Origin of the sequence: Rhodococcus sp. NPDC127527 (genome assembly GCF_042672245.1) — a bacterium.
Lineage (GTDB): Bacteria > Actinomycetota > Actinomycetes > Mycobacteriales > Mycobacteriaceae > Rhodococcus_G.
Map to the genome: position 1 here is coordinate 1 of NZ_JBHXVP010000022.1, position 49237 is coordinate 49237.

General features: G+C 68.7%; 50 protein-coding genes. 30 read left to right on the plus strand and 20 right to left on the minus strand.

The genetic code is table 11. From position 1 onward, the window contains the following. Nucleotides 1-426 (plus strand): ATP-binding cassette domain-containing protein (locus ACFVH2_RS23805; RefSeq protein WP_378428709.1); only part of this gene is annotated, 426 nt, incomplete at its 5' end. A gap of 116 nt (nt 427-542) precedes the next feature. On the opposite strand, the gene ACFVH2_RS23810 is transcribed toward ACFVH2_RS23805, so the two are convergent. Continuing rightward, complete coding sequence (locus ACFVH2_RS23810; protein WP_378428712.1) at nt 543-1127, minus strand: TetR/AcrR family transcriptional regulator; 585 nt, start codon at nt 1125-1127, stop codon at nt 543-545. An 88-nt stretch (nt 1128-1215) separates the two neighbouring features. On the opposite strand from ACFVH2_RS23810, the gene ACFVH2_RS23815 reads away from it, so the two are divergent. Further along, nucleotides 1216-2253 carry a beta-ketoacyl-ACP synthase III gene (locus ACFVH2_RS23815; protein WP_378428714.1) on the plus strand — a complete coding sequence of 346 codons (1038 nt, stop codon included), beginning with the start codon at nt 1216-1218 and terminating at the stop codon, nt 2251-2253. Nucleotides 2254-2442: 189 nt separating this feature from the next. Further along, nucleotides 2443-2985 carry a hypothetical protein gene (locus ACFVH2_RS23820; protein ID WP_378428716.1) on the plus strand — a complete coding sequence of 181 codons (543 nt, stop codon included), beginning with the start codon at nt 2443-2445 and terminating at the stop codon, nt 2983-2985. Nucleotides 2986-3051: 66 nt separating this feature from the next. On the opposite strand, the gene ACFVH2_RS23825 is transcribed toward ACFVH2_RS23820, so the two are convergent. Continuing rightward, a complete protein-coding gene (locus ACFVH2_RS23825; protein ID WP_378475733.1) occupies nt 3052-4200 on the minus strand; it encodes a low temperature requirement protein A in 1149 nt (382 codons plus the stop codon). Between the two features lie 159 nt (nt 4201-4359). On the opposite strand from ACFVH2_RS23825, the gene ACFVH2_RS23830 reads away from it, so the two are divergent. The 3 genes from ACFVH2_RS23830 to ACFVH2_RS23840 all read left to right on the plus strand — a co-directional run bounded on the left by ACFVH2_RS23830 (nt 4360) and on the right by ACFVH2_RS23840 (nt 7129). Continuing rightward, entirely contained in the window at nt 4360-5229 is an 870-nt protein-coding gene (locus ACFVH2_RS23830; RefSeq protein WP_378428505.1) for a hypothetical protein, read from the plus strand. Nucleotides 5230-5336: 107 nt separating this feature from the next. Beyond that, the gene (locus ACFVH2_RS23835) at nt 5337-6707 is read left to right on the plus strand and encodes an MFS transporter (protein WP_378428528.1); all 1371 of its coding nucleotides are present in this window, start codon (nt 5337-5339) and stop codon (nt 6705-6707) included. A gap of 38 nt (nt 6708-6745) precedes the next feature. Further along, nucleotides 6746-7129, plus strand: coding sequence for a hypothetical protein (locus ACFVH2_RS23840; RefSeq protein ID WP_378428506.1), 384 nt, complete (start codon nt 6746-6748; stop codon nt 7127-7129). Here the strand turns inward: ACFVH2_RS23840 and ACFVH2_RS23845 are convergent. Continuing rightward, on the minus strand, nt 7116-8465 hold the full coding sequence (locus ACFVH2_RS23845; protein ID WP_378428508.1) for a serine hydrolase domain-containing protein: 1350 nt from the start codon (nt 8463-8465) through the stop codon (nt 7116-7118). The two genes, ACFVH2_RS23840 and ACFVH2_RS23845, sit on opposite strands and share 14 nt — an antisense overlap. 176 nt (nt 8466-8641) lie before the next feature. Between ACFVH2_RS23845 and ACFVH2_RS23850 the strand changes: the two genes are divergently transcribed. Then, nucleotides 8642-9487: a mycofactocin-coupled SDR family oxidoreductase gene (locus ACFVH2_RS23850; protein WP_378428510.1), complete on the plus strand. Its 846-nt coding sequence runs from the start codon at nt 8642-8644 to the stop codon at nt 9485-9487. 18 nt (nt 9488-9505) lie between these two features. Here ACFVH2_RS23850 and ACFVH2_RS23855 read toward each other — a convergent pair whose 3' ends face one another. Further along, complete coding sequence (locus ACFVH2_RS23855) at nt 9506-9880, minus strand: hypothetical protein (protein ID WP_378428512.1); 375 nt, start codon at nt 9878-9880, stop codon at nt 9506-9508. A 329-nt stretch (nt 9881-10209) separates the two neighbouring features. On the opposite strand from ACFVH2_RS23855, the gene ACFVH2_RS23860 reads away from it, so the two are divergent. Beyond that, nucleotides 10210-11136: a LysR family transcriptional regulator gene (locus tag ACFVH2_RS23860; RefSeq protein ID WP_378428530.1), complete on the plus strand. Its 927-nt coding sequence runs from the start codon at nt 10210-10212 to the stop codon at nt 11134-11136. 28 nt (nt 11137-11164) lie between these two features. On the opposite strand, the gene katG is transcribed toward ACFVH2_RS23860, so the two are convergent. The 4 genes from katG to ACFVH2_RS23880 all read right to left on the minus strand — a co-directional run bounded on the left by katG (nt 11165) and on the right by ACFVH2_RS23880 (nt 16091). Next, the gene (gene katG, locus ACFVH2_RS23865) at nt 11165-13363 is read right to left on the minus strand and encodes a catalase/peroxidase HPI (RefSeq protein WP_378428514.1); all 2199 of its coding nucleotides are present in this window, start codon (nt 13361-13363) and stop codon (nt 11165-11167) included. Nucleotides 13364-13622: 259 nt separating this feature from the next. Continuing rightward, nucleotides 13623-14921 carry an RNA polymerase sigma factor gene (locus tag ACFVH2_RS23870; RefSeq protein ID WP_378428516.1) on the minus strand — a complete coding sequence of 433 codons (1299 nt, stop codon included), beginning with the start codon at nt 14919-14921 and terminating at the stop codon, nt 13623-13625. Nucleotides 14922-14936: 15 nt separating this feature from the next. Then, nucleotides 14937-15356 (minus strand): YciI family protein, encoded by a 420-nt coding sequence (locus ACFVH2_RS23875; protein ID WP_378428518.1) that lies wholly within the window; start codon nt 15354-15356, stop codon nt 14937-14939. 159 nt (nt 15357-15515) lie between these two features. Continuing rightward, nucleotides 15516-16091: a TetR/AcrR family transcriptional regulator gene (locus tag ACFVH2_RS23880; RefSeq protein WP_378428519.1), complete on the minus strand. Its 576-nt coding sequence runs from the start codon at nt 16089-16091 to the stop codon at nt 15516-15518. 546 nt (nt 16092-16637) lie between these two features. On the opposite strand from ACFVH2_RS23880, the gene ACFVH2_RS23885 reads away from it, so the two are divergent. From ACFVH2_RS23885 to ACFVH2_RS23895, 3 genes are read left to right on the plus strand one after another with little or no spacing between them, the layout of a single operon-like run. Next, complete coding sequence (locus ACFVH2_RS23885; RefSeq protein WP_378428521.1) at nt 16638-17795, plus strand: Rieske 2Fe-2S domain-containing protein; 1158 nt, start codon at nt 16638-16640, stop codon at nt 17793-17795. A 21-nt stretch (nt 17796-17816) separates the two neighbouring features. Continuing rightward, the gene (locus ACFVH2_RS23890) at nt 17817-18332 is read left to right on the plus strand and encodes a winged helix-turn-helix transcriptional regulator (RefSeq protein ID WP_378428522.1); all 516 of its coding nucleotides are present in this window, start codon (nt 17817-17819) and stop codon (nt 18330-18332) included. Then, on the plus strand, nt 18242-19135 hold the full coding sequence (locus ACFVH2_RS23895; protein WP_378428532.1) for an alpha/beta hydrolase: 894 nt from the start codon (nt 18242-18244) through the stop codon (nt 19133-19135). Before ACFVH2_RS23890 ends, ACFVH2_RS23895 begins: the two co-directional genes overlap by 91 nt. Here ACFVH2_RS23895 and ACFVH2_RS23900 read toward each other — a convergent pair. Further along, nucleotides 19104-19742, minus strand: coding sequence for a TetR/AcrR family transcriptional regulator (locus tag ACFVH2_RS23900; protein ID WP_378428524.1), 639 nt, complete (start codon nt 19740-19742; stop codon nt 19104-19106). The genes ACFVH2_RS23895 and ACFVH2_RS23900 overlap by 32 nt on opposite strands. A gap of 148 nt (nt 19743-19890) precedes the next feature. Here ACFVH2_RS23900 and ACFVH2_RS23905 point away from each other — a divergent pair, with 148 nt between their 5' ends. Beyond that, the gene (locus ACFVH2_RS23905) at nt 19891-20874 is read left to right on the plus strand and encodes an alpha/beta fold hydrolase (RefSeq protein WP_378428526.1); all 984 of its coding nucleotides are present in this window, start codon (nt 19891-19893) and stop codon (nt 20872-20874) included. A gap of 68 nt (nt 20875-20942) precedes the next feature. Here ACFVH2_RS23905 and ACFVH2_RS23910 read toward each other — a convergent pair whose 3' ends face one another. Both ACFVH2_RS23910 and ACFVH2_RS23915 read right to left on the minus strand, forming a co-directional pair. Continuing rightward, a complete protein-coding gene (locus ACFVH2_RS23910) occupies nt 20943-21995 on the minus strand; it encodes a zinc-binding dehydrogenase (RefSeq protein WP_378428747.1) in 1053 nt (350 codons plus the stop codon). A 2-nt stretch (nt 21996-21997) separates the two neighbouring features. Beyond that, entirely contained in the window at nt 21998-23185 is a 1188-nt protein-coding gene (locus ACFVH2_RS23915; RefSeq protein WP_378475734.1) for an LLM class flavin-dependent oxidoreductase, read from the minus strand. Between the two features lie 343 nt (nt 23186-23528). On the opposite strand from ACFVH2_RS23915, the gene ACFVH2_RS23920 reads away from it, so the two are divergent. Then, nucleotides 23529-24605: a metallophosphoesterase gene (locus ACFVH2_RS23920; protein WP_378426252.1), complete on the plus strand. Its 1077-nt coding sequence runs from the start codon at nt 23529-23531 to the stop codon at nt 24603-24605. Between the two features lie 50 nt (nt 24606-24655). Here ACFVH2_RS23920 and ACFVH2_RS23925 read toward each other — a convergent pair whose 3' ends face one another. Further along, nucleotides 24656-25603, minus strand: coding sequence for a LysR family transcriptional regulator (locus ACFVH2_RS23925; protein WP_378426254.1), 948 nt, complete (start codon nt 25601-25603; stop codon nt 24656-24658). A gap of 40 nt (nt 25604-25643) precedes the next feature. On the opposite strand from ACFVH2_RS23925, the gene ACFVH2_RS23930 reads away from it, so the two are divergent. The 10 genes from ACFVH2_RS23930 (at nt 25644) to ACFVH2_RS23975 (ending at nt 31881) form a co-directional block, all read left to right on the plus strand. Then, a complete protein-coding gene (locus ACFVH2_RS23930) occupies nt 25644-26858 on the plus strand; it encodes an MFS transporter (protein WP_378426256.1) in 1215 nt (404 codons plus the stop codon). 71 nt (nt 26859-26929) lie between these two features. Further along, nucleotides 26930-27568, plus strand: a complete 639-nt coding sequence (locus ACFVH2_RS23935; RefSeq protein ID WP_378426258.1) for an NAD(P)-dependent oxidoreductase — start codon at nt 26930-26932, stop codon at nt 27566-27568. A gap of 32 nt (nt 27569-27600) precedes the next feature. Beyond that, entirely contained in the window at nt 27601-28062 is a 462-nt protein-coding gene (locus tag ACFVH2_RS23940) for a hypothetical protein (protein WP_378426260.1), read from the plus strand. Between the two features lie 25 nt (nt 28063-28087). Beyond that, complete coding sequence (locus ACFVH2_RS23945) at nt 28088-28243, plus strand: hypothetical protein (RefSeq protein WP_378426262.1); 156 nt, start codon at nt 28088-28090, stop codon at nt 28241-28243. 188 nt (nt 28244-28431) lie between these two features. Further along, the gene (locus ACFVH2_RS23950) at nt 28432-28887 is read left to right on the plus strand and encodes a group II truncated hemoglobin (RefSeq protein ID WP_378426264.1); all 456 of its coding nucleotides are present in this window, start codon (nt 28432-28434) and stop codon (nt 28885-28887) included. Between the two features lie 51 nt (nt 28888-28938). Further along, nucleotides 28939-29460 carry a MepB family protein gene (locus ACFVH2_RS23955; protein WP_378426266.1) on the plus strand — a complete coding sequence of 174 codons (522 nt, stop codon included), beginning with the start codon at nt 28939-28941 and terminating at the stop codon, nt 29458-29460. A 49-nt stretch (nt 29461-29509) separates the two neighbouring features. After that, nucleotides 29510-30241 carry a FadR/GntR family transcriptional regulator gene (locus ACFVH2_RS23960; protein ID WP_378426268.1) on the plus strand — a complete coding sequence of 244 codons (732 nt, stop codon included), beginning with the start codon at nt 29510-29512 and terminating at the stop codon, nt 30239-30241. Next, the gene (locus ACFVH2_RS23965) at nt 30238-30924 is read left to right on the plus strand and encodes a sterol desaturase family protein (protein ID WP_378426270.1); all 687 of its coding nucleotides are present in this window, start codon (nt 30238-30240) and stop codon (nt 30922-30924) included. Before ACFVH2_RS23960 ends, ACFVH2_RS23965 begins: the two co-directional genes overlap by 4 nt. Nucleotides 30925-31052: 128 nt before the next feature. Continuing rightward, on the plus strand, nt 31053-31445 hold the full coding sequence (locus tag ACFVH2_RS23970; protein ID WP_378426273.1) for a Rieske 2Fe-2S domain-containing protein: 393 nt from the start codon (nt 31053-31055) through the stop codon (nt 31443-31445). Nucleotides 31446-31665: 220 nt separating this feature from the next. Beyond that, nucleotides 31666-31881, plus strand: coding sequence for a hypothetical protein (locus ACFVH2_RS23975; protein ID WP_378426275.1), 216 nt, complete (start codon nt 31666-31668; stop codon nt 31879-31881). A 23-nt stretch (nt 31882-31904) separates the two neighbouring features. Here the strand turns inward: ACFVH2_RS23975 and ACFVH2_RS23980 are convergent, their stop codons facing one another. From ACFVH2_RS23980 to ACFVH2_RS24005, 6 genes are all read right to left on the minus strand, one after another. Further along, nucleotides 31905-33041, minus strand: a complete 1137-nt coding sequence (locus tag ACFVH2_RS23980) for an esterase-like activity of phytase family protein (RefSeq protein ID WP_378426277.1) — start codon at nt 33039-33041, stop codon at nt 31905-31907. Between the two features lie 128 nt (nt 33042-33169). Then, complete coding sequence (locus ACFVH2_RS23985; RefSeq protein WP_378475735.1) at nt 33170-33772, minus strand: TetR family transcriptional regulator; 603 nt, start codon at nt 33770-33772, stop codon at nt 33170-33172. Nucleotides 33773-33774: 2 nt separating this feature from the next. Beyond that, nucleotides 33775-34650, minus strand: coding sequence for an ABC transporter ATP-binding protein (locus tag ACFVH2_RS23990; RefSeq protein WP_378426281.1), 876 nt, complete (start codon nt 34648-34650; stop codon nt 33775-33777). Next, nucleotides 34643-35500: an ABC transporter ATP-binding protein gene (locus tag ACFVH2_RS23995; protein ID WP_378426283.1), complete on the minus strand. Its 858-nt coding sequence runs from the start codon at nt 35498-35500 to the stop codon at nt 34643-34645. The genes ACFVH2_RS23990 and ACFVH2_RS23995 overlap by 8 nt, the downstream gene beginning before the upstream one ends. Next, complete coding sequence (locus ACFVH2_RS24000; RefSeq protein ID WP_378426285.1) at nt 35487-36542, minus strand: ABC transporter permease; 1056 nt, start codon at nt 36540-36542, stop codon at nt 35487-35489. Before ACFVH2_RS24000 ends, ACFVH2_RS23995 begins: the two co-directional genes overlap by 14 nt. 196 nt (nt 36543-36738) lie before the next feature. Continuing rightward, nucleotides 36739-37347 (minus strand): hypothetical protein, encoded by a 609-nt coding sequence (locus ACFVH2_RS24005; protein ID WP_378426287.1) that lies wholly within the window; start codon nt 37345-37347, stop codon nt 36739-36741. 289 nt (nt 37348-37636) lie between these two features. Here ACFVH2_RS24005 and ACFVH2_RS24010 point away from each other — a divergent pair, with 289 nt between their 5' ends. From ACFVH2_RS24010 to ACFVH2_RS24020, 3 genes are all read left to right on the plus strand, one after another. Next, nucleotides 37637-37840 (plus strand): cold-shock protein, encoded by a 204-nt coding sequence (locus tag ACFVH2_RS24010; protein WP_142098898.1) that lies wholly within the window; start codon nt 37637-37639, stop codon nt 37838-37840. A 247-nt stretch (nt 37841-38087) separates the two neighbouring features. After that, complete coding sequence (locus tag ACFVH2_RS24015) at nt 38088-39803, plus strand: Ig-like domain repeat protein (RefSeq protein ID WP_378426289.1); 1716 nt, start codon at nt 38088-38090, stop codon at nt 39801-39803. A 32-nt stretch (nt 39804-39835) separates the two neighbouring features. After that, a complete protein-coding gene (locus ACFVH2_RS24020) occupies nt 39836-41548 on the plus strand; it encodes an Ig-like domain-containing protein (protein WP_378426291.1) in 1713 nt (570 codons plus the stop codon). A gap of 83 nt (nt 41549-41631) precedes the next feature. On the opposite strand, the gene ACFVH2_RS24025 is transcribed toward ACFVH2_RS24020, so the two are convergent. Continuing rightward, nucleotides 41632-42651: a beta-ketoacyl-ACP synthase III gene (locus ACFVH2_RS24025; RefSeq protein WP_378426293.1), complete on the minus strand. Its 1020-nt coding sequence runs from the start codon at nt 42649-42651 to the stop codon at nt 41632-41634. A gap of 423 nt (nt 42652-43074) precedes the next feature. On the opposite strand from ACFVH2_RS24025, the gene ACFVH2_RS24030 reads away from it, so the two are divergent. The 4 genes from ACFVH2_RS24030 to ACFVH2_RS24045 all read left to right on the plus strand — a co-directional run bounded on the left by ACFVH2_RS24030 (nt 43075) and on the right by ACFVH2_RS24045 (nt 48784). Continuing rightward, nucleotides 43075-44145 carry a DUF4185 domain-containing protein gene (locus tag ACFVH2_RS24030; protein ID WP_378426295.1) on the plus strand — a complete coding sequence of 357 codons (1071 nt, stop codon included), beginning with the start codon at nt 43075-43077 and terminating at the stop codon, nt 44143-44145. Between the two features lie 163 nt (nt 44146-44308). Next, the gene (locus ACFVH2_RS24035; protein ID WP_378426297.1) at nt 44309-45283 is read left to right on the plus strand and encodes an aldo/keto reductase; all 975 of its coding nucleotides are present in this window, start codon (nt 44309-44311) and stop codon (nt 45281-45283) included. Nucleotides 45284-45682: 399 nt separating this feature from the next. After that, nucleotides 45683-47518 (plus strand): acyl-CoA dehydrogenase, encoded by a 1836-nt coding sequence (locus tag ACFVH2_RS24040; protein ID WP_378426299.1) that lies wholly within the window; start codon nt 45683-45685, stop codon nt 47516-47518. A 117-nt stretch (nt 47519-47635) separates the two neighbouring features. After that, nucleotides 47636-48784 (plus strand): lipase family protein, encoded by a 1149-nt coding sequence (locus ACFVH2_RS24045; RefSeq protein ID WP_378426301.1) that lies wholly within the window; start codon nt 47636-47638, stop codon nt 48782-48784. 37 nt (nt 48785-48821) lie between these two features. Here ACFVH2_RS24045 and ACFVH2_RS24050 read toward each other — a convergent pair whose 3' ends face one another. After that, complete coding sequence (locus ACFVH2_RS24050; protein WP_378426303.1) at nt 48822-49142, minus strand: GYD domain-containing protein; 321 nt, start codon at nt 49140-49142, stop codon at nt 48822-48824. Between the last annotated feature and the right edge of the window lie 95 nt (nt 49143-49237).

The window sequence follows — 49237 nt, forward strand, 5'->3', positions numbered from 1 at the left end:
TACTTCGCGCAGGAGCACGACACCCTCGACGACGACGCCACCGTGTGGGAGAACATCCGGCACGCCGCGCCGGACACCGGGGAGCAGGAACTGCGCTCGCTGCTCGGTGCGTTCATGTTCACCGGACCGCAGCTCGAACAGCCGGCCGGCACCCTGTCCGGCGGTGAGAAGACCCGGCTGGCGTTGGCCGGCCTGGTGTCCTCGGCGGCCAACGTGCTGCTGCTCGACGAGCCGACGAACAACCTCGACCCGATCTCACGCGAGCAGGTCCTCGACGCGCTGCGCAGCTACAAGGGCGCGGTCGTGCTGGTCACGCACGACCCCGGCGCCGCCGAGGCCCTCAACCCCGAGCGGGTCATCCTGCTGCCCGACGGCACCGAGGACCACTGGTCGCAGGAGTACCTGGAACTGATCCAGCTCGCCTGAGCGGGCGGATCGACGCAGGACAGCGGCGTCGTCCCCATGCCGCGGGGAAGCTCCAACCGGAACGCTCGCACCGCCGGTGCCCGAGATTCCCCGCGGTCGGGCGACCAGTCGTCAGCTCAGCTGCGGTCGAGGTGATGACCGAGCAGGACGCCGAGCTGGGCGCGCGCATCCACGAAGGGCTGGCTCGACTCGAACGCACGGCTCTGCACGATGGCGCCCTCGATCACCGACAACAACAGCCCTGCCATCGAGCGCGCTGTCGTCTCCTCGATTCCTGCCGCGACCATGCCCTCGGCGAGCCGGGCGGTCCAGTCGGTGAACGCCTGGCCGGCTGCGGACTGCACCGCCGGATCCTGCTCGTCCAGCGCGGCCGCCATCATGAACGAGCCCAGCCGGTACTCGCTGGACTCGAGCGGCTCGCGCCAGAATGCGAAGAGCTCGTCAAGCCACGGCTCCACCGCCGGCGCGCTCGCCAGCTTCTCCGACATCGCGTTCAGGTGCGAGTACACCAATCTCGACACGATCCGGGTGGCGGTCTCCACCAACTGGCCCTTGCCAGCCGGGAAGTGCTGGTACAACGAGTTGCGCGACGCGTTGCTGCGTTTGAGCAGCTCAGTGAGCCCGGCCGCGTTCACCCCGAGCTCCTGCACGATGGCGATCGTGCTCGCGAGGAGTCGAGCGCGTGGGCGTGCCGTGGTCATGCGGGTCCCTCCGAAACCTTGTGTGGACCGATCGGTTCATGTTAGATCTACATCATATGGACCGATCGGTCCACATGAGGAGGATGCTGTGCCCGCCCCAATCGCCACCGCCAGTCCCGTCGCCCATGCGGCCCTGCTGGGTCTCGGGGTGTACCGGCCCCGCCGCGTCGTCCCCAATGCCGAGATCGTCGACCGGATCGACTCCACCGACGAGTGGATCCGGACCCGTTCCGGCATCACGGCCCGCCACTGGGCCGATCCCGACGAGACCATCGTCTCCATGAGCGTCGCGGCCGCCCGGGATGCGCTCGCCGCCGCGGGCCTCGTGGCCGAGCAGATCGACGCCGTCGTGCTGGCCACCTCGTCACAGATGGTGCTGGGCCCGTCGGCAGGCGCGGTGGTGGCCACCGAACTCGGCATGCACGACACCGCCGCGTACGACATCTCCGCCGGGTGCGCGGGCTTCTGCTACGCGCTCGGCAACGCCGCGAGCCTCGTTCGCGCTGGGCAGGCCCGGCACGTCCTGGTGATCGGCGTGGAACGACTGTCCGACCTGCTCGATCCGACCGACCGGACCTGCGCGTTCATCTTCGCCGACGGGGCCGGCGCGGTCGTGGTGGGCCCATCGGACGTCGAGGGAATCGGCCCGGTGGCGTGGGGCTCCGACGGAAGCCAGACCACGGCGATCAAGCAGGACAAGGACTTCAAGGAGTACTTCGCCGAGGTCGCGGCCGCCGAAGCCAGCGGGGGCAGCACGGAGCGGCCGTACATCCGGATGAACGGTCAGGCCGTGTTCCGCTGGGCGGTCACCTTCCTGGAGAAGGCGTGCCGCGACGCCTTGGAGAAGTCCGGAGTCACGGCCGACGACCTGGACGCCTTCGTGCCGCACCAGGCCAACAGCCGCATCACCGATGCGCTGATCCGGACGCTGGGGCTGCCCGACACCGTCGCGGTCGCTCGCGACATCGTCGAGTCCGGCAACACCAGCGCGGCATCGATCCCGATGGCGATGGAACAGCTCCTTCGGTCCGGCGGTGCCAAGCCCGGTGACACCGCGTTGCTGCTCGGCTTCGGCGCCGGACTGGCGTACGCCGGACAGGTCGTTCAGCTCCCCGCGATCGCCTGATCCACCGGACCTGGCGGGCCCTCTCCCCCCTTGGGGAGGGCCCGTCCGGCGCGGCAGGAATTGCCGAGAGTGATTGCGCGAGTGCGCCGCCCAGATCGCGCGTTTTGTAACAGTTTGTTTAGTATCGCCGAGTAAGAAGATATAGCGAACATCTCAATTCTCGTGGTATCGGATAACAGGGGAGCGATCATGAGCAAACTGATGTTGCGCCGTGCAGGCGCTGCGGCACTGGCGACCGTCGGACTGGGGACGGCGGTGGCGACTGGAGGAGGCGCCGTCGCGAGTGCTCAGCCGGCGCCGCCGACCTCGACGACGATGACGTGCTCGAGCGCGAATCCGCTCTTCTGGGCACCGTCGTTCACCTGGAACGTCAACGCCTCGTCGGGCGAGTCGCTCCGCCCCGGTGGATCCGCACTGGAGCCCGCCATCCTGCTGAGTGGCGGAAACGAGCTGCCCACGCCGCCCGGAGGTCTCATCCCGAGCATCGGGATCAACTGGTACGGCACGCGGGTGCTGGTCGACTGGCACAACACGACGACGGGGGCCTCCGGCCACAGCGTCAGCGACGAGGCGGCGTTGCAGCAGAAGCCCGGGATCCCGATCAACCGCACGTGGACCGGAACCGGCACGGTGTCGTTCACCGTCACCGTCCAGACCGGCGCGGGATGGTGGTTCGTCAATCCGCAGAACGCCGTCTGCAAGGGAACGATCTCGGTAGTGCCCGGGCGGTAGCCCGCGCCCGTCCGATCGGCGCCGCGACCGCCGCCGATCGGACGGACCGCCCCGCGGCGGACCCGATCAGATGTACGCGCTGTGCTGGCCGGTGCGCAGCGTGATGAGGTCGTCGGCGATCACCGCGACATACGCGACACCGACCAGGGCCGCGAGCTGGGCCCAGGCAACCCACGCCACGCCGATCGGGATCGTCGCGGCGACGGCTGCCGCGGCGACCAGCCGGTACCACGCGCGCGGCAGGCGCAGCGCGATGCGGAAGAAGAACTGGCCGAGGAAGTACAGCGCGACACCCCCGGAGAGTGCGGCGGCGGTGGCCGCCGAGGCGGGCTCGTTGCCGTGCGCGATGCTCATCTTGATACCGGCGGCGGTGATGACGATGCCGACCAGCAGCGGATACAGCGCGTAACCGTAGGCGAGGACCGCGACGGTGGACCGCCGCCGATCGGGCACTGCGGCCAGCGCGTGCTCGCCGCGCTCGTCGTCGATGCCGAAGTACGCCCACCACAGCACATAGGCCAACGCCAACCCGAGCGCGACGTTCGCCACCAGCCCGACCGTCAGGTTCTCCCCCGCCAGCCCCGCCCCGATCGCGACGACGGACTCGCCGATCGCGACGATGATCACCAGGCCGTGCCGCTCGCAGAAGTGACTGGCCCGGACCACGAAGTCGCCGGTGTCGACCAGGTAGGGGCTCAGCACCTGAACCGCGAATGCCAGTGCCCAGCAAAAGTATTGGATCCAGTCGTGGGCGAAACCACCGGCCAGGACAAGCGCGGCCGACAGGGCATTGAGCGGCGCTAGCCGCGTGATGGCCAGCGCCGCCGACGCGCCGCCGTTGGCGTAGAACATCGCCGTGTGCACCGTATTGACCAGTACATAGGCGATCCCGAATGCGATTCCGGTGCCGTGGAAGGCATCCGGAATGGCCAGCGCCAGCACGAAGAACCCGAACATGCCGATCAGCAGAAAGGTTCGCCGCGCGGAGCTGTTCGGTGCGACCTCGTTGGTGAGCCAGACGTAGCCGCTGTACATCCACCAGATCACCCCGAAGAGCAGGGCAACCTGCCCCACCGCCTGCCAGCTCGGCTGGTGGGTGAAGACGTGGGTCAACTGGGTGATGGTGAAGACGAAGACGAGGTCGAAGAAGAGCTCCAGGGTCGAGGCTCTGACCTGTCCCCCTTCCGGATTGGTCGTGCGGTCCGCGCCGGTCACGGCAAGAGCCTAGAACGGGCCGGAGGGGGCCGCCGGGCAATCCTGCGAAGGCAACACAGCGGCGTGACCCAAGGCATGTTCTCGAAAGGGTTGCGCATACCCCCAGGGGGTATGTAGGTTCCTGTGTGTCAGACCGACGACACGACGAGAGGCACCGCCATGAGCAACGACACGCACGCCGACCACACCGCCCATGCCCACCACACCGGCCACCAGCCCACGGAGCACGTAGCCGCAGGTCACGCCGGGCACGCCCACGCCGCCCACTCGCACACCGCGCCCGCCGCCCACCATGCGCACAGCGCGGGCACGCCGGGCGGCCTCCAGATCACCCAGGACGGATACACACTGGATCTGGCCGAGACCATCGCCCGGCCGGGCGACAACGACTTCCGGTTCCGCATCCTCGGCCCGGACGGCCGACCGGTCACCGACTACACCCCGATCCACGACCGCGCCCTGCACCTGATCGTCGTGCAGCGCGAACTGACCGGGTTCTGGCATGTACACCCCGAACTCGCGGCCGACGGCACCTGGTCGGTGCGGCTGAACCTCCCCGACGCCGGCGCCTACCGCGTGTTCACCGATATCGCGCCGACGCAGCTCGGGCACACCATCACGCTCGGCGCCGATCTCGCGGTCGTCGGCTCCTACGACCCGCAGCCGACGCCGAGCCCGAATCGCGCCGCCGTCGTGGACGGCTACGAGGTGGCCCTCGACGGGGATCTCGTGCCCGGAGAAGGCGATCTGTTGACCCTCACCGTGCGCAAGGACGGCCGACCCGTCACCGATCTGCAGCCGTATCTGGCCGCTTTCGGCCACCTGGTGATCCTCCGCGCGGGCGACCTGGCCTACGTCCACGTCCACCCGAACGGCGAACCTGGCGACGGCGTCACCGCTCCCGGTCCCGACATCACCTTCCACACCGCCGTGCCCGGCGCCGGTACCTATCGACTCTTCCTCGATTTCAAGCACGGTGACACCGTCCACACCGCCGCGTTCACCCTCCACGCCGCCCGTCGGCACTGAAGCCGCCCCGACCCCGAGGAGAACCCATGTCTGACTGCCGTTGTCTCCGTACCCGCTCGCCACCCCCGCCCGCTCACTCGAAGGAGGCATTCGCGATGCGAAAGCCGATGATCACCTCACTCTTCACCCGTCCCGACTATCTGCGACTGTTCACCGCTCAGGTGTCGTCCCTGTTCGGCACCGGTTTGACCACCGTTGCGCTGGGGCTGCTCGCCTACGAACTCGCCGGCGCCGACGCCGCTGCAGTGCTCGGCACCGCGCTGACGATCAAGATGATCGTGTACGTCACGGTAGCTCCGGTCGTGGCCGCCTACGCCAGCCGTTTCCCACGCCGACTCTTCCTGTTCGGGCTCAACGTGATTCGAGCCGCCATCGTGTTGGGTCTGCCGTTCATCGACCAGATCTGGCAGATCTACGTGCTGATCGCCGTCCTGCAAACCGCCTCTGCGGCATACACCCCGACCTACCAGGCGGTCATCCCCGACATCCTGCCCGACGAGCGCGAGTACACCAGGGCGCTCTCGGCCGCGCAGCTCGCCGCCACGATGGAAACCCTGCTGAGCCCGATGCTTGCCGCAGTGGCTCTGACCCTGATCAGTTTCCACTGGCTGTTCGTCGGCACCGCAATCGGATTCGCGGTATCGGCGGCCCTGGTGATCGCGACCCGCATTCCGGACGCGGGCGCCACCACCGAGGGCACGTTCCGGGACCGGATCACGGTGGGCATGCGGATCTTCGCCGCCACACCGCGGCTGCGCGGACTGCTCGGCCTGAACCTGGCGGTCGCGGCGGCGGGATCGGTGATCATGGTCAACACCGTCAACTACGTCCGCGACATGCTCGGCGGCACCCAGTCCGGAGTGGCGATGCTGTTGGCCGCGAACGGGTTCGGCACGATGCTCGTCGCGCTGTCGCTGCCACGGGTCCTGGACCGGCTCGGCGCCCGGCCGGTGATGCTGGCCGGCGCCACCGCCCTGATCGCCGGCCTCGGATCGGCCGTCGCCCTGTCGGTCGCCGACGGAGGAGACTGGCGCTGGGGCGCAGCGATCGCCGTATGGGCCACGGTCGGCGCAGGCACAGCGGCGGTACTCACCCCGACCGGCCAGGTCCTGCGACGCTCGGCGCACCCCGCCGACCGGCCCGCCCTCTTCGCCGCCCAGTTCTCGTTGTCGCACCTGGCCTGGCTGCTGACCTACCCGATCGCGGGGTGGCTCTCGGCCGCCGGTCTCACCACCACCTGGGCGACACTGGCCGTGATCGCGACCGTCGGAATCGCTGTGGCCGTGCGCATGTGGCCCCGCCACGACCCGGCGGAGCTCACCCACCTGCACGAGGTCGGGTCGATCGACCCAGCGAAGCTGGTCGACGCCGACCGCGTGGGCGATCGGCTCTACCGACACACCCACGCGTTCGTCATCGACGCCGAGCACCCGCACTGGCCGTCGGACAGGGCCCGGACGCCGGCCCTGGTCGGATGACCACGGGGGCCTCCGGCCACATCACCTACCATGCAGGCATGACGCGGTTGAGCTCTACGTCGACGGGCCTTCTGATCGGGCTCGGGGTTGCCATCGGCGGCTCGGTCGTCCTGGTCCAAGTGGCCGGAGCACCGTCCTGGGATGCCTCCGAGTCGCTACTCGTGTTCCTGTGGCCTGTCTTCGCGGGCTTTCTCGCCTTCGCTTTCTGGTCCTGGCGCACACTGCCCGGCCGGACGACGCGACTCGACGAGCCACCGACCGAGGTTCCGGCCGGGCTCCTGCCGCCGCGGCGGGAGGCGGGTGTGGACCTCGACGATCTCGACGACCCGAGCGCCTTCGCGATGCTGCATTACAACGTGTGCCTGAGCGATCTCGCGGCGGACCGGGACCACCTTTCGGCCCGACCCGCTACCTGGTGGTGACGGGGGTCGGTGCGGGCGCCAGCGCCAACCCCGCATAGATCTCGTCCAGAACCGTTGGCAGCAATGCGTTCGCCGTGGTCTTGCCTTCGGGCGACAGGGTCAGGTTCGTCCATATCACGAGGGTCACGTCGTTGTCGGGGTCGTAGCCGATGAACGAGTTGAAGCCCGGCATTTCACCGCCGTGGTAGTACATCGCGGCGTTCGGTCCGAAACGCTGATAGCTGATTCCGTATCCGTACTGCTGCCCATCGGGTGCATTCGGGTCCTCGGGCTGCAGGCTGTGCAGCCACTGCTGCTGGATGTCCGGACTGAACACCTTGCCCGACACCAGTGCTCGGATCCACACCGCCAGGTCGTCCGCCGTGGAAATGCCGCCGCCGGCGGCGGTGGCGTACGAGGGGTTCTGGTTGGTGTAGTCGCGGGGCTGGAGTGTCCCGTTCCGCGCGGCGGCCTGCACGTCGGCGGGGTACGGCTTGTCGGTCAACGCGTAGGACGAGTCGCCGTACATGTAGCCGTGCGCGTAGCGATCCGGGACGGTGTAGTCGTCCGCGGCGGGAAGCGACGTCTGCTGCAGTCCGAGCGGCCCGAACAGCCGATCCTGGAATTGCTCGGCCAGCGACCGCCCGTCGACCTTCTCGGCGATCAGGCCCAGCAGTGCGTAGTTCGTGTTGTTGTACTCGTACACCGTGCCGGGCGGGGAGTCCGGCGGGTGCGCGAACGCGATGTCCAAGATCTCCCGAGACGTCCAGGCCTTCGTCGGGTCGGCATCCAGCGTGGCCGCCAACTCGGGCGCATTGGTGTAGCTGTACAACCCGCTGCGCATCGTCAACAGCTGTGCGACAGTGATGTTCTCGCCGCCCGGCACCTCCGGGAGATAGGCGGACACCGGGTCGCTGAACCGGAGCTTGCCGTCCTGAACCAACAGCACGATCACCGCGGACGTCATGGTCTTGGTGTTCGAGGCCATGCGGAAGTGAGTGCGGGCGTCCGGCGTCGTCTGCGTGTTGAGCTCGCCGGTGCCGACCGCCGCGTCGAAACTCCCCTGCGGCGTCCGCAGCTGCACCACCGCGCCGGGCACGAGCAACTCCTTGGCCGCGGCGTCCACCGCCGCCTGGAGAGCGACCGGATCGATCCGGTTCAGCGCCGAGCCCGTCGGCGCCGCGCCGGTCACAGTCACCGAGCCGGACGGTGAACCGTGCGATGTCTCCACGGTCGTCGGGCCGGACGTGCGGGAACAGCCCGCGACGAGGAGCGCGACGCACGCCCCGAGCGCGACGATGCGGCCGGCGCGTCGGCTCGGCGCGCGTTCCTCCTGGACGTCGCACATGTTCGACATCACCGCTCCAGTGCCAGGGTTCGGGCACCGCGCTGCTGGAGCAGTGACCCGCTGGGCAGACCTCCTCGTCATCCTAGCCCCGAGAGCAGACCGGGCCGCTACCGCGAAACGCCTCCCGGATCCCGTCCGCAATAGATGATGAAGGCGCTTCAGTTTCGGACGAGTTGAGGAGAACGATGGACAAGCTCACCGGCCAGGTCGCGTTCATCACCGGTGCGGCGCGCGGTCAGGGACGCGCGCACGCGGTGAAGATGGCCGCGGAGGGGGCCGACATCATCGCGGTCGACCGCTGCGCACCCGTGGCGACCGCGGGATACGACATGGCGACCGAGGCCGACCTCGCCGAGACGGTGGCGCTGGTGGAGGCCCAGGGCCGCGGCATCGTCGCGACGGTCGCCGACACCCGCGACCTCGATTCGCTGCAGAAGGCCGTGGACGCGGGCGTCGAACGCTTCGGCCGTCTCGACATCGTCGTCGCCAACGCCGGCATCGCCGCGTCGCCGAAGCTGTCCTGGGACCTCACCCCCGACGAGTTCCGCGAGATGATGGACATCAACGTCACGGGCGTCTGGCAGACCACCAAGGTCGCGATCCCGCACATGATGGCAGGCAACCGCGGCGGTTCCGTCGTGCTGATCAGTTCGATGGCGGGACTGCGCGGAGTCCCCGGCATCGTGCACTACTCCACCGCCAAGCACGCCGTCCGGGGGATGGCGAAGTCGCTGGCAAACGAGCTGGCGTGGGCGAACATTCGGGTGAACTCGGTTCATCCCGGCAATGTCCGGACGACCATGATCGACAACGAGGCGATGGTGCGCGGGTTCCGCCCGGACCTCGAGCATCCGGTGCTCGACGACACGGCCGAGATCATGCAGAAGCTCAACCTGCTCCCCCAGCCCTGGGTCGAGGCCGAGGCGATCGCGGATGCCGTGCTGTACCTGGTCGGCGACACCGGACGCGGCATCACCGGAATCGCACTGCCCGTGGACCTGGGCACCGCCGAGAAGTTCGCAGGCGGATAGGCGCGGACCGGGCGCCCGTCAGGAGATGACCACCCCCGAGGACACCGAGCACGGCAGCAGACCGGCCAACATGCTCACGACGGGGCCCGTGCCGACGGTCGCCGGCATCGGCGCATTGACGAACGCGAAGCCCTGGGACCCGGTGGTGAGGCTCGTCCACTGGACGACGGCACCGTTCCACTTGGACAGCGGCGCAGCGGTCGCATAGCTGATTCGGTCGGGTGCCACCCGCTCGGCCGTGAACGTGAGCCACTCCCCTGGCGCGCAGCTCGATATCGAGGACGGCACGAAGGCGACGGGGCTGGCCGACGCGGCGGCCGGAACCGCCAGCATCGCCGCGCCGACCACCGCCGTCAGCGCGGCGATCCGACCGAAAGCTGTGCAGGTGAACATCGGATTTCCTTTCGTCGAACCCGGGGCTTCCACTCCGGTGCCCGAATCCGAGTCACCGAGGGCTGCCGACTGCAGGGGCGACGCGCTTGTCCGGCCGTGCTCGCCGCATCGCCGAGATGCGTGCTGGCGTCCGCGACGCGACAGGCGCGAGTAGCGGTGGTCGAAGGGCGCGAGGTCGCCGTCATCCTTCTTCCCGTGATCCACACAGAAGCAAGTCCAACAATCGTATCCCCGATGACGCCGGATCCACTCGGTCCGATCACGGCGGCGAAGCGGTGTGCACCGACAGAATGGAGCTGCTCCAGATACCCGGCGTGGTCGAATGGACCATGCTGTTCCGCCAACTCGAGTACTTCGTGGCGCTCGCTCGGGAACGACACTTCGCGCGCGCCGCGGCCGCCTGCTACGTAACCCAACCGGCACTGTCGGAGGCGATCCGCAAACTCGAACAGGAGTTGAAGGTTCCGCTGGTCCGGCGCGGGCACGCCTTCGAAGGCCTGACTCCCGAGGGCGAGCGGCTGGTGCTGTGGGCGCGGCGCATCCTGGCCGACCGCGATGCGCTCGAGCACGAGGTCGCAGCGCTGCAGACCGGCCTCACCGGCGAGCTCCGGCTCGGGGTGATCCCGGCCGCCGCGACCACCGTCGCCGTGATCACCGACCCGTTCTGCGCCGAACACCCGCTGGTTCGCGTACAGCTCGAGACGAGCCTGCGCTCGGCGGACATCGTCGAACGCGTCCGCCGATTCGAACTCGACGCCGGGATCGTCTACGACGGCGGGCTGAACACCGCGGGCCTGGTCGTCACCCCGCTGTACGAGGAGCGGCACGTACTCGTCGCTGGCAGGGACCTACTCGCCGGCCGATCGGACACCATCGGCTGGGCGGAGGCACTCGAGCTGCCGATGTGCCTGCTGAACAAGGGCATGCGTGGGCGCCAACTCATCGACGAGGCACTCACGACACAGGACCTCGAGGTGAGCCCTCAACTGGAAACCGATTCCATTGCAACGCTTCTCGCTCACATCGACACCGGACGTTGGGCGAGCATCGTGCCGCGGACCTGGCTCCGCAGCCTGCGCCCGCCTGCCGGCACGAGGGTGCTACGACTGGACGCACCGGCCGTCACCGCTCGGATCTCGCTCGTGACCGACGCGGTCGAACCGGGCTCGGTGCTCACCCGCGCCCTGATCCGTTCGGTGCAGGACGCCGGTGTCGACGGCGCCCTCGCGGGGCCGTCGATGCCTGCCGAGGGCTGATCTCGGCAGGGCACCGACCACCGGGTCGTCAGGCGAGGTCGAAGCGGTCGAGGTTCATCACCTTGTCCCACGCAGACACGAAGTCCTGCACGAACTTCTGCGCACCGTCGTCGCTGCCGTAGACCTCGACGAGCGCGCGCAACTGCGAGTTCGAGCCGAAGACGAGGTCGACGGCGGTGGCGGTCCACTTGACCTCGCCCGTGGCGCGATCGCGGCCCTCGTACACGTTCTCGGACGCCTCGGACGGCTTCCACTGTGTGCCCATGTCGAGCAGGTTCACGAAGAAGTCGTTCGTCAGGGTCCCGGGTCGATCGGTGAGAACCCCGTGCCCGGACTGCCCGACATTGGCGTTCAGGGCCCGCATGCCACCGACGAGAACCGTCATCTCCGGGGCCGTCAGCGTCAGCAGGTTCGCCTTGTCCAGCAGTAGCCGCTCCGCGGGCAGCTTCTCCCCCTCGCGCAAGTAGTTGCGGAACCCGTCGGCCCGGGGCTCGAGGACGGCGAAGGACTCCACGTCGGTCTGCTCCTGCGCGGCGTCGGTGCGGCCCGGCGTGAACGGCACCGTGACTTCGTACCCGGCATCCTTCGCCGCCTGCTCGACCGCCGCACATCCGGCCAGCACGATCAGGTCTGCCAACGAGATCCGCGTGTCGTCGGAACGCGCCTCGTTGAACTCGCGCTGGATCCGCTCGAGGGTCGACAGCACCTCCGCCAGCCCGTCCGGCTCGTTCGACTCCCAGTCCTTCTGCGGCTCGAGCCGAATTCGCGCCCCGTTGGCCCCACCACGGTTGTCGGTGCCACGGAACGTTGCCGCCGCGGACCAGGCGGCCCCGACCAACCGGGAGATCGGCAGTCCCGACGCGAGGACGGCGGACTCGAGCGCCGCGACGTCATCCGTCCCGACCAGGGCGTGATCGACCGCGGGGACCGGGTCCTGCCACAGCTGCGGCTCCGGAACCCACGGACCGAGGTAGCGCGAGACCGGCCCCATGTCGCGGTGCAGCAGCTTGTACCAGGCCTTGGCGAACTCCTCCGCGAGCTCCTCCGGGTGGTCCAGCCAGCGACGGGTGATGGGCCCGTACACCGGGTCGAGCCGCAACGAGAGGTCCGTCGTCAGCATCACCGGGCTGTGGGACTTCGACGGATCGTGGGCGTCGCGGACGGTGCCCGCCCCTGTGCCGTCCTTGGGTATGTACTGCCATGCCCCGGCCGGGCTCTTGGTCTTCTCCCACTCGTAGCCGTACAGGGTCTCGAGGAAGCTGTTGTCCCACCTGGTCGGGGTGGGCGTCCACGTGCCCTCGAGGCCGCTGGTGATCGCGTCCCCACCGACGCCGGTACCGAAGGAGCTCTTCCAGCCGAGGCCCTGCTGCTCGATCGGCGCGGCCTCGGGCTCGGGGCCGACGAGGTCGGCCGGTCCCGCGCCGTGTGTCTTGCCGACGGTGTGGCCGCCGACGATCAGTGCGGCGGTCTCGACGTCGTTCATCGCCATCCGGCGGAAGGTCTCGCGGATGTCGACGGCCGCGGCGAGCGGGTCCGGGTTCCCGTTGGGCCCTTCCGGATTCACGTAGATCAGGCCCATCTGCACGGCACCGAAGGGACCGGTGAGCTCTCGGTCGCCGCTGTAGCGCTCGTCGCCGAGCCAGGTGTCCTCCGGCCCCCAGAACACCTCGTCGGGCTCCCAGATGTCCTCACGGCCGAAACCGAAGCCGAACGTCTCGAACCCCATCGACTCGTAGGCGCAGTTGCCGGCGAAGATGATGAGATCCGCCCAGGAGAGCTTTCGGCCGTACTTCTGCTTGACCGGCCAGAGCAACCGGCGCGCCTTGTCGAGGCTCGCGTTGTCGGGCCAACTGTTGAGGGGGGCGAAGCGTTGGGCGCCCTCACCGCCACCGCCGCGGCCGTCCGCGATGCGGTAGGTGCCCGCAGCGTGCCAGCTCATCCGGATGAACAGCGGCCCGTAGTGTCCGAAATCGGCCGGCCACCAGTCCTGCGACGCCGTCATCAGCTCGATGACGTCCCGTTTCAGCGCGTCCACGTCGAGCGTCGCGAACTCCGCCGCGTAGTCGAAGCCCTCACCCATGGGGTCCGACAGGGGCGAGTGTTGATGGAGGACCTGCAGGTTCAGCTGATTCGGCCACCAGTCCTGGTTGGTCATCGGTCGATGTGCATGAGGAACCGGGCAGCCAATCGCCGGGCTTTCACTTTCGCTGTTGGACACGTCGGCCATTCCTTCCAGGCGGGGATGTAACGGAGTGCGACCACGGACGTGGTCGCGAGACCAGTGATGGCAAGAAGTCGGGGATCATACGGCGGGAACGCCGGACCGGACCGTCGGGATTCGGCGCCGTCGGCCGGCCCTGCGCATACTTCGACGCCGCGACCCGTTCTCGGGCCACGACCAGCTCAGCCGGACGCAGCTGCTCGGCGTCTTCCCTCGTCGAGGGCACACGAATACAATGGCCCCCTTTCTGGATTCGGTCAAGAGTTCAGGCGCCGGACGCGGGCAGATCGGCGAGCTTTCGCCGCAGCACCCCTCGCTCACGCTCGTTGCGGCACAAGCGAACTGCACGCTCCAGCTCCGCGCGAGCCTCCGCCGTGCGACCCAGCCGGGTGAGCAGCTCGCCGCGAACGCTCGGCAGCAGGTGCGAGTGCGGCAGCGCTCCGGAGACCATCAGACCGTCCACCATCGGCAACGCCGCAGCCGGTCCCTGCGCCATGGACACCGCCACCGCGCGGTTGAGGTCCACCACCGGTGACGGCGCGAGCCGACCGAGCGCCTCGTAGACGAGCACGATGCGCTCCCAGTCCGTCGCGGCGACCGACGGCGCGACGGCATGACATTCGGCGATGACGGCCTGCAGCCCGTAGGCGCCCAGGCCGCGGCCGACGTGTTCCGCGCGCCCCAGGGCGGCTCGTCCACGCCCGATCGCGGCACGATCCCAGCGGCTGCGGTCCTGGTGCTCGAGCAGCACCGGCTCGCCGTCCGCACCGGTCCGCGCCGGGAAGCGCGCCGCGGTCAGCTCGAGCAGCGCCAGCAAACCGTGAGCCTCGGGCTCGTCCGGCACCAGCCGGGCCAGCACCCGCGCGAGACGCTGTGCCTCGCTCGCGAGGTCGAGCCGGATCAGGTCGCCACCGGAGCTGGCCGAGGAGCCTTCGGTGAAGATCAGGTAGACCACGCTGAGCACCGAGCCGAGCCGCTCCTTGCGCTCCTGCGCCGACGGCACCTCGAACGGCACCCGGGCCGCGCCGAGGGTCTTCTTCGCCCGGGTGATTCGGGCCTGCACGGTCGCCGTGGGGACGAGGAACGCGCTGGCGATCTCGTCGCTGGTCAGACCGCCGACCACCCGCAGGGTGAGTGCGACCCTCGCCTCCCGCGACAGCACGGGATGGCAGGAGACGAACATCAGCGCCAGCACGTCGTCGTCGATCTGGTCCGGGTCCCACAGCACGTCCTCGGCCTCCCGGACCGGATCGGGCGCCGTGCTCCCCGCCACGGCGCCGCCCTCGCCCAGATGGTGGGCGAGGGCGGCGTACCGCTCGTCGAGGGCGGAGCGCCGGCGGAACGCGTCGATCGCGCGGCGGCGGCCGACGGTGAGCAGCCACCCCGCGGGGTTGCGGGGCACGCCCTCGCGCGGCCAGGTCACCAGCGCCTCGGCCAGCGCCTCCTGCGCGAGGTCCTCGGCCAGGGCGAACTCGCCGGTGTACCGGGTGAGGGCACCGACGATCCGGGCGGACTCGATCCGCCAGACCGCGGCGACGGCCTCACGACCGGTTGGATCCGCCATCGACCCTCGATCCGATCAGAGCTGGCCGGTGGCTTCGCGCCACGCGCGCTCCTTCTTGATCCACTCGTTGTCCTGCGGGAACTCGTCGATCGTGGTGACCCGGCGGATCTCGGTCTTGAACCCGGGGCCGGTGACCGGCGACCGCTTGGCCCACTCGACGGCCTCCTCCTTCGACGCCACGTTGAGGATGTAGAACCCGCCGAAGAGCTCCTTGGTCTCGCCGTAGGGGCCGTCGGTGATCACCGGCTGCTCGGAGGAGTGGTCGACGACCACGCCCTCGGCGGCGTCGTCGAGTCCCTCCGCCGCGACGAGCACGCCGGCCCGGATCATCTCGTCGTTGTACCTCCCGATGGTCTCGAGCATCGCGTCGAAGTCGGTGTTCATCATCCCCGCGTACGCCTCGTCGGTGGCACGCATGACCAGCATGTACTTCATGACCGTCGTCTCCTTGGTTGTCCGGGTCCCCTTTCTGGGACCCTCTCATCCACAGGTCGAACGGGGAAGGTCGCGGATCGACACGGGCGCCGAAGTTCTTTCCGGCGACGCCGGGCCGTGTCGTCGCGTCCCTGGGAGCCACGCCCACTGGACCCCATGTCACTGCGGGTGCAGCGGCGCACCCAGGAGCCCTACGAGCATTTCGACGATCTGCCGACGCGTGGGGCCGAGCGCATCGGCGGCCTCGGATGCGCGTTCGTGGTCGGCCAGCAACGCGAACAGGGTGGTCGCCATCGACGAGATCCGACTGCTGCGCTCGTGCTGCGTTCCGTCGGGAAGCAGTTCGCCCAGAGTTTCGGTGATGGTCGACCACGCCGAGCCCCCCTCGTCCGCGGGCCAACTCTTCACGTGATTGCGCATCACCTCGAGGAACCGGAAGTAGTGGGTTCCACCCTGTTCCGTGGAGGCGTCCAGGAGCGAGGTCACGAGTGCGTCGACGAGCGCATGGGTGTCGCGGGCATCGATCTGGGCCAGGAGTCGCGCGCTCGAGGACTCCACCGACGCCAGTCGCCGGACCACGATTGCCTGCACGAGGCCCTGCCGGTCGCCGAAGTAGTACTGGACGGCAGAGTTGTTGCGCTGACCTGCGGCCTTGGCGATGTCGCGCAAGGGGACATCAGCGCCGTGTTCGGCGAACATCCGTTCGGCGGCCAGGAGGAGTGCGTCGGCGGTCATGGGTTGAAAACCTACCCTTGACACATGTAAGCGCTGGCGCTTAATCTCCGTTACGTGAATAACCGCGGTAGCGACATCGGTTAGCCGTCGGCCGGACCGGGCGGCAAGACAACCGACAGGCGTCACCACCAACGGTTTGTCGAGTCATATTTGAGCACCAATTGTTCAGGCGTCTCGAAGTGGTTCCAAAGAATGTCGAATCAAGCGCGAATTGCGTCCAGCACAAGGCTCGACCCGATCGACAAGCAGAACTCCCAACGTGGTCGGCACGTGGATTTTCCAGCACGGCCGCGTATGTCGACCACCCCACCCTGCACCAATGTCCTGCAGTTTTGATCGAAACTCATCTGGCGGCCGAAGCCGATCGCGTCTCGACTCGGTCAGACCGTCACCCGTTTCAGATTTCTCTCGCGCTCGATACTCACGTCCGATCGAGACGTTTCCGGTGGGCGGGAATTCCTCCGGCACTCGCCGTTCTCACAGCAACTAGGAGTACTCCACATCAAATATGTGGTGTCGTCACGGTCGTAATACACGGAGGTATCAATGGAATCAGAATTCGGCGACGATGTTCGGGTAATCGAGACGGGCAGCAATCCGACGCGGTTTGCCCGCGGGTGGCACTGCCTGGGCCTACTGCGGGACTTCCGGGACGGCAAGCCGCACGAGATCAAGGCCTTCGGCACCTCTCTCGTGGTCTTCCAGTCCGAGTCCGACGGCAAGCTCAACGTGCTCGACACGTACTGCCGGCACATGGGCGGCAACCTCGCCCTGGGAACCGTCAAGGGTGACTCCATCGCCTGCCCGTTCCACGACTGGCGCTGGGGCGGCAACGGCAAGTGCACCGACATCCCCTATGCGCGCCGGGTCCCCCCGCTCGCACGCACCCGCAGCTGGCTCACCCTCGAGCGCAACGGGCAGCTTTACGTCTGGCACGACCCGCAGGGCAGCCAGCCACCCGGCGACGTGACGATTCCCGAGATCGAGGGCTACGGCACCGACGAGTGGACCGACTGGAGCTGGAACTCGATCCTCATCGAGGGCACGCACTGCCGGGAGATGGTCGACAACGTCGTGGACATGGCGCACTTCTTCTACGTCCATTTCGCGCTTCCGAAGTACTTCAAGAACGTCTTCCAGGGCCACGTGGCGTCCCAGTACATGGGGGCGGCGGGCCGTCCGGACATCCATCTCGGCACCGCGTACGACAAGTCCGACGGTCACCTCGACTCCGAGGCGTCGTACTACGGGCCCTCCTACATGATCAACGGGCAGAAGCTCGTGTCGGACGGTCACGCCACCGAGGGCGTCCTGATCAACTGCCACTATCCGGTGACGTCCGACTCGTTCGTGCTGCAGTACGGCGCGATCGTGAAGAAAGTACCCGGCCTGTCCGACGACGTGGCGACCCAGACCGCGGAGGCCTTCGCGACGAGCCTCGAGGTCGCGTTCCTCCAGGACGTCGAGATCTGGAAGAACAAGTCGCGCATCGACAATCCGCTCCTCTGCGAGGAGGACGGTCCGGTGTACCAACTCCGGCGCTGGTACGACCAGTTCTACGTGGATGTCGAGGACATCACGCCGGACATGGTGAACCGCTTCGAGTTCGAGGTCGACACCACGCGGGCGGTGCAGTCGTGGGAGCACGAGGTCGCCGACAACATCGCCAACGGACGAGAGGTCTACGCGGAACCGGCCCGCTGACCCTCGGTCACCGCGAAAAGTGTGTCGGCCCGCCGGTCCGCCCGAGAAGCGAACGGACCGGCGGGCAGACCGGTCATCGACCGACTCACCCACCTCGTGAACGAGGGCATCGTCGAACGCGGGATCCGTGCCGGGTTCCCCTCCCGCACTGTCTACCGAGTGACCGCACCGGGCGAAGCTCTTCGCCCACTCCTGATCGAGCTGTATCGCACGGGCCAACGTCTCCGCGAGGCACGGGACCGGGATCCGCTCGACGCATCGGGTCCTGCGCGCAACGACAAGGCGGCCGACGGACACCTTCCCGGTATGCGGGAGAGCGCATTTCACCGAATCCACCACGCTTCTACTCTTCGGCACAGCGACGCAACCAGCCCGATTCCCCGAGGAGTGCCGTGCAGAATCGAATCGATCCGCAATTGCGAACGCTGCTGCCGGCGCTGCCCCATGTGGACATCGCGGACCCTGCCGCCTTCCGGGAAAGCCAGCGCGTGCGTGCCGCCACACTGGCGGCCGCGGTGGAGCACCCCGACGGCATGACGGTCAGCGACGCCCGCGTTCCGGGCCGCGACGGCGGAGCCGACATCCCTGTCCGCCTGTACACCCCGACAGGAGCACCCCGCCCGATGGGCGCCCTCGTCTGGTTCCACGGCGGCGGGTACGTATTCGGCGACATCGCCAGCAGCGAGCGATCCTGCGTTGCCATCGCCGAGGACGTCGGCTGCCTCGTCGTCAGCGTCGAATATCGACTGGCACCGGAGAATCCGTTCCCCGCCGGCCTCGACGACGGCCACACCGCCCTGACGTGGGTGGTCGAGCACGCGGACGATCTGGGGGTCGATCCCGCCCGCATCGCGATCGGTGGCGTCAGCGCCGGCGCCGGCCTCGCGGCGGGCCTCGCCCTGCGGATACGTGACGAGAAGGGCCCGACCCTGGCCTGTCAGCTACTGGACAATCCGATGCTCGACGACCGGATGGAAACCGATTCGATCCGGGAGTTCACGGACACGCCACTGTGGACCGGCGCCCAGGCTGCCCTCGCATGGAGCTTCTATCTCGGCGAGGCGCGATCCGAGCCCTCCCCGTACGCGGCCCCGGCCCGCGCCGAGAACCTGGCCGGTCTGCCTCCCGCGTGGATTTCCGCCTGCGAACTGGACCCGCTGCGCGACGAGGCCCTCGACTATGCGCTTCGCCTGATCCGTGCCGGGGTACCGGTCGAATTGCATCACCGGCCGGGGACCTTCCACGGCTCCAACGCGATCCCGGGCCCCACCGTCTCGGACCGCACGCGCGACGACATGCACCACGCACTCAGGACAGCATTCGCTCGGCCCCGCCGGTGACGAAGGTGACCAGGTCCTCGTAGTACTCGACGAGTTCGGCTTCGGTGACCTTGGCTCCACCGACCGCCCAGTCGTCGACCCGGCTGAGCGACTGCAGGAAGCTCATCACGGCGATCGGCCATCGGCGATCGATTCGATCCGCGGCGGTGTCCGGGAGGGCCCGCCGCACCTGTTCACGAAGCCGGATCGAAAGTTCGTCCTGACCAGTGGAAGTGACCGCAGGCCTGCCTTCACGTGAGACCTGGACGACGATCTTCACCCAACGAATCCCCCGCACCCGGTGCTTGAGGAGAAGGTCGAGATACGGATCGGTGAGGGCTCGGACCACCTCGCCCAGGGTGGGGGCCTTCCGCGCCGCGGCGAGGGTGTCGACATTCGCGCCGATCTGCCGCGACAGGTCGGCGCCGAGATCGAGAAGGACGGCCGCCAGGAGGTCTTCCTTGGAGCCGAAGTGGTAGTGCACGGCTGCCGGGCCTTGACCGGCGGCCGCGTTGACCGCTCGAACCGACACCGCGTCGACCCCCTGAGCGGCGAACAATCGTTCGGCGGTCTTGACCAGCCGGTTGCGGGTGGCATCGCCCTGTCTGGTCTGTGTTGTCCCGGCCATGGGTAGGGAGCGTATCCGAACACCGACGATCCACTCGACGGCCGTTCGGGATTCGATCCGCAGGATTTCCCGCCGCCCCGGGACGGGGCCGATAGGATCAATCAACTGATCGAATCAGTCGATAGAATTCGACCATCCGAAAGGATCGATGACCGTGTTGCCAGAACCCCGTTTCGTCGACACCGACGGCGCCCGCCTCGCCGTCTTCGAAGCCAAGCCCGAGCGTCGCGAGCGCGACGTGTGCGTCGTGCTGTGCCACGGCTTCCCGGAACTCGCCGCTTCGTGGCGCCACCAGCTGCAGCCGATCGCCGACGCGGGCTTTCACGTGATGGCCCCCGACATGCGCGGCTACGGCCTGTCGGACGGCCCCGACGACCCCCGCGCCTACAGCATCAGGGAGAACACCGCGGACGTCGCGGCGCTGATCGCCGACGCCGGCTACGAGAAGGCCGTCGTGGTGGGGCACGACTTCGGCGGCATGGTGTCCTGGAACATGCCGTACCTCCAGCCCGACTCGGTCGCCGGGGTGATCACCCTGAACACACCGTTCGGGTACTCGCGGGAGAACCCGATCGAGAAGTACCTCGAGGCGTACGGTCCGCGAAACTACGTCGCGCACTTCCAGACCCAGGAGTGCGAGGAGCAGCTGGACAAGGATCCCGAGCGCACGTTCCGGTTCTTCATGCGACGAGACACCGGCTCCGGCACCAACCTCTCACGCACCGGCCGCCACGACCCGGACTCGATGGCCTACATCCACTGGCTCCAGGACGACGAGTCCACCTGGCCCGGCGAGGTGATCATGGACGACACTGAGTTGCGGTACTACTCCGATGCGTACGCGCGCAAGGGATTCAAGGGCGGTCTCAACTGGTACCGCAGCATCGAGCGGAACTGGGAGGTCCACACGGAACGCTTCCCCGACGGCGCGGTGCCGCGGGCCGGGGTGCCGGCGCTGATGATCGCCGCGCAGCGCGACCCGATCTGCCACCCGATGCTCAGCGACAACCTGCTGCAGTACTTCGACGACTTCGAGCGGCGGATGATCGACACCGGTCACTGGACCCAGCTCGAGGATCCCGAGGGGACCACCGCGATCCTGGTCGACTGGCTCACCCGCCACTTCGCATAGGCGCTCCGCGCCCGTGCGCGGTTGACGAGTCCAGAGACTCGTCAACCGCGCACGGGCGGCGCAGCCGCCTACTTCTTCGGTAGGACCAGGATCTTGACGTGCTCGTCGGGATTGCGCAGCGCGGCGACCGCGGCGCCGACGCCGTCGAGTCCCACCCGACCGGTGATGATCGCGTCGGCATCGATCTCGCCGTCCGCCAGGCGTTGCAGGACGATCTCGTAGCCGCGCTCGGTCGGTCCGTGCCCGAAGTTGATCGCGATCCGCCGGAGCTGGCCGATCGCCGGGATGATGGTCTCGTCACCGAACGGGGCTGCCAACACCTGGATCCGGGACCCGGACGGCAGCGACCGCAGGAGCATGTCGATGGTGCCCGCCCGGCCGCTGCACTCGTAGGCGATGAGGATGCCCTCGCCGCCCTTACCCTGCGCGACCAGTTCGTCCCACAGCTCGATCGGGTCCTGCTCGTTCGGGTCGACCACGATGTCGGCGCCCATCAGCTTCGCCAACTCACGCCGCTTCGGCGAGGGTTCCGAGGCGACGATCGTGTGCGCACCGCGAGCCTTGGCCGCGATGATGGCGCCGAGACCGATGGTGCCGCAGCCGATCACGAGAGCCGAGTCCTCCGCGGTGAGGCCGGACCGTTGCATGTGCAGCTCGCCGACGTGCAGCGGCTCGGCCAGCGTCGCGTGTTCGAGCGACAACCCGTCCGGGACGTGACGGACCCAGACTGCGTCGACGACGATGTGCTCACCGTAGCCGCCGTGATACTCGTTGGAGTATCCGATGATCTTCGGGATCCCGGTACTGGTGTCGGTGACGATGCCCAGTCCGGCGACGCGGTCGCCGACGGCGAAATCGGCTACCCCGGACCCGATCTCGGCGACGACGCCGGCGTACTCGTGGCCGAGGACCACCGGTCGGGCGGTGTCGAACTGCGCCAGCGGATAGCGGGCGGCGTCCATGACCTCGACGAACCGGCACGGGTCCTTGGACATGCTCAGGTCGCTGCCGCAGATGCCGCAGGCGACGACCTCGATGCGCAACTGGCCCTCGCCCACCGCCGGCACATCGGGCACGTCGGTGAGCAGGAACTCGCCGTCGAGGTACTGCACTGCGCGCATGATCAGACCCCCACCTTGGTCGGATCGCCGTAGTAGTCGGTGTGGGCCTTGGTGATCGCGCCGACCAGGCCGCCGATGAGGTAGTCGCGGTTGTCCTCGGCGAACTGGAGGCTCGCCTCGCGGCCTCGGTTGCGGTTCTTGAAGTGCGGGATCACCTCGGACGCGAACAGCTCGTAGCTGCGCTTGGTGTCCTCCCAGTTCGCCATGTCCACGTGCAGGATCAGCATGGTGCCGAACCCGCCGGTCTTCTCGATCAGCCGCTCGATCTGGGCGATCGCCTGGTCGGGCGTGCCGATGATCGCCTGCCCGAACTCGCCCAACGAGTCGTGACGCCAGTGGTCGATGACGCCCTTCGCCGTCTGGCCCCAGTCGGGGTAGCGACCGTTCTGCCGGTTGGCGTAGTCGGACATGGATCGGATGCGACGACTGACCGCACGTTCGGCGTCGGCTTGGGTCTCGGCGAGGAACATCGGGTTCACCAGCCGCCAGGTGGACCGGTCGGCAACATGGCCGTGCTCGGCGCAGACCTTCTCGTAGACGCCCCAGTTCCGGTCCAGCGCATCGAATCCCGCCGGTGAACTCGCGGCCAGCGACAGCAGTGACAGGCCGTGCGTGCCGGCCAGGACCGAGCCGTTCGGCGACATCGTCGACGCGGTCACGATCTCGATGCCGGCCGGGTTGTACGTCGGCAGCTGGGCGCGGGCATCACGCAGGGTGAACCAGTCCGTCTCCATGTTCACCACCTCGCCGCGCAGCAGCGGCAGGATCGCCTCGAGCGCCTCGCCCTGCATGCGACGCTGGTCCGAGGGGTCGATGCCCATCATGTGCGCGTCGAGCGGGATCTTGCCCGGCCCGGTGCCGAGGATCAGCCGGCCGCGGGTCTGCAGGTCCAGCTGGGTGATCCGGTCCGCGGTGACCAGCGGGTGGTGGTACGGCAGCGAGGTGACGCCGGTGCCGAACCGGATGCGTTCGGTCCGCTCGGCCGCCGCCGCAATGAACACGTCGGGGGCGGGCACGATCTCGGCGCCGGTCGAATGGTGCTCACCCATCCACGCCTCGTCGAAACCGAGATGGTCGAGGTGCTGCATGAGATCGATGTCGCGACGCAGTTGCAACGCGGGATCGGCGTTCAACGGGTGGAACGGGGCGAGGAACGCCCCGAACTTCAGCGAGTCGGCGGACCACGTCATTGTCATCTCCTCGGATCGGTTCCGGCCCGGTTCAGCCGGTGGCAAACCTCCCCTGTGTCTATCACATAGTTCAATCAGTTGATTGAACTATGTGACCGGAGGATGGTCTTCGGCGTCCATGCGTGCGGTGATCCGATCTCCATGACGCGAGATGTTCGCCGGCACCGGACAGGAGCGGGTCGCCGAGGTGTTCGCGGAGGATTCACCGCACCCTCCGCCGACCGAAATCTGCGTGAACAGCCGGTGACATCCCGCGCGCCCAGTTGAACGATCGTCCACATTCAGGTTTGCTCCTTGTCGTTGCCCGCCCACCCGAACGAACGAACGAACGAACGAGGACACGATGACGGAGCTCGACGGAATCGATCGACGCCGATTCCTGGCCGGCGCGGCGGCCGCGGGCGCCGCGGTTCCGCTCGCCGCCCTGACCCCTGCGCTGGCCGGCGCCGCCGCGGCCCCCGCCAACTCGGACAAGTTCGCCTTCCCCACGAGCTCGGCCCTGCGCGTGCTCGTCACCGGCGATGCCGGCACGGGCACGCCGGCGCAGTGGGCGGTGGCCGACGCGATTCGCGCCCTTCACAGCCGCGAACCCCTCTCCATGGCACTCGGTCTCGGCGACAACATCTACGAGGCGGGCCCGAACGGCGACCACGACGTCCAGTTCACCACCAAGTTCGAGGACCCGAACCACGGACTCGACTTTCCGTGGGTGATGGCCCTGGGCAACCACGACACCAGCTCGATCTTTCCCGGCGACGGCGGCTGGCTGCTGCGCGGCAACGACGAGGTCGACTACCACCGCCGATCGAGGCGGTGGTGGATGCCCAGCCGGTACTACTCGGTGCGCGTGCCCGAGGAGAACCCGGTCGTCGAGTTCTTCGTCCTCGACCTCAATCCGCTCGCCGCCTACCTGCCGCCGCTGCTCGCGCCGTACTGGGCCCCCGACGGACAGTTCATGAACGAGCAGCGCGCCTGGCTCGACGCGGCGATCTCCTCGTCGACGGCGAAGTGGAAGGTTGCGTGCGCACACCACCCGTATCTGAACAACGGAACGCACGGCGACGCCGGCGAGTACGACGGGATCCCGATCGATCCGATCAACGGTGTGCACGCGAAGCGGTTCTTCGAGGACCACGTCGTCGGCCGGTGCCAGTTCATCCTCTCCGGGCACGATCACTCGCTGCAGATTCTCGAACCGACGATCGCGTCCAAGGGCACCCGGCAGATCGTCTCGGGCGCGGCGGCGAAGAACAATCACGGCAAGGCCGGAAAGGCCGACCGGGCGAACCTCTTCCAGAACTTCACCGACGTCGGGTTCATGGTGCTGGACCTCGATTCGGACTCCGTCACGGTCCGGGTGTACACGGTGGACGTCGCCACCTCGAAGGCGACCGTGGCGTTCGAACGTCGACTCGTCTGACCCGAAACGGGACCGACGGCCGAGGATCCACGAGTTTCCCTGCGGTCCGGTCACGTTCGAGCTGACGGCAAGCCGTCAGACCTGATCGTCTCCGCGACACCGAGGCCGGCGAGGAAGGCCGCGGCCGCGGGCGCCGGTCGCAGTCGGCTCCACACCAGGTGCTCGACCCGGGTCGGCGGGTCGAGCAGTTCGACCACGCGGAGGTCGGGAAACTCGGACACGACGGCGGCGGGCAGCAGGCCGATGCACAGACCCTGGCGGATCAGTCGCGCGAAGAAGTCCACTGCCATCACCTCGAACGCGACCCTGCGGCGCACACCTGCCGCCGCGAAGGCCTCGTCGGACTGCGCGCGGCCACCGGATCCCGCCGGAAAGTCGACGAAGGTCTCGTCGGACAGCATGCGCAGGTCCACCTCGCGCCCCTCGGCCAGCGGGTGCCCGGCCGGCACCAACGCAACCAGTTCGCCTCGCCCCAGCTCGATCCCACGCACCCCGGTGGGCTCGACGCCCGGCGGCAGTCCGAGGAAGGCGACGTCGAGCGCGCCCTGACGGACCTGGTCGACCAGGTCACCGCTCGCACCCATGCGGAGGCTGATCCGTACCTGCGGATGCCGCGCACGGAAGTCTCTCAGGGACGAGGCGAGGTCGATCGCGCCGACCGTCGGGATCGCCCCGATCGCCAGCGTGCCCCCGATCTCGCCCGCGGCCGCGGCCACCTCGGCGCGAGCTCGCTCGGCCGCCTCCACGCTCTGCCGAGCAGCGGGCAGAAACGCCTCGCCGGCAGGTGTGAGCTGAACCCTCCGGCTGGTCCGGTCGAACAGCTTGGCGCCGAGTTCGCGTTCCAGGCGGGCGATCTGGTGACTCAGCGCGGACTGGACCACCAGGCACTGCTCGGCGGCGCGAGTGAAGTTCTTCGTCTCCGCGACGGCGAGGACGTAACGCATCTGCTGCAGCTCCATCCATCTATCTTGGATCACGATCGTTGGCGTGACAAACATGTGTTGGACTCATTGATCTCGAGTGGTCAAGCTTTGAGGCATGACAAACGTGACGACCCGAACCGCGGAGCGCGTCCCCGCTGCCGACGCCGGGCTCAGCCGAGGGCTGCTGCTCCTCATGTCGGTCGCGACCGGACTCGTGGTGGCGGGCAACTACTTTGCGCAGCCCCTGCTGGACGTGATCCGTCAGGACCTCGACCTCAGCACCTCGACGGCGGCGATGGTCGTCACCGCCGCCCAAGCCGGTTACGCCGTGGGCCTGATCCTCCTGCTCCCGCTGGGCGATCTGCTCGAGCGCAGGCGCCTCACGGTGGTCCTGTTCGGGGTCACCGCGGCGTTCCTGCTGATGTCGGCCACCGCCCCCAACGGCACCGTGCTGCTGGTGGGCACCGCCCTCGCCGCGCTGACGTCGGTGTCGGCGCAGGTGCTGGTGACCTTCGCGGTGGCCCTCGCCTCGCCCGAGCACCGCGGCCGGGTGGTGGGAACCGTGATGAGCGGGCTCCTGCTCGGGGGACTACTGGCACGGACGGTCTCGGGTGCGTTGTCCGAGTTCGGCGGCTGGCGAACGGTCTACTGGGTCAACGCGGTCCTGCTGGCCGCGGTCGCGGTGCTGCTGTGGCGGGTCCTGCCCCGGCTGCACACCCCCGCCGGGATGTCCTACCCCGCGCTGCTGCGGTCGACGGTGGTCCTGTTGCGCACCGAACCCGTACTGCGTTGGCGCTCGGCCATCGCCGCACTGTCGTTCGCATCGTTCAACGTGTTCTGGACGTCCGTCACCTTCCTGCTCGTCGGTCCGCACTACCAGTGGTCGGAGGCGGTCATCGGGCTCTTCGGCCTGGTCGGTGTCGCCGGCACGATCGCCACCCCGCTGGCCGGCCGGCTCGCCGACCGCGGCTACGTGCACTGGGTGGCGGGAATCGGCACCGCACTGCTCGCCGCGTCCTGGTTGGCGATCGGCGTGGGCGGGACCTCGCTGGGGTGGCTGCTCGCGGGAGCGATCGCGCTGACCGTCGCGCAGCAGTCCGTGCTCAACAGCAACCAGAACGTCATCTACGCACTCGCCCCGGAGATCCGTAATCGGCTGAACTCCGCCTTCATGACGGCCTTCTTCGTCGGCGGCGTCGCCGGCTCGGCGCTGACCGCCGTCGCCTGGGTGCGCGGCGGCTGGGCCGGGGTGAGCGCCCTCGGCGGCGCGCTGGCCCTCGCCACCTTCCTGGTGTGGCTCGCCGAACGCGTGAGTGCCCGGACCGCCTGACCCTCCCGACCCGATCGCCCGCTCCCGGGCGATCCGACATGACCAATCAATCGGACAAGGACGAGACAACCATGCGCATAACAGTTTTCGGGGCAGCAGGACAGGTGGGCAGCCGAGCGGTGGCCGAGGCCCTGCACCGCAGCCACGAGGTGACGGCCGTGCTCCGGAGCCCCGCACGGGCACACGAGGTACCGGCGGGAGCCACGGTACGCATCGGTGACGCGGCCGACATCGAGGACGTCGTCGACCTGAGCGCCGGCCGGGACCTCGTCATCAGCGCGACCCGGCCGACGCCCGGCCAGGAGAGCGAGCTGGTCGCGACCACGAAGGTACTGCTCGCAGGGCTGGCCCGCACCCGGGTGCGGCTGCTGCTCGTCGGCGGCGCCGCGACCCTGACCGTGCCCGGCACCGCCGGCGTGACGGTGATGGACGAGCCGGGCTTCCCCGCCGAGTTGCGGGGCATCGCCCGGGCCTGCGCCGACCAGCTCGAGGCGTGCCGCGCCGACACGGCCGCGGAGTGGACCTACCTGAGTCCGCCCGCGCTGCTGGAGCCGGGAACGCGAACGGGCCGGTTCCGGCTCGGCACGGACGACCTGCTCGTCGACGCCGACGGCGCCTCGGTGATCTCCGTCGAGGACCTCGCGGTCGCGCTGCTCGACGAGGCGGAGCGGCCGAAGCATCACCGTGCCCGCTTCACCGCCGCCTACTGATCCGCCCCCGAAAGCCCTGAGAGGACAACGACATGACGATGATCGACTACCCCGACGACGTGGTCGCAGCCCAGCCCATGGGGTACTGGTCCGACCTGGCCGCCCGCACGATCACCGGAGCCCTCCGCGCCCGACTCGCGGTCGAACAGCTCACCCAGCCGCACTGGTGGACGCTCAATCACGTGAGCGGCTCCCCCGACAGCTGGACCCGGGCCACGCTGGCCCGCCGGCTCGGCGAATACTCCGACGAGGGAACCGATTTCGAGGCGGTCTTCGACGACCTGGCCGCCCGCGGCTGGCTGAGCACGGACGCGGGGGCCGGCACCCTGACCCTCACCGAGGAGGGCGAGGCGGGACGGCGGCGCGCTCACGACCGCAACGCCGAGGTGCACCGCCAGATGCAGGCGGACGTGACGACGGCCGAGTACGTCGCGACCGTCAACGTCCTGCGGCGCATGGTCGCAAACCTCGACGGCCGAACCGACCTCCCCTGATCACCCCCGTCACCAGGAGACAGACATGCGCACCACGTCATCCGCAGTCGCCGCCATCCACCAGGTCGTCTCGGACGCGGTGGAGTTCCAGAACGACGTCGACCGGTTCGTCCCGCTGCACACCGACGCGACGAGCATCGTCAACCTCCGCGGTCGGCGCGTGTCCGGTCGGGGCGACTGACCTACGTGATGGTCGAGGAGGGCGGCCGCTGGCGGATCGCCTCCGCCCAGACCACGCCCATCAGGGCCTGACCGCGCGGCAATCGATCATCGGGGGAACCACCGACGTTGCCGCCGAGAACTCCCGCCCACGACCGCCACCACGGTTGTAACGTTGTAATCATCCGATCGGAGGCATGGAGGAGCGGTATGGCAACTGACGGAACCACCACCGAATCGATCTTCGAACACGTCGGCGGCCGAGCCGGACTGCACCGACTCGTCGCGACCTGGTATCCGCGGGTCCTCGCGGATCCACTCCTGCAGCCGCTGTTCGGTGCGGGCAGCCCCAGCCACATCGACCACCTCACGGACTTCCTCGGCGAGGTGTTCGGCGGCCCGACCGTCTACACCGACCGGCTGGGAGGATTCCCGGCCCTGCTCGAAGCCCACCGAGGCAAGCAGATCAGCGAGGAACAGCGGCAACGGTTCGTGGACCTGTTCCTCACCGCGGCCGACGACGCCAGGCTGCCCACCGACACGCGGTTTCGCACGGCGTTGCTCGACTACCTTCGCTTCGGCACCGAAGTGGCGGTACAGAACTCCCATGCCACCGACGACGTCGACCTGCATCCCTGCCAGGAGGTGCCCCGCTGGAATTGGTGACGACGCCGCGGCCGGCGTGGCAGGCGATCCACTCGTTCGACGGGAGTTGGTGTGACGGTTTCCGGTGGGGTGCACCCTGATGTGGCCGAGGCGCGACGTCTGATCCGGAGCCTGGGATCGGAGCTGTCGGCCGCGGTCCCGGAATCGGGCAACGCCGAGTACGCAGCGTTCGTGTCCCGGGTAGGTCGCAGGTCGGTCCGGTTCCGGGCGAGCAAGCTGACACCGGCCAAGGTCGGCGCGTTCGTCGCGACATGGAGGCGCGCAGACGACGGGTCGACGGAGCCGTTCGCGAGCGAGGGTGGTGCCGACCTGCTGGTGATCACCGTCCGCGAGGAACCGCACTTCGGCTTGTTCGCGTTCCCGAGGGCAGCGCTGATCAGGCACGGCATCGTCTCCGTCGACGGCCGGGGCGGCAAGCGCGGGTTTCGCGTGTACCCGCCGTGGTCGGAGACGGGGAACCGACAGGCACAGCGGACCCAGGAATGGCAGTGCCACTACTTCCTCGGTCTCGACGACGGCAATCGGGTCGACATGCGGCGGGCACAGCTGCTCCTGAAGGACCTCCAGAACTGACTGGTCTTACCACTTGACCTCTTACCTTCCCGGGCCTACGGTCGCTGGCATGATGTTCGAGCCGATCGCGCGTAAGTCCGCTTCCGGCGAGGTCTTCGACCAGATCAGCGCCCGAGTGCTGGGCGGAGAGCTGGCCTCCGGGGCGGACCTGCCCAGTGAACGGCGCCTGGCTGAGGCGTTCGGCGTGTCGAGACCTGCTGTGCGGGAAGCTATTCAGAAGCTCGCGCAGGCGGGTCTCGTCGAGGTCCGGCAGGGTGACGCGACGTCCGTGCGGGACTTCAGGCGCCAGGCCGGCCCGGAACTGCTCTCCCAGCTGCTCGTGCGGGACGGGCGCCCCGACTGGACCGTCGCCCGGAGCGTCCTCGAGGCCCGCCGGCTCATCGGCGCCCAGGTCGCACGCCTCGCCGCCGCCCGGGCCACCGCGGAGACCGCGCCCGCGCTGCGGAGCGCGGTCGAGTCCCTCGCGGACGCCGAGGACCCGGTCGCCATGCAGGTGGCGGCGCTCGCGTTCTGGGAGCACGTGGTCGACACCGCGGACTCGATCGCGTTCCGGCTCGTCTTCAACAGCCTCCGCAACGCCTACGAACCCACGATGAACGCGGTCGCCGCGGTGATGGTCGCCGAGGTCGGCAGCACCGACCGGTACCGCGAACTCGCGGAAGCGATCGCGTCCCACGACGAGGACGCCGCCGAACGCGCCGCCGCCACCCTCCTCGACCTCGGTTCGGCAGCCTTGAGCACGGTCATCGACCAACTGCAGCGTCAGGAGTCAGGCGCATGACCATCACACCCGGCGCGCGGCATCCCCGCCGCAAGACGATCGACCTGCGCGACGCCGCCGCGGAGTTCTGTCGCCACCCCTCACCGTGGATGATCGGCGGCGCCCTCGTGGCGTCGACCGTCGCCCGGGTGGTCACCGGCGGCTGGCAACCGACCGACGTCGCGGTGCCCCTGGTGGCGCTCGCCGTGTTCCCGTTCGTCGAGTGGGTGATTCACGTCTGCGTGCTGCACTGGCGGCCCCGGCGAGTACTCGGTGTCACCGCCGACTCGCTGCTCGCCCGCAAACACCGTGAGCACCATGCCGATCCGCGCGACGTGCCGTTGATCTTCATTCCGTGGCAGACGCTGACGTGGCTGCTCCCCGTCCTCGTCCTCGCCGGCCTGCTCGCCTTCCCACGGCTGGGCCTGGGGCTGACGTTCCTGATGACCGTCAGCGCCTTCGGCCTCGTCTACGAGTGGACGCACTACCTCATCCACACCGACTACCGACCACGGTCCCGCTTCTACCGCGCGATCTGGCGAAACCACCGGCATCACCATTTCAAGAACGAGCACTACTGGTTCACCGTCACCACCTCGGGCACGGCCGATCGAGTGCTGGGCACCGACCCGGACCCCGATTCGGTCGTGACCTCACCCACGGCCAGGAACCTGCACGCGGCGGGTCCGGCACGGCGGTCGTGACGCGCGGCTGCCGGCTCCACAGCGTGTTCCGCTCAGCGGATGTCACCGATGGACACGTGTCCGCCGCGCTGGCACAGTGACCTGGCCCGACAACCCCAGGGTTGCCCGCCAGAAACGAGAGGACCGCCGTGACCGTGGGCCCCCGCGACGACATGGACGAGGTCCGGTCCCCCGGATGGCACTACCTCGGCCCGGCCGAGAACTTTCGCGACGGCAAGCCGCACGCGATCGAGGCGTTCGGCACCAAGCTCGTGGCGTTCGCAGTGCGCAACGGCGACGTCAAGATCCTCGACGCCTACTGTCCGCACATGCGCGGGGACCTCAGCTACGGTGCCGTGGTCGGTGACACCATCGACTGCCCGATCCACCGCTGGCGCTGGGACGGAAACGGCAGAAGCGCCGGCGGATCGCCCCGCCCGACACCCACCCGCGCATGGACCACGCACGAGAAGGACGCGTCGCTGTACGTGTGGCACGACCCGGAGGGCAATCCGCCCCCTGCCGACGTTGGCCCGATCTGAGCCCACGCGCCCAGAATCCACCCTTCTGCCGCGGCCGTTCCGGGTGTGGAATGAAGTGATGAACACCAAGACACTCCCTCCGTCCGAACGCCGTCGAATCGCGCGGACCGCTGTCGACGCCCTCGGCCGGCAACGCAGCGATCACGCTCTGGTGCGAGTCACCTGTCCGGCAAGTCATCATGTGGCGACCGTCTACCGAACCGCAGAGGGTCCCGCGGTCGTGTCCGGAGGACCCCACACCCACGGCTCGCGCGATTTCGTCGACACCGCGCACCACGGCGACAGCCTCGGCTCCGAGTTCGTCGACCTGCTCGAAGCCTCCGAGTTCGAGGACGACGCCGTGCCCGTCCGCTGTGCGTGCGGCGCGCGGACCCTGTCGCGTAGGGAACTGCAGGAGGCGGTCCGATCGCACACCCACACCCTCTCCCTCCCGTAGGTGCCGACCGGGCAACCAGACTCCTACCCTCCCGCCACCGCCAGCAGATGGAAGCTGGTCCGGCCGGCGAGACCGAAATTGTTGTCCGACACCAGCACCAGAGACCGATCGCCGCTGGGCAGCCGCGGGCCCCAGGTCATTCCCTCGACACACTGCGGATCCATCCCGAGCGAGCCGAAGTCGAACACCAGCCGCTTCGTCATCTTCCGCTCGGTGCCGGTGATCGCCGCCGCACCGGCGACGTTGTCGGCACCCCTGGTCGAGGTTTCGTAGATCTTTCCGGTGAAGCCCACACCGGGGATCAGGCTTCGCTCGAGGGCGAGAAACGTGTGGTCGTCGACCGACACGATCTCCGCAACCCCGGTGGCGACCGGCATCGCGCCGGGAGCGACACGATCGACGGGGTAGACGTACTCGCCGAGGTCGGCTCCCGTGCGGCGATCGATCTCGACCAGTCGCGCCGGACTCTCGCCGTCGACGGACGCGGCCGGTCCGTCCTGGACCAGAGCATTCTCGCTGACCGCGACGATCGTCGACCCGTCGCGGCTGAGGTCCATGGCCTCGAACCCGAGGTTGTCGCGGATCCCGGAGGCCGGCTTCCCGTCCTGGTCGAGACGCGGCGTGTAGGCATCCGGCACCGGGAAGTCCGCGACGAACCGTCCGTCGGCGGTCGCCTGCCGAATGAACCCCGGCCGACCGATCTTGGCTTCGCCCTCGCTGGTGTAGACGAAGCCCTTCCGGTCGGGAGTCCACCGGACCGATTCCGTGTCGGATGCCCTCGGCACGTAGGGTTTTCCGTCGGTGTCCGCGAGCTGGACAAGGCTGTCGAAACGAGGAGCGCCGAGGGTGCCCGTCGGGTCGACCGGCAGGGTGAGGGTGTACATCCGGACCGGCCCCGCCTCGCCCCGGTTGTCACTGATGGCGGCATAGGTGTTCAGGTCGGGCGCGTAGTCGATGCCGGACAGACCGCCGACCTTGTACCCGCCGTACTCCAGATCGTCTGCGACAGTTTGCGTGTTGACGTAGTGGATCTCGAGCGCGGCGCCGGTCGAACCGGGCCCGACCGAACCTAGGTCGACGGAGCCTGGGTCGACGGACCCGAATCCCAGCGGAGCCGCCGCGGCCATGAACGTCGCGCTGACAATTCGTACACTGATCATCGATCTCCCCACGTCGACGGTTCTGCGAAATCGGTTGGTCGCCACCGGAATAGCGGAGCGCAACCGAGCCGAACGGTAGGTGGCACGGGCGGTCCGTCACACAGGTTCTCCCACAGACCGGGAGGCCGTCAGGAATCCCCCAGCCCACCGGTGAGATACCGCTGCAGATTCGGCCCGATCAGCTCGACGATCCGCTCGTGCGGCGCCGAGGCGAGCGGTTCGAGGACGAGCAGGTACCGCATCGACGCGAGGCCCATCAGCTGGGCGGCAACCAGGTTCGCCCGCCACCGGGCCAGGTCGGGATCCGGTTCGACGGACTCGGCGATCGGACGCAGCGCCCGCTCCAGCAGGAACTCGCGGAGCAGCTTTGCACTCCATTCGTGCGCGATCGAGCTGCGCAGCAACGCGATCACGGCCGATCCCTTCGGGGAGTCCCACAACGACAGGACCGTCAGCAGCAGCCGCTCGGCCAGGCGCTCTCGAGGTCCGTCGATGATCCTGTCCACGTACCGCCTCGGGTCGACCGGGGCGTCCATCGTCGCGAGGAACAGCTTCTCCTTGGTACCGAAGTAGTGGTGCACCAACGCCGGGTCCACCCCGGCCGACTCGGCGACCGTGCGAATCGTCGCGGCATCGTATCCGGACTGGGCGAATGCACGCCGAGCCGCGCTGAGGATCTCGTCACGGGTGCCCTGTTTGCCCGGCCGTCGCCCGCTCCGTCGTCCCGACACCGTCACGACGAGATCTTCGCGCCACGATCGATGAGCACCATCGTCTCCTCCAGCGTTGCGGGCACCTCCGTCACCGCCGCCACCACTCCCGCCGACTCCAGCGCGGCGCGCACGTCCCCGCCACCGACTCCCGCCACCCGCACCCGGCGTCCGGCGAGCGTCACCGGCAACCCCGCCGCCACCAGCGCGTCGAAGGCGGCCGCCCACTCCGATGCCCGTACCGCCACGGCGACCTGTCCGCCGATGATGTCGTCGAGGCTCCCGTGTGCGACGAGTCGCCCGTGGGCCATGATCGCCAGCCGGGTGCACTGCTGCGCCTCCTGCAGGTAGTGCGTGGTGACCAGTACGCCGCATCCGGCATCGGCCTGGTCGTGGATGGTGTCCCACAGGCGGGTGCGAGCCAGCGGATCCACCCCCGACGTCGGCTCGTCGAGCACGAGCACCTCCGGCCGGTGCAACAGGGCGCAGTGGAACGCGAGTCGCCGTTGCAGACCCAACCCGATCTCCCGGACCTGCCGTGTGGCAACGGCTTCCAGTGCGGCCGGCAGGGACGCCGCAGTCGTGCCGAAGGCCTCGGCGACGAACTCCACGTTCTGCCGGACCGAGAGCTCCTGATACAGCCCGAGCCCCTGCGGCATGTATCCCAGTCGACGTCGGGTACTGCGCGACGGCGGCTCGCCGAACACCTCGACCGCCCCGCGGTCCACCGGTTCGAGTCCGAGGATCATCCGGATCAGTGTCGTCTTGCCCGCCCCGTTGGCACCGATCAGGCCGACGATCTCGCCCGGACGGACCTGCAGCGACATGTCCCGGACCGCGGTGAACGACCCGAAGTTCCGCCACACGCCGCGCGCGTCGATGACGGCCCGCTCAGCCATGCCGGTCCTCCCCGCTCCGTGCCCGCCGCTCGTCGCGGGCCAGCATCAGGGCGATCACCGCGTCCTCCAGGTCGGGCGCCGCACCGTTCTCGCCCTGTCCGTCCGGATCCCACACCCGAAACGTGTTGCCCCGCCGCCAGGTCCGATTCGATCGCGAACCCTGCGGACGAATCGGCACGGTGGCGATCGTGCCCGGTACCGACGCGATCACCTCGTCCGGAGTCCCCAGGCCGAGGACGCTGCCGTCCTCGAGGACCAGCACGCGGTGGGCCCGTTCGGCCTCGTCGAGGTAGGTGGTCGACATCAGTACCGCGGTGCCGGTCGCCGCCGCCTCGGCGACCATCCGCCACAACTCGACCCGGCTCACCGGATCGACGCCGGTGCTCGGTTCGTCGAGCAGCAGGACCCGGGGCTCGTGCAGCATCGCCAGGCAGAAACCGAGTTTCTGCCGCATGCCGCCGGACAGTTGGCCACCGAGCCGGCCACCCACATCCCCGAGCCCAGCGGGCCCGAGCAGTCGCTCCCTCCGGTCCGCGAGCCGTGTCGAACTCATTCCGTATGCGCTGCCGACGAATTCGACGTTCTCGTCCACGGTCAGATCCCGCCACACGCCCGAACTGCTCGGCTGGAATCCCACATCGGTCTTCGCCGGCATCGTGGCGGTTCCGTCGGCGATCGGCATCCGCCCGGCCAACGCCCCGAGCAGACTGGTCTTGCCGGCGCCGTCACCACCGACCACCGCGGTGACCTCCCCGCGGGGTATGTCGACGGTGACCGCGTCCAGCGCGCGACGCCCCCCGAGACGGACGGTGAGCGCATCGGCGCCCCACGCGTCCTCACTCGGTCGCACTGCGCACCACCGCTCGTCCGGCCGGCGAGATCGACCGCTTCAGTCGGACCACCGCCGCGCCGAAGATGACGACCGCCATCACGAGCAGCACCACGATCGGGACCCACAGGGTGTTCAGGCCGGCCCCCCGCAGCATGACTCCCTGCGAGATCTTGGTGAAGTAGGTCAGCGGCAGCAGGTACCCGATCCAGCGGACACCCGCCGCCATCGCGCTGAGCGGAAAGATCATGCCCGACAGCAGGACCTGGGGCAGCAGGACCATCATCGCAGCCTGGATCGCCTGACCGGTGGTCTTGGAGATCGTCGAGATGAACACGCCCAGGCCCAGAACCACGAAGAGGAAGATCGCCGCCCCGAGCGCGAAGATCAGCACGTTTCCGTTGAACGGTACCGAGAAGATCCACATGCCGAGCACGGTCACCGCGATCATGTCGATCGCGGCCAACAGGAAGTACGGCGTGATCTTCCCGAGGATCACCTCGGCCGACGAGAACGGCATCACGGCGAGCTGCTCCAAGGTGCCCGCCTCGCGCTCCTTGACCAGCCCGATGCTGGTGATGATGGTGCCGATGAACGTCATGATCAGGCCGATGATCGCGGGCACCATCACCCAGGACGTCTTCAGGTCGGGGTTGTAGAGCACCTCCGAGTCGACCGTGGATCCCATCTTCGCGACGGCGATCTTGGCGGACTGGGCGGCGAAGAGGTTGGACCCGTCGATGTACACCATCGGCTTCCCCGCGCCGGTGACGATCGCCAGGTCGGACACGTCGTCGCGGAGGGCGTCGCGGGCGGTCGCATCGGTTCCGGTCGGGTCGACGGCGTCGATGTGGAAGACCTGCGTCATCTGCGGGGCGGTGGTGAGCTGGTCGGCCACCGCCGCCGCGCCAGGTCCGACGACCGTGACGTGCAGCGAGGAGACGGTGAAGTTCGCCGCGAATCCGAAGACGATGAGCAGCAGCAGTGGCAACGCGACGAGCATGGCGAGGGTGCGGCGGTCCCGACCCAGTTCTCTGAACTCCTTGACGATCATGGCGCGCATGGGCACTCCCGGTGGCTGGCGGGCCGGCGGGCGGACGAACCCGCAACAATTCATCGATCGATGAATTCGACGCTAGGTGCGCCTGCAGGCACTGTCAACCCCCAGGCCAAAGCGAAGCCGACCGCCCGCGCAGCCAGGGCACACGGATTCGGCCGGCCTTCAGCCCCGGAATGTGATGGCGCCTGCCGCGGTCATCTCACTTCCGCGCGGACGTCATCATCGGCTCGCGGATGTCGTAGTAGGACACCTCCCCCATCAGTTCGTTCTCCTCCTCGAACAGCGACCGCAGGTCGTCGGGAATCTCGATCCGCTCGTGCGCTCGGGCTTCGGCCTCGGAGGTGAAGTACACGGCCTCGACGTACCCGTCCTTGCCGTCGGTGGCGAGTGTCCCGCCGAGGATCTCCGGTCGAACCTTCTGCACCTCGCCCTCGACCTGGGTCAGCAGCTCACGCATCCGTCCGGTGTCTCGACTGTGGCCCTCCATCACCTGGACGAATCCGGCGGCGTCCGATCCGCCACCCATCCACTCGCTGACCTCGGCGCAGTCCATGAACGTCACCGGGCCGTCGAAGCAGCGTTCGGTCTGGGACCACCACGCCGCCTGTTCGGGTCGCTGACTGTTACGCGCCGCCGCCTCGGCGGACTCGAACCGCGCCAACATGACGAAGGTGCCGTCCGCGCACATGCCGCTGGTCGCGCCCAGGTACCCCGTCGCCCCCGGCTGCAATTCGTCCTGCCAGCGATCCATGCACTGACGTAGGCCTGCCTCGTCGGCGACCTTCCCCTGAATGAGCTGAATGAACATCGTGTCGCCTCCTGCCGCGGGCGCACCCGCGGCGAGCAACCTTCGGCGGTCGACGCATCGCGGTCCACCACCGCGACGACACCCGGCGGCCCACGACCGCGACCACTGCGAGTTCAATCCTTCGCCGCCACGGGGACCGATGCAACACCCGCGTGGCGCCGCGAATACGGCCGGAGAACCACCTAGTGTAGACCCCGCTGTCGACATCACGACCATGAGCTGGCAGGCTGTACACCCGAGACCAGGGTTCTCGACCTGAGGACCCGCTCGCAGTAACAGGAGTAATAACGTGGCACAGGGCACCGTCAAGTGGTTCAACGGCGAAAAGGGATTCGGATTCATCGAGCAGGACGGTGACGGACCCGACGTGTTCGTGCACTACTCCGAGATCCAGGGCAGCGGCTTCAAGACCCTCGACGAGGGCGCGCGCGTCGAGTTCGAGATCGGCCAGGGCCAGAAGGGCCCCCAGGCCACCGGCGTTCGCACCATCTGAGCGACTCAGTCTCGTCGGAGCGCGCCGCATCGGCGCCTCCACCTGACCACCGAAGGGCGTCTCCGTTCTCGGAGGCGCCCTTCGGCATCTCCGGAAACCCCAGGTCACGACCGTTCGTCCAATCGCGAACGGCACCTCTGAACAATCGTCCAATATATGTGACCGTTTCACCCCGTTCAACCCACGTTCACGTGCTCTACTACCGGCGATCTGTGCCCATTTTCCTCATGAGAGACCCGGTTCATCCATGCCTCGATCCACCCTGCGCGGTTGCGCGGCGCCCATCGGCGTCGTCGCCCTGACCGCGGGGCTCGCCCTGATCGGTTCCCCCGCTACCGCGGACACCGTCAACTTCAAGACCGCCTGCCAGGCCACCCCGTCGGTGTTCGCCGGCCCCCAGCACCAGGTAGCCGACGCGTCCGCCACCGTGACCGCGCCCGCCACCGTCGCCCCGGGCGAAACGTTCACCTACCGGATCCAGAACGGCCCGGGCTCCTACCCGGACTCGCAGTCCGGCGGCACCACCACCAACCTCTCGCGGATCAAGTTCGACTTCGAGATCCCGGCCAACACCACCCTGGTGAGCACCGCGGTGGTCCCCGGCACCGGCGCCAACCTGGACGGCACCGCACCCAACGTGCTGCGCGTGAACACCGCCGGCAGCGTGGACGCCAACGGTACGATCCTGCGCCTGTCCGGCAACAACGAGGTGATCGGCAACAGCCCCACCTCCAGCGGCAGCAACGAGGGCGGAATCCGGGCACCGAAGCTCAAGAAGAACCTCGACGGCACCGCCAACTCCGGCGGCAACAGCGTCTTCCAGCTGCCCGCGGTCGACGTCACCGTCACCGCCGTCGCCCCCGGCACCATCACGCCGAAGCTGCGTACCAGCGGCAATGCCGCCAACTACAACAGCGACGAGAACTACAGCACCTCGCTGGCCAAGGCGTCCGCCCCGGTCGTCGGCACCGTCTGGGCGCCCACCCGTTGCGTCCCCAAGGACAGCAGCGGCGGCGCGCTCAACGCCGGCGCCAAGCCGCTGGCCACGATCCAGGTCGTCGCGCCCGCCGTTGACACCACCACGACGCTGACCGTGCCCGCCGATGCCACCCTCGGCGCGGCGGTCACGCTCTCCGCCGGCGTCGCCCCCGCCCCCGCAGGCGGCACCGTCCAGTTCAAGGACGGCGACACCAACATCGGCGCACCGGCCACGGTCGTGAACGGCACCGCCGCGCTGCGCCACACCTTCGCCACCGAGGGCGCACACACCCTGACCGCGGTCTTCAACGGCACCGACGGATTCACCGGCTCGACCTCCGCGGCCCAGACCGTGAACGTCACGCCCGCGGCGATCGTCGCAGCCCCGACCGCGACCACGCTGACGGTGCCCGCCAACGCGACCTCCGGGTCCGCGGTCGCCCTGTCCGCAACCGTCTCCCCTGCGCCCGAGGGCGGAACCGTCCAGTTCGCTGCGGACAACACCCCGATCGGCGCGCCGGTAGACGTCGTCGGCGGCGTCGCCACCCTGGCGCACGCCTTCGCCACCGCCGGTCACCACAACGTCACCGCGTCCTACCAGGGCGCGGTCGGCTTCGCGGCCTCGCAGTCGGCCTCGGCCACCGTCACCGTCAGCGCCCCGGCACCGTCCGACGTCGCGACCGTCACCAAGGTCACTGCCCTGCCCACGGCCACTGTCGGCAAGTCCGTCGACCTGTCCGCCACCGTCTCCCCCGCCTCCGCGGGCGGCACCGTCCAGTTCATGGACGGCACCAGCAGGATCGGCAGCCCGGTGACCGTCGTCAACGGCGCGGCGATCCTGCCGCACACCTTCACCACCGCGGGTGGTCATTCCGTCACCGCCGTCTACAGCGGTGCGGCGGGCTACGTGGCCTCCACCTCCGCGCCCTTCGCCGTGACCGCGTCCGACGCCGCCACCGTCCCCACGAACCCGTTCGGCTCGTGACCCGTCACCCTCGCACCACCTCAGGAGTACTCATGTCGCACGCGCCCATGCGCCGCGCAGTGGCGGCCCTCGCGGCCGCCGGGATGGCCACCGGCGGGCTGCTGTTCGCCGCGCCGGCCTCCGCCGCAACCACGAACACCGACTTCACCGCCGCTTGCTGGGGCAAGTTCAAGAGCCTGCTCGACACCACCGACAAGACGATGGCCACCGGCGTCACGGTCGACGCCCCCGCCACCGTGATCACCGGTGACACCTTCACCTACCGGCTGCAGCCGAAGACGATGGTGCTCCCGGGCAAGGGCGAGAGCCTGCGCAACCGCGCCAGCGTCTCGCGGCTCAAGTTCGACTACGCGGTGCCCGACGGTGCCCAGATCGTCTCCGCCACCGTGGTTCCCGGTACCGCCGTGAACCTCTCCGGCGCCGCGCCGACCGTGGTCCGCGTCGCCGAGAACGGCAACGCAGACCCCGCCGGCCCGGTGTTGCGCCTGTCCGGCGGCAACCAGACCGTCGGGAACGGACCCAACAGCAACGACGGCGCCGAGGGCGGCATCGTCGTCAACTCCAGCGGGGACACCAGCTACCGGCTCCCCGCGATCGAGGTGACGGCCGTCGCCGGACCCGCCGGTTCCGTCGTCGAGCCGAAGCTTCGTACCGCCGGCAATGCCGCGAACTACAAGGCGGACGAGAACTTCTACACCTCGCTCATCCGGGAGAAGGATCCCGTCGCCGGGGTCTCCTACTGGTCCGCGACCCGCTGCTCACCGCGTGACAACGCCGGCGCGGCACTGAATGCCGGCGCCGGTCCGCTCGCGACCATCAACGTCGTCGCCCGACCGGACGCCACCACGACCACCACGCTCGCCGCCCCCGCGACCGCGGACAACGGCGCGACCGTCGACCTCACCGCCACGGTGAGCCCGGCCACGGCCGGCGGCTCCGTCCAGTTCAAGGACGGCGACGTCAACCTCGGCGCACCGGTCGCGCTGGCCGGCGGCACCGCGACCCTCCCGCACGCCTTCGACACCGACGGCGCGCACAGCGTCACCGCCGTCTACCTCGGCGCACCCGGGATCGCCGGATCCACCTCCGCGGCCCGCACCGTCACCGTGACCACCGTGGTCCGCGACACGACCACCGCGCTGACAGCGCCCACCCACGCCAACACCGGCGTCGCGGTCAGCATCGCGGCCACCGTGTCGCCCGCCCCGGCCGGCGGTACCGTGCAGTTCCTCGACGGCGGCGCACCCATCGGCGCGCCGGTCGCAGTGGCGGGCTCGGTGGCCGTCCTCGCCCACACCTTCGACTCCGCCGGCTCGCACTCGATCACCGCGACCTTCAGCGGCGCACGGGGATTCGGTTCCTCCACCGCCGCGGCGAAGACGGTCGAGGTGTCGGTGCCCGCACCGAACGAGGCGGCCACCACCACCTCGCTGACCGCGCCTGCGACCGCCACCGAGAACGAGGCGGTGACGCTGACCGCCACCGTGGCCCCCGCGCAGACCGGCGGCACCGTTCAGTTCTTCGACGGCACCACCGCGATCGGTGGCCCCGTCCCGGTCACCGGCGGCACCGCGACCCTTTCGCACGCCTTCGCCAGCGCCGGCGCGCACGGAGTGACCGCGGTCTACAGCGGTGCACCGGGCGTCCTCGGCTCGTCCTCGGACGCGCACGTGGTCAACGTGTCCGTGCCGTCCACCCCGGGCACCGGCGGCGGCACCGGATCTCTGGGCAACCTGTTCGGCTGACCGCCACGATCCACCCCGACAAACACTGAAGGTGCCGCTCCGGTTCTCGGAGCGGCACCTTCGACGGTTGGTACGGGTCGAGCTCAGCCCTCGGCGAGCACCGGCATCTTCACGACCTGGCCCGCGTAGGCGAGCCCGGCACCGAACGCGAGCAGCAGCGCGGTGTCGCCCGGCTTCGCCCTGCCGCTGCGCAGCATCTCCTCCATCGCCAGCGGAATCGACGCCGCGGACGTGTTGCCGGTCTCGGCGATGTCGTTGGACACGGCGACCGTCTCCGGCAGGTTGATGCTCCGCACGATCACCTCGGTGATGCGGGCGTTGGCCTGGTGCGGGATGAACACGTCGAGATCGTCGACCGAGAGGCCGGTGCGGTCGAGGGCCCGCTGCGCGATCTTGCCCATCTCGAAGGCCGCCCAGCGGAACACCGAGGTGCCCTCCATCTTGATCCACGGCCGCTTCTGGGTCGGGTTCTCGGCGAAGTCCACCCAGTCCGGCTCCTGCCGGATGGCCCGGCCCTGCGCGCCGTCCGAACCCCAGGTGACCGGGCCGATGCCGGCCTCGTCGCCGCGACCGACCACGACCGCGCCCGCGCCGTCACCGAAGATGAAGCGGACGGACCGGTCCGTGGGCTCGGTGGAGTCGCTCATCCGCTCGACGCCGATGACCAGCACGTGCTCCTCGGTTCCCGCACGCACCATGTCGGACGCCATGCCCAGCGCGTAGCAGAAGCCCGCGCAGCCGGCGGCGACGTCGATGGCGCCCGCGCCGCCCGTGCCCAGCGCATCCGCGACCAGAGCGGAGGCAGCCGGGGTCTGGACCGGGTACGTCGAGGTGGCGACGATGACGGCGCCGATCTGCTCGCCGGTCAGATCGGCGGCGGCCAGCGCGCGACGGCCGGACTCGATCGCCATCGCGAGCACACTCTCCTCGGGGCCGGCGAACCGCCGGTTCCTGATTCCCGATCGAGACTGGATCCACTCGTCGTTCGAATCGATGAGCTCACAGATCTCGTCGTTGGTCACGACCCGCTCGGGCCGGTACACGCCGAGACCGAGGATCGCGGAATGACGAAGCTCCGTGGAGTTCGCGATCGCTGCACCCATTTGCTTGTTTCTCCTCTATATCTCTTCCGTCGGATACTCGGGTGAACCACCCGAACCCGGCACACCCGACACCGTACTGTGCGCGCCCACTGCGCAATGACGCCGTCCACAGCAGACTTTGCGGTCCGGTTCATATCACCTGCCGACCCTCCGGCGTGGCGAAACCGGTACGAATCGGTTGGGTCGAACCTTCGCATTTACCCCATGAGACCCACGCGTACACACCGGTTTCAAAAAATACTGTCGTTCTGTGTACAAAATCACTAGCATCGACAAGGGTCGGCCGCTTCGCGGCCGGCCGTAGAAGTGGGCACAAGACAGGACGCGCGGGCGAAAGAACACGACACAAACACGACAGCGGTCGAGGGGATACGTGTAATGGTTGGACGTACCAGGTCATTCGTACAGGCTTCGATCCTCAGCATGGTGGCGCTGGTCATGCTCGCCGGTCCTGCCGCCGCGGATCCGAACACAGTCAACCCCATTCCCGGGCTCAACGGCACGAACGGCCTACCCGACCTGCGCGGACGCACCACCGCGATTGCGCAGATGACCGGGCTGCTCAGCGCCAACCGCACCCAGGACGACAACGTGCTCGGCACCGATCTGGGGATCATGTGGGACAACGGCAACGGTCAGATCCTCACCGCGTTCGGCGACTCCGCCGGCCTCGGCATTCCGAACCTGCTGGCGGGCAGCCTGTGGTCGTGGCGCAGCAACACCCTCTTCCGCAGCGCGGACCACAATCTGGCCGACGGGATGACCTTCGACAGTTCGCCGCGCGACTTCCTCGGACAGTCCAAGGAACTCATTCCCAGCCCGAAGATCCCCTACGTGGAGATCAGCCACATCCCCACCGCGGGGGTCGCGGTCGACGGGGTGCAGTACATGTCGATGATGTCCGTCAACCACTGGGGCGAACCCGGGCACTGGGAAACCAACAACTCCGGGCTCGCGGTCTCCACCGACAACGGCGAGAACTGGGCGATGGCACCCGAGACGATCCGCCCCAGCGAAGGCGGCAACCGGAACTTCCAGATGAGCGCCTTCCTCAAGGACGGCGGCTTCGTCTACCAGTACGGCACCCCGCCCGGACGCGGCGGGCTGGGCTACGTCGCGCGGGTACCGGAGAAGCAGATCCGCGACCTCGGCGCGTACGAGTACTGGAACGGCACCGAGTGGAAGAAGGGCGACGTCAACGCGGCCGCGCCGATCGTGTTCGGCGGCGTCGGCGAGCTGTCCGTTCAGTACAACCAGTTCCTCGGCCAGTACCTGATGCTCACCACCGACAACTTCAACTCGGTGGTGATGCGGCGCTCGCCGAGCCCGACCGGTCCGTGGGGCCCGCCGGAGGTGCTGCTGGACGCCCGCGAGCTACCGACCGCGTACGGCGCTTACATGCACCCCTGGTCGACCGGGCCCGACCTGTACTTCCTCACCACCGTCCACTCGAACTACAACGTCCTGCTCCTGCACACGACGCTCAACCGCTGACGGTCGCCGGCACCCGGCCGGCCGCACCGCGACGACCCGGCGCCCACGCCCGTCTTCCGTTACCACACAGTGGAATTCAGCGTCGGCGCCGGGCCGAGCGCGGCGTAATGTCCGGATTCGGGTCGCTCACCGGACCCGCACCCGCGCCACCGTCAGGAGTTCGATGTCCACCTCCATGCAGTACTCACCCCTTCCCGGAACCGACCTGGTCGTCTCGAAGGTGTCCCTGGGCTGCAACAACTTCGGCTCCCGCATCGACGCCGCAGCATCGCGCGAGGTGGTCGATGCGGCGTTCGAGCACGGCATCACGTTCTTCGACACTGCCGACGTGTACTCCGCCGGAGAGTCCGAGCGGATCCTCGGCGCGGCCCTCGCCGGCCGCCGGGACCGAGCCGTCGTCGCGACCAAGTTCGGCGCGCCCATGGGTGCGGACGACCAGGGCTCGTCCCCGGCGTACATCCGGCGCGCGTGCGAGGCCAGCCTCCGACGACTCGGCGTCGACCACATCGACCTCTACTACCAGCACGCCCCCGACCCGGGCGTCCCGATCGAGGACACCCTGGAAGCGCTCGACGAACTCGTGCGGGCCGGCAAGGTCCGCCACATCGCGTGCTCGAACGGTTCGGCGCAACAGATCAGGCAGGCCGACGACGCCGCGCGCGGACTCGGACTCGCACGGTTCAGTGCGGCGCAGATCGAGTGGAACCTGCTCGCGCGTGAGGTCGAGGACGAGATCGTGCCGGCCTGCGAGGAGCGTGGCCTGGGCGCGATCCCCTACTACCCGCTGGCGGCCGGTCTGCTCACCGGCAAGTACCGCAAGAATGCGACCTTCCCGACGGGTTCGCGGTTCGACAGATCCGAGTACTTCGCGGCAGGTGCGACGGACGAGGCGTTGACCCGGGTGGAGGAACTGCTCACCCTGGCGAGCAAGCTCGACCGCCCGCTGTCCGAACTCGCCGTGGCCTGGCTAGACGCAAAGCCCCAGGTCACGTCCGTGCTGATCGGCTCCGCCAGCCCGCACCAGGTGGAACGCAACCTCTCTCACCTACGCCGGCCGCTCGACAAGGACGAACTCGTCCTGATCGACGCGTTCCTCACCCGGAACCGACCGGACCCCACCGGAAAAGCCCGGATGTGACGAACATCGAATCCGGGACCGACCATGACCGGGTCACCGTCGCCACCTGCGCACCTCCGAGCAACAACGCCCACGGCGCACTCGGCCCCTGCCGAGCGCGGCTCCGTCCAGTCACGGACCTCCCGATTCCCCACCTGACCTGGTCGGATGTGCTTATCATTCGCTATCCCCCAGGCCGACGGATCATGCCACGGCCACGGCCGGCGGGCTTGGGCGGCAGGCGTGGACGTGAACCGGGTGTCGCCGAGGGGGTCGCCAGTGGCCTCGGTGCCGGATTCGGCGGTTCTGTTGGCAGGTAACTGAATCGCGAGTAACATCGCAAATGTTACCGACGAGTAGCTACTTGGGCGGTACTGACAACTGCTAGACCGCACCGTCTCAACGGGAGAGATAGAAGACATGGGCCATTACAAGAGCAACGTCCGTGACCTGGAGTTCAACCTCTTCGAGGTACTCGGTCTGGAGAAGCCGCTGAACGAGGGCGCCTGGGGAGACCTGGACGCCGACACGATCCGCACCATGCTCGCCGAGGTCGCCAAGCTGGCCGAGGGCCCGCTGGCCGAGGCCTTCGCCGACACGGACCGCAACCCGCCCGTCTTCGATCCCGAGACCCACACGCTGGCGATCCCCGAGGGCTTCAAGGCCTCCTTCAAGGCCATGTGGGACGGCGAGTGGTACCGCATGGGCCTGCAGGAGGAGATCGGGGGCGTTCCCGCGCCCCGCGCCCTCGTGTGGTCCATCGCCGAGATGCTGCTCGGCGCGCAGCCCGCCGCCTTCATGTATGCCGCCGGCCCATCCTTCGCCGGCGTGCTGTTCGAGAACGGCACCGACGAGCAGAAGAAGTGGGCCGAGGTCTGCGTCGAGCGCGGCTGGGGCGCCACGATGGTGCTGACCGAGCCGGACGCCGGCTCCGACGTCGGCGCAGGCCGCACCAAGGCGATCAAGCAGGACGACGGCTCCTGGCACATCGAGGGCGTCAAGCGGTTCATCACCTCCGCCGTCTCCGACGACCTGTTCGAGAACATCTTCCACCTGGTCCTGGCCCGCCCCGAGGGCGCCGGGCCGGGCACCAAGGGCCTGAGCCTGTTCTTCGTGCCGAACACCCACTTCGACTTCGAGAAGAACGAGATGGGCGAGCGCAACGGCGTCTTCGTCACCGGCGTCGAGCACAAGATGGGCATCAAGGCCTCCGCCACCTGTGAGGTCACCTTCGGCGGGCACGGCGTCCCCGCCAAGGGCTGGCTGGTCGGTGAGGTGCACAACGGCATCGCCCAGATGTTCGACGTCATCGAGCACGCCCGCATGATGGTGGGAACCAAGGCCATCTCCACCCTCTCCACGGGCTACCTCAACGCGCTGGCGTACGCCAAGGAGCGCGTCCAGGGCGCGGACCTGACCCAGATGACGGACAAGGCCGCTCCCCGCGTCACCATCACCCACCACCCCGACGTCCGGCGCGCGCTCGCCATGCAGAAGGCGTACGCGGAGGGCCTGCGCTCGGTGTACCTGTACACCGCCGCGCACCAGGACGAGGTCGTCGCCCAGCTGGTCTCCGGCGCCGACAAGGACCTCGCGTTCCGCGTCAACGACCTGCTGCTCCCGATCGTCAAGGGTGTCGGCTCCGAGCGGGCGTACCAGTACCTGACCGAGTCCCTGCAGACCCTCGGCGGCTCCGGCTTCCTCCAGGACTACCCGATCGAGCAGTACATCCGCGACGCGAAGATCGACTCGCTGTACGAGGGCACCACCGCGATCCAGGCGCAGGACTTCTTCTTCCGCAAGATCGCCCGTGACCGCGGCGTCGCCCTGGCCCACGTCGCCGGCCAGGTCAAGAAGTTCATCGACAGCGACAGCGCCGACAACCGCCTCAAGAGCGAGCGTGCGCTGCTGGCCACGGCCCTCGAGGACGTCCAGACCATGGCCGCCACCCTCACCGGGTTCCTCATGGGTGCGCAGGAGCAGCCCACCGAGCTGTACAAGGTCGGCCTCGGTTCGGTCCGCTTCCTGATGTCCGTCGGCGACCTGCTGATCGGCTGGCGTCTGCTCGAGCAGGCCGAGATCGCGATCAAGGCGCTCGACGCCGGTGCCGCCGACAAGGACAAGGCGTTCTACGAGGGCAAGGTCGCGACCGCGTCCTTCTTCGCGAAGAACGTGCTGCCCGAGCTCACCGCGAACCGCGCCATCATCGCGAACGTCGACAACGACATCATGGAGCTCGACGAAGCCGCGTTCTAGACGCTGCGCGCAGCACCCGAGAACCGACGGCGCTGCCGTCCACCGATCGCCTCGGTGGACGGCAGCGCCGTCTCTCGTCTTCCAGCGGCCCGGTGCGCGATGTGTTTGGCTGTCGCCATGCTGCGTCCGACCACCTCGAGACTCCTGTCGCTCGCCGCCGCGACGCTGATCGCGGTCGGCGGCGCCGCCACCGCACAGGCCGCTCCCGCCGCCACGGCGGGCACCGTCGTGTCCGTCGAACCGCTCCTCCACCACCTGTGGGTCCCCGGCTCGGCGGACGCCCGCCGCCTGACCTACTGGACCGAGGGGGTCCAGGACACGCCCGCCCTGAGCAGCGGCGCCGTCTACCTGCCGCCGGGCCGGCCGCCCGCGGGCGGGTGGCCGGTGATCGCATGGGCACACGGCACCACGGGCCTGGCCGACCAGTGCGCGTACTCGATCGGCGGACCGATCGCGGTGGAGCGCGACTGGGCCTACCTGCACAAGTGGATGCAGCAGGGCTACGCGGTCGTCGCGACCGACTACGTCGGGCTCGGCACCCCCGGCGGGATGCCGTACCTCAACGGCCGGGTCGAGGCGCACAGTGTCGTGGACATGGTCAAGGCGAGCCGGAACGTCTTCCCGGAGCTGTCGAACAGGTGGGTGGTCGTCGGGCAGTCGCAGGGTGGCGGCGCGGCGATCACGACCGCCCGGTACGCAACGGAGTTCGGCGGACCTGCCCTCGACTACCGCGGTGCGGTCGGTACCGGCGTGCCCGCCTACATCGAGGACGTGCTGCAGTACCTGGGTCCGAAGGTCCCGCCGGTGCAGTTGCCGAAGAACCTCACCGTGTACGCGCTCTACATCGTCTCCGGCCTGCGCACCTCGTTCCCCGAGTACGACATCGACAGCCACCTCAGCGAGTCCGGTCGCCAGTGGGTGGACCGGGCCGAGCAGCTGTGTGACCCGGAGCTGGCGGAAGTCGTTGCCGCGCAGCACGTCAACCTCGGCGACCTGTTCACCAGACCGCTCGGCGCGATCCCGAACTTCCACGGCGTACTGCGCGACTACATGGGCATCCCCGAACGCGGCTACGACCGGCCGCTGTTCATCGGTCAGGGCCTGCTGGACACCGACGTCTCCACCCCCGGCGTCCTGACGCTCGCCGCAACGCTGCAGGCCAACGGTCAGCCCCTGACCTTCCACACCTATCCCACCGACCACGACGGCACCGTGAACGCGTCACTGGTGGACTCGCTGCCCTTCGTCGCCGCCCTGCTGCGCTAGCGGTCGGGCGATTCGCACGCCGACCGCGGAGCGGCCGTCAGTCGCCGGGTGCGCGGTACTCGGCCTCGCGACGGACCGCGTCGTCCACCTGTTCCGGCGTGAGCAACGGCGTGGACTCGGATCTCGCGGCGCCCGCAGCGGTGGTCCGGATGCCGAGCGTCGCGGCCGCGACCTCGTCCGGCACCTCCCCGATCACCACCAGATCGTGCCCGCCGAGCGCGAAGTAGCAGGATTCGACTGTGCCACCGACACTTTCGACCATGCGGGTGATCGCGTCCCGCCGAGCTGATCCACCCTCCGCCAACAAGCCCGTCGCGCCCTCGGCCGAATATGTGACCTGCCACAGATACCTCGGCATCGGTGCCTCCTCGATTCGATGTGAATCTGCCCATGGCAATCGTAGATGCGGCTCCGCCGCAGTGGTGCGGATACGGAGTGCAGGCACTCCGTATC

Excerpts from the sequence above, each read along its gene's own strand:
- ACFVH2_RS23810 (WP_378428712.1), bottom strand. The coding sequence starts at position 1,127 with ATGACCACGGCACGCCCACGCGCTCGACTCCTCGCGAGCACGATCGCC.
- ACFVH2_RS23820 (WP_378428716.1), top strand. The coding sequence starts at position 2,443 with ATGAGCAAACTGATGTTGCGCCGTGCAGGCGCTGCGGCACTGGCGACC.
- ACFVH2_RS23830 (WP_378428505.1), top strand. The coding sequence starts at position 4,360 with ATGAGCAACGACACGCACGCCGACCACACCGCCCATGCCCACCACACC.
- ACFVH2_RS23835 (WP_378428528.1), top strand. The coding sequence starts at position 5,337 with ATGATCACCTCACTCTTCACCCGTCCCGACTATCTGCGACTGTTCACC.
- ACFVH2_RS23840 (WP_378428506.1), top strand. The coding sequence starts at position 6,746 with ATGACGCGGTTGAGCTCTACGTCGACGGGCCTTCTGATCGGGCTCGGG.
- ACFVH2_RS23845 (WP_378428508.1), bottom strand. The coding sequence starts at position 8,465 with ATGTCGAACATGTGCGACGTCCAGGAGGAACGCGCGCCGAGCCGACGC.
- ACFVH2_RS23850 (WP_378428510.1), top strand. The coding sequence starts at position 8,642 with ATGGACAAGCTCACCGGCCAGGTCGCGTTCATCACCGGTGCGGCGCGC.
- ACFVH2_RS23855 (WP_378428512.1), bottom strand. The coding sequence starts at position 9,880 with ATGTTCACCTGCACAGCTTTCGGTCGGATCGCCGCGCTGACGGCGGTG.
- ACFVH2_RS23860 (WP_378428530.1), top strand. The coding sequence starts at position 10,210 with ATGCTGTTCCGCCAACTCGAGTACTTCGTGGCGCTCGCTCGGGAACGA.
- katG (WP_378428514.1), bottom strand. The coding sequence starts at position 13,363 with ATGGCCGACGTGTCCAACAGCGAAAGTGAAAGCCCGGCGATTGGCTGC.
- ACFVH2_RS23870 (WP_378428516.1), bottom strand. The coding sequence starts at position 14,921 with ATGGCGGATCCAACCGGTCGTGAGGCCGTCGCCGCGGTCTGGCGGATC.
- ACFVH2_RS23875 (WP_378428518.1), bottom strand. The coding sequence starts at position 15,356 with ATGAAGTACATGCTGGTCATGCGTGCCACCGACGAGGCGTACGCGGGG.
- ACFVH2_RS23880 (WP_378428519.1), bottom strand. The coding sequence starts at position 16,091 with ATGACCGCCGACGCACTCCTCCTGGCCGCCGAACGGATGTTCGCCGAA.
- ACFVH2_RS23885 (WP_378428521.1), top strand. The coding sequence starts at position 16,638 with ATGGAATCAGAATTCGGCGACGATGTTCGGGTAATCGAGACGGGCAGC.
- ACFVH2_RS23900 (WP_378428524.1), bottom strand. The coding sequence starts at position 19,742 with ATGGCCGGGACAACACAGACCAGACAGGGCGATGCCACCCGCAACCGG.
- ACFVH2_RS23905 (WP_378428526.1), top strand. The coding sequence starts at position 19,891 with ATGACCGTGTTGCCAGAACCCCGTTTCGTCGACACCGACGGCGCCCGC.
- ACFVH2_RS23910 (WP_378428747.1), bottom strand. The coding sequence starts at position 21,995 with ATGCGCGCAGTGCAGTACCTCGACGGCGAGTTCCTGCTCACCGACGTG.
- ACFVH2_RS23915 (WP_378475734.1), bottom strand. The coding sequence starts at position 23,185 with ATGACGTGGTCCGCCGACTCGCTGAAGTTCGGGGCGTTCCTCGCCCCG.
- ACFVH2_RS23920 (WP_378426252.1), top strand. The coding sequence starts at position 23,529 with ATGACGGAGCTCGACGGAATCGATCGACGCCGATTCCTGGCCGGCGCG.
- ACFVH2_RS23925 (WP_378426254.1), bottom strand. The coding sequence starts at position 25,603 with ATGTTTGTCACGCCAACGATCGTGATCCAAGATAGATGGATGGAGCTG.
- ACFVH2_RS23930 (WP_378426256.1), top strand. The coding sequence starts at position 25,644 with ATGACAAACGTGACGACCCGAACCGCGGAGCGCGTCCCCGCTGCCGAC.
- ACFVH2_RS23935 (WP_378426258.1), top strand. The coding sequence starts at position 26,930 with ATGCGCATAACAGTTTTCGGGGCAGCAGGACAGGTGGGCAGCCGAGCG.
- ACFVH2_RS23940 (WP_378426260.1), top strand. The coding sequence starts at position 27,601 with ATGACGATGATCGACTACCCCGACGACGTGGTCGCAGCCCAGCCCATG.
- ACFVH2_RS23945 (WP_378426262.1), top strand. The coding sequence starts at position 28,088 with ATGCGCACCACGTCATCCGCAGTCGCCGCCATCCACCAGGTCGTCTCG.
- ACFVH2_RS23950 (WP_378426264.1), top strand. The coding sequence starts at position 28,432 with ATGGCAACTGACGGAACCACCACCGAATCGATCTTCGAACACGTCGGC.
- ACFVH2_RS23960 (WP_378426268.1), top strand. The coding sequence starts at position 29,510 with ATGATGTTCGAGCCGATCGCGCGTAAGTCCGCTTCCGGCGAGGTCTTC.
- ACFVH2_RS23965 (WP_378426270.1), top strand. The coding sequence starts at position 30,238 with ATGACCATCACACCCGGCGCGCGGCATCCCCGCCGCAAGACGATCGAC.
- ACFVH2_RS23980 (WP_378426277.1), bottom strand. The coding sequence starts at position 33,041 with ATGATCAGTGTACGAATTGTCAGCGCGACGTTCATGGCCGCGGCGGCT.
- ACFVH2_RS23990 (WP_378426281.1), bottom strand. The coding sequence starts at position 34,650 with ATGGCTGAGCGGGCCGTCATCGACGCGCGCGGCGTGTGGCGGAACTTC.
- ACFVH2_RS24000 (WP_378426285.1), bottom strand. The coding sequence starts at position 36,542 with ATGCGCGCCATGATCGTCAAGGAGTTCAGAGAACTGGGTCGGGACCGC.
- ACFVH2_RS24005 (WP_378426287.1), bottom strand. The coding sequence starts at position 37,347 with ATGTTCATTCAGCTCATTCAGGGGAAGGTCGCCGACGAGGCAGGCCTA.
- ACFVH2_RS24015 (WP_378426289.1), top strand. The coding sequence starts at position 38,088 with ATGCCTCGATCCACCCTGCGCGGTTGCGCGGCGCCCATCGGCGTCGTC.
- ACFVH2_RS24020 (WP_378426291.1), top strand. The coding sequence starts at position 39,836 with ATGTCGCACGCGCCCATGCGCCGCGCAGTGGCGGCCCTCGCGGCCGCC.
- ACFVH2_RS24025 (WP_378426293.1), bottom strand. The coding sequence starts at position 42,651 with ATGGGTGCAGCGATCGCGAACTCCACGGAGCTTCGTCATTCCGCGATC.
- ACFVH2_RS24030 (WP_378426295.1), top strand. The coding sequence starts at position 43,075 with ATGGTGGCGCTGGTCATGCTCGCCGGTCCTGCCGCCGCGGATCCGAAC.
- ACFVH2_RS24035 (WP_378426297.1), top strand. The coding sequence starts at position 44,309 with ATGTCCACCTCCATGCAGTACTCACCCCTTCCCGGAACCGACCTGGTC.
- ACFVH2_RS24040 (WP_378426299.1), top strand. The coding sequence starts at position 45,683 with ATGGGCCATTACAAGAGCAACGTCCGTGACCTGGAGTTCAACCTCTTC.
- ACFVH2_RS24045 (WP_378426301.1), top strand. The coding sequence starts at position 47,636 with ATGCTGCGTCCGACCACCTCGAGACTCCTGTCGCTCGCCGCCGCGACG.
- ACFVH2_RS24050 (WP_378426303.1), bottom strand. The coding sequence starts at position 49,142 with ATGCCGAGGTATCTGTGGCAGGTCACATATTCGGCCGAGGGCGCGACG.